We start from the raw sequence: 54,365 nt of genomic DNA, 5'->3' as shown, positions 1-54,365 counted from the left end.
TGAAATCACTTTTTCATTTTGCTCAAGTAGAAGTGCGCCATCTATACCAATGCCTTTTGCTACCCCATATATGGACTCTTTACCAGCCCCTGAAAGGCGGACACCTTGATTTGCATAGGCGTCCCATGTGCTCCATTCTTGTTGGTAAGGAGTAAATCCTCGGACATCAAAGTCTTGAAAGTGTTGCACTAAGGAGTCAAGCAAACTTAACCAAAGATACTCAGCGTCTGGTAGCGCTGAATTTTCTGGCAACAGATCCTCAATTGCGCTGACTTTTGCGCCGACCTCATGAATATTTTTTTCTATTGAACTTGCATTGCGTAAATTGAGGCCAATACCAACAATCATCCAACTAGGGTCGGTAGGTTTTGCTTGTCCACCCTCAATCAAAATTCCACCGAGTTTAGCGTTGTTGAGTAGTAGATCATTTGGCCACTTTAGGCGAAGGCCTGATTGCAGCAGTAGAGACTTTTCTAGACTGCAAGCTTTTGCGATGCCCTCAATTACTGCTAAGCCTACTAATAGACTTAGGCCTGCTAATTGGGCGGGGCTCCTTTTAAAAGGGTAGGCAATAGAAAAGCAGATGGAATCATCTGGGTTTGATAACCAGGTCCGCCCAGCCCTCCCTTTTCCGGCAGTCTGTCTATGGGCAATTCTGGCTACAGGGTCAATTAGCTGACCCGAGCGCCAACGCTCCAGAAGATCATCATTGGTGGACCTGGTCTCAGCAACGCGTTCGAGGATGCAATTAGCAGTCATTTCGCCATTGTAGAAAGGTCTGACCTAGAATTGTGGAATGCATTCAAAAGATCACCGCCCCCGCCAGTTGTTATGGCCATTGCAGGCCATGCCACTTGCGCGTGCAATGAGTCTTGTTTATGCCCTGTTGATTGTATATATGAGCTTAAACCCGTTTGATTTTAATTTTGACAATGGTATTAGCCCATATGCATGGATTGATGCCCCGTTACCGCGATTTATTACGCTTTTCGATGTTTCGGTAAATATCTTGGCTTACATCCCTTTTGGATTTTTATTGGTTTTCGCTGCATACCCACGTTGGCAAAATTTTGTTGCATTAGGTATAGCCATTAGCTTGAGCGCAGTGTTGGCACTGAGCGTGGAAACTTTGCAGTCATGGTTGCCAACGCGTATTCCTAGTCTGATGGATTGGTGGGCAAATGTATTTGGAGGTTTATTAGGAGCTTTGTTGGCTATTCCTTTAGGCCCCCAGTGGTTATCTGGGAGCGCATTGCGACGAAGATTTGACCAGTGGTTTGGTTTGAATTGGGCTGTATGCGCACTCTTTCTGCTTTTTCCTTGGTCACAAATTTATCCGCAAAGTTCATGGTTAGGAGTTGGCGTTTGGGGGCATGTCATATTTGGTTCAATTGATTGGGGAACTCTTGTGGTCAATCAAATTGCCCAAGAGATGTTCATTACGGGCTTTTGTTGGCTGGGGGCGGCCTTGCTTCTTTCTTTGGGGATGCGAGCTAAGGCGCCACAGTGGCAGATCTTAAATGGCTTGCTCTGCTTCACCGTTGTTCTAAAAACCTTATTCACGGCTCTGCAGTTTGGTGTTGAGTTCAGCTTTATTTGGCTTACTGCGGGTGCATTTTGGGGAATGTTTTTAGCAACCATTGCTTTACGCTGGGCTTTAGGCTTGCCTCAACGAACTAAATGGATTTTGGCAATCTGTTGTTTGATTGGCGTCACTGTCGTTATTAACATAATGCCCGATAATCCTTATTTCATTTTGACTTTAAGACATTGGAATCAAGGACGGCTATTGCACTTTAATGAGTTGATGCAGTGGGTATCAGTCATATGGCTACCCATGGCTTTTGTTTGGATGATTCGAAACGCATTTCGCCCTGAACCACATTCCCAGTACTGAACCTATTTACCTATGGCTTTTTCTCACCATCTATTCTTTTGTTTAAATCAGCGCAGCAACGGTGAAGATTGTTGCGATCGTCATAACGCATTTGCTCTATTTGAGTATGCGAAGAACAGAGTTAAAGAATTAGGTCTTGCGGGTCCTGGAAAAATTCGGGTCAATAAAGCAGGCTGCCTAGATCGTTGTGCTGATGGTCCGGTAATGGTTGTCTATCCAGAGGGTATTTGGTATACCTTGGTTGATCAAGAAGATGTGGAAGAAATTATTCAGTCCCACTTAATTAAAGGTGCCCCCGTAGCTCGCTTGCAGCTTGCGTAGACTGTTGTAATTGTTTTTATTGTTGAAAGTGTTTTGTATGAATAGCCGTACTAAATTAATACAGATTGATGGAATTGTTGGCCCAATCGAAATGTCGATCGATCTACCAGACGAACTGAAAAACGACCCTGACTTTGCGGTGCGAGGTCTAGCATTGGTGGCTCACCCTCATCCATTGATGGGTGGAACCATGGATAACAAAGTTGCGCAAACAATGGCTCGTTCATTTAATCAATTGGGTTATGTGAGTGTGCGTCCCAATTTTCGTGGCGTTGGTGGAACCGCCGGTGTGCATGATGATGGCGTTGGAGAATTAGAGGATTTATTGCACGTTACCGAGTGGATGCAAACCCCATCTAGTTGGTCCCAGTTTGAGGTAGCCGCCAGTCACCCTTGGGTGAATTCAGCGAATACTTTGCCGCTAGTCGTTTCTGGGTTTTCATTCGGCAGTTTTGTAGGTAGTCATCTGGTTCAGCGATTGGCGGAGCTGGGCAGACCGGCTGAGCGTCTTGTGATGGTGGGAAGTGCCGCAGGAAAGTGGACTTTGGCACAAGCGCCTTCAGACACGATTTTGATCCATGGTGAATTGGATGAAACTATTCCTTTGATTGATGTCCTTGATTGGGCGCGTCCACAAGAATTAACAGTCCAAGTAGTGCCTGGCGCTGATCATTTTTTCCATCGCAGATTACATTGCATCCGCAACATCATTACTGGCGCTTGGTTAGGTATGCCAGATCATCGCAAGCAATAAGAGAAGAGTATCAATATGTCCGAAGAAAAATCTTTAATCGAATATCCATCTTTATTTCCGATCAAGGTCATGGGAAAAAATATTCCTGAGTATTTGCCTGCAATTTTGCATATTGCAAAACAGTTCGACCCTACCTTTGATGAAAGCAAGGTAGAGCAGCGGCCTTCAAAGGATGGAAATTATTTAGGCATTACATTGCCCATTACAGCGACTAGTCGAGAGCAATTGGATGAGCTATATCGCACCCTGTCTACCCATCCACTAGTAAGCATTGTTCTCTAAGACTGCTTGATGAAGGTTTTAGTTAAACATCTTGGTGTAGCGGATTACGCTAAAACGTATGAAGCAATGCAGACGTTTACTAAAGAGCGTAATGCCAATACCCCAGATGAGATCTGGGTGTTAGAGCATCCTCCGGTATTTACTTTAGGTTTGGCCGGAGACGCTAGTAATTTGCATACCCCTAGCAATCAGATTCCGATGGTTCAGGTGGACCGGGGTGGTGAGATTACCTATCATGGCCCAGGTCAGCTTGTTGTTTATTTATTGCTTGATCTGAAGCGCTTAGGAATTTTTGTTAAAGAACTGGTGTTCCGTATTGAGCAAGCGGTAATAGACACTTTGTTAGATTTTGGTGTGCGAGCTGAGCGCAAGCAGGGCGCCCCAGGAATTTATGTGTCAGAGCAGGATGGAGCACCGGGTGAGTGGCTAGGGGCTAAGGTTGCTGCTTTGGGGCTCAAAGTCTCTAGAAGCTGCTCGTATCACGGTCTGGCGTTAAATGTAGCCACCGACTTAGAGGCATTTGGGCGTATCCACCCCTGTGGTTATGAGGGCTTAAAGACGGTTGATATGCAAACTCTCGGTATCAAGGACAATATAGACATTATTAGCCAAGTGCTTTTGAAGCATTTACAAAAGCAACTAAGCTTAAGTGAGTTAGATAACATCAGATGACAATAAATAAATCCGATACCAAGCAGGCGATTGAAGAACGTCAAGATCTTCAATACGATGCCACTCGCAAACAAAAATCGAGTGAAAAAACTGCTCGCATTCCGATCAAAATTGTTCCTCTTGAAGAGGTATTAAAAAAACCCGACTGGATTCGGGTTAAGGCCGCCTCCGGCAATTCTCGCTTTGCTGAAATCAAAAAGATTCTGCGTGAAAACGAATTGGTAACGGTTTGCGAAGAAGCGAGTTGCCCAAATATCGGCGAGTGTTTTGGCAAGGGCACTGCCACATTCATGATCATGGGCGACAAGTGCACAAGGCGCTGCCCATTTTGCGATGTAGGTCATGGTAGGCCTGATCCACTCGATCAAAAAGAGCCTGCTAATTTGGCGAGAACTATTGCAGCCTTGAAGTTGAATTATGTAGTTATTACCAGCGTGGATCGTGATGATTTAAGAGATGGCGGCGCCATGCATTATGTAGATTGCATTACACAGTCTCGCGCACTTTCCCCTGCTACTCGTATTGAAGTTTTAGTGCCGGATTTTCGTGGACGTTTAGATAAAGCATTAGATATATTCGCTGAGCATGCCCCCAATGGTTTGCCAGACGTCATGAATCACAATTTAGAAACGGTTCCACGTTTGTATAAGCAGGCTCGTCCAGGCGCAGATTATTTACATTCTTTAAAGTTGCTAAAAGACTTTAAAGAACGTTTCCCACATATACCAACAAAAAGTGGCTTAATGGTTGGGCTTGGAGAAACTGATGAAGAGATTCTGGAAGTGATGCATGATATGCGCGAGCACAACATTGATATGTTGACGATTGGTCAATATCTAGCCCCTTCAGGTCATCACTTACCAGTAACACGTTATGTGCACCCAGATGTATTCAAAATGTTCGAAGAAAAGGCATATGAAATGGGCTTTTCTCATGCTGCAGTAGGCGCAATGGTGCGCTCTAGTTATCATGCGGATCAACAGGCGCATGGAGCGGGTGTTGTTTAAAGGTTTTGCTCGGCTCTACCTGCTTGCAGTTATTTTTTTTCTAGTAGTTGCTTGCAGCCCAAGATTAAATTGGCGAACAGTTCAATCGCCTGAGCAAAGATATACCGCTTTATTCCCAGGTAAGCCAGACAAACTAGATCGCTTGATTCCATTTGGGGATCAAGAGTTTCGTCAGACTCTAGAAGCCGTCAAGGTGGATGATGATATTTACTCTATCAGCTCAATCGAGATTCCTGCCAAACAAGTTAATACCGATTTAGTAAAAAAAATCACCAAACAATTACAAGGTAATTTGTTGGATAGGGCGAACGCTTCTGGTGGATCTGTTATTGCTGAGTCAGCCTATTTTCAAAATAGTCAGCATCAGCGCTTTGCAACAACCGACTATTACATTGTGTTCAATGGGGCTGGTAAAGTCCAACAAGCCATGCGGGTTCGTTGGATAACCAGAGTAGGTGATAGTGGAAATGTCTGGGTCTATCAAGCTTCGGTATTGCACACAAATGCAGATGCTACTGATGCAAAGATGCTTTTATCTAAAGAAGAATACGCAAACTTTTTTAATGAGTTTTACCCAGAGTAAAGCTCTGGGTAATTAAATCAAACGAGCAATTATTTTGATTGCTCTAGAGCAGCAACCTTTGCTTCTAACGCCTCTAATTTTTCTCTGGTCTTCGCAAGAACCTTTATTTGCAATTCAAATTCTTCGCGAGTAACCAAATCCATTTTTTGGAAACCTTGGTTCATCATGGCCCGAACATTTTTTTCAATTTCTTGAGCAGGAGAATTGCGAATAGCTTCCCCAACTTTGTTTTGCATATCGTTAGCAATGCGCTGAATTTGCTCGAGGATTTCGCCGGGTTTTTGCATGATGGGCTCTTTAGTGAGATTAGTAGTTGCGTAAAAAACACACATTCATATTTTAATTTGAGGCACCAAAAATGGGGAAAATCGGTAAAAAAGGCTCAAAATCAAGGAAATTCACAAAGTCAGTGCAATAAAAAGCACCAAAAAGGTGCATTGGCATTAATTAGGGGAATAGCCTGGAATTCAAAAGTGGTCAGCCCGTCATGATCACTCCATGCAATAAGCATTAATCCCTTTTTTGATTACAAACAGTAAGGAGTAATACATGAAAACTTTACATAAGAGAGCAATTTCTGCAGTAGCAGTAGCTTTATTGGCAGGCGTTGCATCAACAGCAGTATTCGCTGAAGAGGCGGCCGCGCCAGAAGTTAGTCCGGTTTCCGCAAACGTTACCGTAGCAAGCAGCTATATCTATCGTGGTATCACGCAAACGAATAACAAGCCAGCAATCCAAGGCGGTTTTGATTATGCGCATGAGAGTGGCTTCTACATTGGCAACTGGAACTCAAGCATTAGCTGGATTAGTGATGCTTACAACAGCACTTCAAACACAAATGGACCAACAAAGTCTGCCCCTTCTACATCTGCTCCAGTTGAGATGGATTTTTATGCTGGTTACAAGAAAGAATTTATTGGCGAAGGTTTCGCTAGCGATTTCGGAGTGCTCCAATACTACTACCCAACTACTGGATTAGGCGGTGTTCAAACAAAAGCGTGGGTGACAGCTAACCCATCAATGCGTCAAACGTCTGGCGTAAACCCAAGCACAACAGAGCTGTATGCAGCACAAAACTTTACTTTTGGTCCTACAACTGGCTTCTTCAAGTTTTCATATGCAGTTAGCAACCTATTTGGAATTCAAAACTCTCAAGGTTCTTTTTACCCAGATTTGACTGCAAATTACGACACTGGAGCATATGGAATTACTCTGAATGCACACGTTGGATACCAGTATGTACCAAACAATGTTGTAACAACAACTGCTTTGGCTGGAGCTGGTAATGGCGGTACTTGGAATTTAAGTTATGCCGATTGGAAATTAGGTTTGACTAAAGACTTCGGTGGTGGCTTATCTGGTACTGCTTACTACACGGGCACAAGCGCGCAAAAAGTCGGCAGCACTTATGTTTATGCAACACCTAACGGTGGTAATGCTGGACGCGGTAACGCAGTTGTAGCTTTAACAAAGACTTTCTAATTTCCACAACGAACGGAGATATACATGAAATTAATTACCGCAATCATCAAGCCTTTCAAGCTTGACGAAGTGCGCGAAGCTCTCTCGGAAGTGGGAGTTTCGGGCATTACTGTCACTGAAGTGAAAGGTTTTGGGCGTCAAAAGGGCCACACCGAGTTGTATCGCGGTGCTGAATATGTTGTTGATTTTTTACCAAAAGTAAAAATTGAAGCTGCTGTTGAAGATGGCATCTTGGAGCGCGCAATTGAAGCAATTGAAAAATCTGCGCGTACTGGCAAGATTGGCGATGGCAAGATTTTTGTCTCTCCAGTTGAGCACGTCATTCGTATTCGTACCGGTGAAACCGGCGCGTCAGCACTTTAAAGAGAGGTTCAAAATGTTAACTTGGATGAAACGACTTGTTGCTGGCGGTGCGATGGCCTTGGCCATTGGCGCTACTGGCGTAATGGTAACTTCGCCAGCACACGCTGATGAAGCTAAAAAGCCAGCAGTAACTGCGCCTGCCGCAACACCAGCAGCTGCAGAACCTGCGCCTGTTCTTTGCTCTGAGAAGTGCAATAAAGCTGATACAGCATGGATGATGGTATCTACTGCATTAGTGTTGTTGATGACGCTCCCAGGCTTGGCTTTGTTCTACGGCGGCTTAACTCGTAGCAAAAATATCCTGTCGATCTGTATGCAATGTTTCATGGTCTTCTCCTTGATTACAGTGCTGTGGTCTATTTATGGCTATAGCTTTGCATTCACGGAAGGCGGAGCATTCCTTGGTGGACTTGATCGTCTGTTCTTGGGTGGTATGAATCCAGATTCTGTTGCGGCAACCTTTAGTAAAGGTGTTGTGATTCCTGAATATGTATTCATGGCTTTCCAAGCAGTATTTGCAACGATTACATGCTGCTTGATCATCGGTTCTTTTGCTGAGCGCGCCAAGTTCTCTGCGATCTTGGTGTTCATGATCATTTGGTTTACATTTAGCTACTTGCCTGTTGCGCACATGGTTTGGTTCTGGCCTGGTCCAGACGACATCAAAGATGCTGCTTCCCTCGAGGCTATTACAGCTCGTGCTGGTTGGTTGTGGCAAAAAGGTGTTCTCGACTTTGCTGGTGGTACTGTTGTTCACATCAATGCTGCGATCGCTGGTTTGGTTGGTTCATTTGTTATCGGCAAACGCGTTGGTTACGGCAAAGAAGCAATGAAGCCACATAACTTAGTTTATGTAATGACTGGTGCTGCACTCTTGTGGTTCGGTTGGTTCGGTTTCAATGCTGGTTCTGCACTCGAAGCAAACGGTAGTGCTGCATTGGCTTTCGTAAACACTTACTTGGCAACCGCTGCTGCTGTATTGGGTTGGTCTGTTGCTGAATGGGTTCTCAAAGGTAAGCCTTCCATGTTGGGCGCTGCATCTGGTTGCGTAGCAGGCTTGGTGGCGATTACTCCTGCCGCTGGTTTTGCCGGCCCAATGGGTTCAATCGTTATTGGCTTGATTGCAGGTGTAATTTGCTTATGGGGTGTTACAGGCCTCAAGAAAATCTTGGGCTCTGATGACAGCTTGGACGTATTTGGTGTTCACGGCGTAGGTGGTATTACTGGTGCGTTATTGACCGGCGTATTCGCTGATCCTGCATTGGGTGGTTCAGGTGTATGGGATTACGTAGCAAATGCTGTTGCTCCTGATTACTCAATTGCTAGCCAATTATGGATTCAGGCACAAGGCGTAATCACCACTGTAATTTGGTCTGGCGTTGTTTCTTACATCGCTTTCAAATTGATTGATATCGTGATCGGTTTGCGCGTGAAGGAAGAGGAAGAGCGCGAAGGTTTGGATATCACCTCTCATGGTGAGTCTGCCTACGAGTCTTAATCTGTTTTACCCCTCGCCGGACGGCTTTTAAGGGCTGTTCGGTACTTTAAGCGCGGGATCTTAGGATCCCGCGTCTTTCTTTTAAAAATCTTACAATGGTGGAATGGTTCCACATCTCATTACCGCCCTAAGTGGCCCTTTACTCGAACTTGAGTCAAAGGTGCTTGAAGCAACCCCTACTATTGAGCGCTGGTTTAGGCTTGAGTGGCAGGAGCACACGCCACCATTCTATTGCTCAGTTGATTTACGAAATTCGGGTTTCAAACTGGCCCCCGTTGATACCAATTTGTTTCCTGGTGGGTTTAACAATCTTTCTCCGCAAATGTTGCCTTTGGCAGTGCAGGCAGCAATGGCTGCGATTGAGAAGATTTGCCCAGAAGCAAAAAATTTATTGTTGATACCAGAGCGTCATACACGCAATACCTTTTACCTCCAAAATATCGCTCGTTTATCTTCGATCTTGCGACAAGCTGGACTCAATGTCCGCTTAGGAACTTTTTCTGAAGAAATTAAGAAGCCAACTTGGATTGAGTTACCAGATGGCAATCGACTTCTCATGGAGCCTCTATCGCGCCTAGGCCTGAAGAAGCAACGCTTAGGCCTAAAAGATTTTGATCCTTGTTCTATTTTGTTGAACAATGATTTGTCTGCTGGCATTCCTCCAATCTTGGAGAATATTTACGAACAGTATTTATTGCCAGGTTTGCATGCTGGTTGGCACGTGCGTCGTAAGTCCAATCACTTTGCTGCGTATGAAGAGGTGGCCAAGAAATTTGCCAAGGTCGTTGATATCGATCCATGGATGATTAATCCATACTTTACAAGTTGCTCGAATATTAATTTTCATGAACGCAAGGGCGAAGACGAACTTCAAGCCGCAGTAGAGCAAGTACTCAAAAAGACTGCAAAGAAATATCGTGAATACGGCATTAAAGATAAGCCTTATGTTGTAGTGAAAGCAGATGCTGGTACCTACGGAATGGGCGTTATGGTGGTGAATGACCCAGCCCAGTTAAAGGGCTTGAATCGCAAAGACCGCAACAAAATGAGTGTGGTTAAGGAAGGCCTTGAAGTTAGCGACGTATTGATTCAGGAAGGGGTTTACACCTTTGAGAAAGTCAATGAAGCTGTCGCTGAGCCAGTGGTTTATATGATTGATCGATACGTGATTGGTGGCTTCTATCGCGTTCACACTGATCGTGGTCCCGATGAAAATCTCAATGCGCCAGGCATGCATTTTGTTCCGCTTGCGTTTGAGCAAAACTCGATGCCTGACCTATCGGCCAAGCCAGGCAGCGCAGCGCCAAATCGATTCTATTTGTATGGCGTTGTTGCTCGCTTAGCTTTGCTTGCTGCCTCTCTTGAATTGGAGAGAACGGATCCTAATATGGAAGTGGCATAAGCATCAGCTTTTAGAGCTAAAAATATGGACCTTTTATTTATTGCTGACCCTCTAGAGTCTTTCAAGGTTAAGAAAGACTCCACTTTGGCAATGATGCGTGTTGCTCAAGAATCGGGGCATCGCCTTTGGTTTTGCCAAAGTCGCAATGTTTTATGGAAAGACAATTTAGTTATTGCTGATTGTCAGAGCTTGATTATTAAACCTGCTTCGACATCTTGGTATGAACTGGGCGAACTTGAATCTCGATCTCTAAATATATTCTCAGCTGTTTTGATGAGGACAGACCCTCCGTTTGATATTGAGTATCTCAATACAACTTGGTTACTCTCTGCGGCAGCAAGACAAGGTGCAAAAATATTTAATAACCCAAGTGCTGTTCGTGATCATTCTGAAAAACTTTCCATTACTGAGTTCCCTGGGTTGATTCCACCAACATTAGTCACTCGAGAGTTAAGCGCGGTTCAAGAGTTTCATCGTCAGCATCGTGATATCGTCATCAAGCCCCTTGATGGTATGGGCGGTATGGGTGTATTTAGAGTTGGCGCTGATGGCTTAAATCTGGCGAGCATTGTTGAAACGCTTGGCGAGAATGGCGCAAGAACATTGATGGTTCAACGCTTTCTGCCGGAGATTGCTCAGGGCGATAAGCGTGTATTGCTTATTGGTGGTGAGGTAGTGCCATTCGCTTTGGCTCGCATTCCACAGGGTGCCGAAATTCGGGGTAATTTAGCTGCTGGAGGCAAGGGTGTTGCAATGCCTTTAACGGATGCTGAAAAGCGGGTTGCGGAGAAGTTGGCCCCCATTCTGAATCAACGCGGTTTATTCTTAGTAGGATTGGATTTAATTGGCGGGTGTCTTACTGAAATTAATGTGACAAGCCCAACCTGTTTTGTTGAAATAACCGATCAAACCCAATTTGATGTACCCCAATTTTGGCTAAAGGCACTTGAAAGGGCAGTGTCATAAAATGGCAGGAATCGTAATCGTTGCACATACTCCTTTAGCCAGCGCAATGCTGGGCTTTGTAGAGCATACGTTTGGTGCTGTGCCTGAGCGTATTCGAGCTGTGGACATTCCACCTCATGAAGATATCAAAGCCAGTTTTGATCGAGTCTTAAAAGCCGCTTATGGAGTGAATTCGGGAAATGGTGTTTTGATCTTGACTGATGTCATGGGCGCGACACCCGCAAACGTAGCTTCCAAGCTAGAAGGTTTGGGGCCGCTATCAGGATTAAATACACCCGTAGTTGTTTTAGCCGGACTTAATCTTCCAATGCTAATGCGCTGCGTTTCGCATCGGACTGAAGATCTCGAAGAGTTAGCTAAGAAGGCTTTGGCTGGTGGCCAGAACGGTATTTTGCGCTTAGGTGCAAAAGTAAGCCAAGCGTAAATGGGAGGGGAGTAAAAAATGCCTGTTGCTGAAATTGAAATCATTAATAAATTGGGTTTGCATGCGAGAGCCTCTGCCAAGCTATCCCAGTTAGCGGCGCAATTTCCTTGTGAAATATTGCTGTCACGCAACGGTCGTCAAATTAATGCAAAGAGCATTATGGGGGTGATGATGTTGGCGGCTGGAATTGGCAGCACTGTTACGCTCGAGACAGTTGGCGAAAAGGCGGATGAAGCCATGGAAGCTCTCAAAGCATTAATTAATGATCGCTTTGGAGAAGGCGAATAGGCATGACATTTGCGCTGCACGGAATTCCAGTATCAAAGGGCATTGCCATTGGCAAGGCTGTACTGATTTCGCGCGCAGCATTAGAGGTTAGTCATTATTTAGTTGAGCCTGGCAAAGAAGAGGCTGAGGCCAAAAAATTATTGGATGCTTTTGATCAAGTGCGTTTAGAGCTTGATCAGTTGCGCCAAGGTTTGCCTAAAGACGCACCACAAGAGATGGCGGCGTTTTTAGATGTGCATGGCATGATCTTGGTAGACCCTGCTCTTGCAGAGAAGCCGCTTAAATTAATTCGTACTCAACGTCTCAATGCTGCTTGGGCATTGACAACAGAGCTCAACGACCTCCTAGAGCAGTTTGCCGAAATTGAAGACCCTTACTTAAAAGAGCGTGCAAATGATATTCGGCAAGTTGCCGAGCGAGTTATTAAGGCGATTAATTCACAAAAAGATACTCTAGAGACGGAATTCCTGCCATCGAGCGATGTAGGTGTCGAGTCAATTATTGTTGCTCATGATATTGCTCCGCATGACATGTTGCGCTTCAAAGATCATACATTTACTGGTTTCGTAACCGATCTTGGCGGCAAAACTTCTCACACTGCGATTGTTGCGCGAAGTATGGAGATACCAGCGGTGGTTGGTGTGCGACACGCTAGTGAAATGATCCGCCATGGCGACTGGCTCATTTTGGACGGCGAACAGGGTGTTATTGTTGTTGCCCCCGATGAGCAGTTATTAGCGGAGTATCGCAAGCTACAAAGTCAGGCCGCCAAAGATGCGCGAAAACTCCAGCAGTTAAAGCATGCCAAAACAGAAACTTTGGATCGTGTTGATATTGAACTCTTTGCCAATATTGAATTACCGGAAGACGCTGTGCAGGCCGTCAAGTTGGGTGCGGTGGGCGTCGGCCTGTTCCGTTCCGAATTTTTGTTTATGGATCGCAAGCAAGCTTTGCCGGATGAAGAGCAGCAGTATCAAGAATACCGTCGGGTTGTTGATCTCATGCATGGCTTACCAGTCAACATTCGAACGATTGACGTTGGCGCCGATAAGGCGCTCGGTATGGGTGGTGCTGATGTATCGCAGACTGGCACATCACCACTGGGTTTGCGGGCGATTCGTTGGTCTTTAACGGAACCAGAAATTTTTCTTACGCAGCTAAGGGCAATATTGCGTGCCTCTGCTCATGGTCAAGCGCGCATCATGATTCCAATGCTCGCTCATGCAAAAGAAATTGACGAAACTTTTCGTTTAATTGAAAAAGCGAAGCAGCAGTTACTGCAGCGCGGGCAATCATTTAATCCCAATATTCAAGTGGGCGCCATGATTGAGATTCCAGCGGCTGCATTGGTACTTCCTTTATTTATTGACCGATTTGATTTTTTATCCATCGGTACTAATGACTTAATTCAGTACACTTTAGCGATTGACCGTGCAGATCATGCAGTAGCGCATTTGTACGATCCATTGCATCCCGCGATTCTGAATTTAATTGCCAACATTATTGATCAAGCGAAGCGTGCCGGTGTGCCTGTAGCAGTTTGTGGCGAGATGGCCGGTGATCCCAGCTTGACGAAGTTATTGCTAGCGATGGGCTTGACTGATTTTTCTATGCACTTCAGCCAGCTTTTGTTGGTCAAACGTGAAATTCTGCAGGCTAATGCGGGCATCTTAAAAGCCCGCTTCCCACGGGTTCTGAAGGCCTATGAGCCTGAAGCCCAGGCAAAAGCCTTGGAGCGTTTGTTCTCTTAGCTAGAGTGTTTTTTGCCGCAAACTGGGCAGTCAGGGTTGCGGGAAATGCGAATTTGATCTACTTGCGTGGTGCGTGCATTCCAAAGCAGCATTCGCCCTACTAGTGACTCCCCAAATCCAATAATGACCTGAAGTGCTTGCGCAGCTTGAATGGTGCCGATAATGCCGACTAGTGGAGAGAAGATGCCCATGTTAGAGCAACTGACTTCTTCAAATTCTTCTGTTGGAGAGAAGATGCAGGCATAACAAGGGGAGGTTTCGGTTCGAGGATTAAAAACTGAAACCTGCCCATCAAAGCGCAATGCTGATCCGGAAACGAGCGGTGTTTGAAATTGAACGCAAGCAGTATTGATTAGCTGCCTAGTATTGAAATTGTCTGTGCAATCTAAAACAACATCAACTGTTGGTAATAGTTTGGCAAGTAGGTTAGTTGTAGCCTTCTCCTGAGCAATATCGACTTGAATGCTGGAGTTAAGCTGACCTAAGAATTGTTGGCCAGAGGCTACTTTGCTTTTGCCAATCATCTGCTCGGTATGCATGACCTGTCGTTGCAGGTTAGTAAGCTCCACAACATCATGATCAACCAGGGTCATTTTTCCTATACCCGCGGCAGCTAAATATGGAGCAGCTGCACTACCCAAGCCACCAGCACCAATGACTAGGGCATGAGCCTGCAGGAGTTTCTCTTGACCTTCAACATCGATATCCTCAAGCAGTAAATGCCTTGAATAGCGAAGTAACTGCTCGTCATTCATATTGCGTATTACTCAAGCTTGGATGATGAGCGTTTGACTGGCTGGCCATTAATGAATGCGACTGCTTGCGTTAGCATGAAATCATCAGCGCTGCCTAATTCGACAGGCTTCTTATTCTTATCCTTTTCTTTTTCTTCAGGAGTTTTCTTGGCATTCTTGTCTTCAATGCGTTGAAGCTCTTGGAGGCGACGCTCTTCGCGATCCTTAATTAATTTATCTTCGGCGGATTGCTTATTGCGTAAATGTTTTTCGCTATCAATCTCGCGCGTAATCAATACATCATCAGGATCGCCATCTTTATTTTGATCAACAGGAATATCTGGCTTGATGCCAAAGGCCTGAATAGATTTACCGCTTGGCGTGTAGTAGTAGGCAGTGGTAATTTTTAGAGCCGAATCATTTGTCAGTGGTCGAACGGTTTGTACAGAGCCCTTACCAAATGTCGTTTTGCCGATAATGGTTGCCCGCTTGTAATCTTGCAAAGCACCGGCAACAATTTCAGATGCTGAGGCTGAATAGGCGTTTACCAAAACGACCATTGGTAATTTTTTAAAGATGGGCGGGACGCCTGCCAATGGGTCGCCTGGTTCACTAAGGCGATACATGGCTGGAGTCGCATTAAAGACTTGCTTGGAATCTTGGGCCTGACCCTTAGTTGAAACAATTACAGCATCCGCTGGTAAGAATGCCGCGGCAACCCCAACGGCACCTTGTAATAGGCCACCACCGTTATTGCGAAGATCCAAAATCACACCTTTTAGCTTTGGATTCTGGTTAGCAAGGTCAGTGAGTTTTTTAGCAAGATCTGGAACGGTGCGCTCTTGGAAACTTGTAATGCGAACCCAGGCGATATCGTTATCAACAATTTTTGCTTTAACGGATTGCACTTTGATTTCGGCGCGCGTAATTGTTACTGGAAAGCTGCGCTCCTCACTTTTGCGATAAACCGTTAAGGTGATTTTGGTGCCAGGGGTACCACGCATAGTGCGCACTGCTTTATCAAGAGACATGCCGCGAACAGGTTTGTCATCTAAGCGAGTGATTAAATCCCCCGCTTGCAAACCAGCGCGTGCGGCTGGACTATCTTCAATTGGGTTAAGAACCTTTACTACGCCATCTTCAGAAGTAATTTCAATTCCGAGTCCTGCGAATTTCCCAGAGGTTTGCTCTTGCATCTCTGCGAAATCTTTTTTATCCAAGAATGTGGAGTGAGGATCAAGACTGCTGACCATGCCTTTGACGGCATCTGTTAAGAGCTGCTTATCTTCAATAGGCTCAACATATTCACGCTTGATTTGAGCAAACACATTTGAGAGTGTGCGTAGCTCGTCTAACGGAAGCTGTCCACCTTGTTGCGCGGTTGCTGAAAGCTGAATAGTGGCGGTTACACCAGCTATCAAGCCAATTGCGATCAGTGCAAAGTTCTTAAGAAATTGACGCATATTTTTCAGGGTTTAATCCAGGTAGAAATGTTGTATTGGCTTGAGGTTATCGTCTAATTCATAAACTAGAGGTACGCCATTCGGTACATTGATTTCCATGATGGCTTCATCGGACATTTGGTCAAGGTATTTAATTAAGGAGCGAATGCTGTTGCCGTGCGCAACAAGCAATACACGTTTGTTTGCTTTTAGTGCGGGAGCAATAGATTCATTCCAAAGTGGTAATACGCGCTCAACATTATCTTTCAGGCACTCACCAAGAGGAATATCAGAAGGATTGAGTTTGGAGTAGCGTGTATCATTTTTTGGATTGCGTTCATCATCCATTTCTAGAAGTGGTGGGCGCACATCGTATGAGCGTCGCCAAATGTGAACCTGTTCATCACCATACTTGGCAGCAGTCTCTGCTTTATTTAAGCCAGTGAGCGCACCGTAATGTCGCTCATTTAATCTCCAGCTATGCACCACCGGTATCCACATCAGGTCCATGGTGTCCTGTACATGCCAAAGGGTGCGAATGGCGCGTCTTAAAACGGAGGTGTAGGCAATATCGAATTCATAGCCTGCTTTTCGAAGATTTTCACCAGCCGCTAGTGCTTGTTCGGTGCCTTTTGGGGTTAAGTCAACATCCGCCCAGCCGGTGAAGCGGTTTTCAAGGTTCCAGGCGGATTCGCCATGACGAATAAGGACAAGTTGTTTCATAGAGCCATTCTATAATCTGATGATGAACTTTCTCACGCAAATTGACAATTTAGCGCTTATCGCCCTGTTACTAATATCGGGCGCCGCGCTTTTCCTGCCTACATTATCTACGCTTATTAGCGGCAAAGGCTTATCGCCGACAGAGGCCACTATTTGGATTAATCGTCGCAAGGCATATGTTCTGGATTTACGCTCTGAAGATGCCTATAAGGCGGGCCATTTGCCAGGTGCAAAATTAGCCAATGCTTCCGGCCTAACTGCCTCGATTGAGGGCATGAAGTTAGATCGTAAGCATCCAGTCGTTTTGGTATGCGATACCGGCTCTCATTCGCGTAAGGCTATTGCGCAAGTGAAAAGTCTTGGATTTTCTGAGGTGGGCATTTTGGAAGGTGGGGTACAGGCATGGAAGGTTGCTGCTCTTCCTTTGGTAAAGCAAGGTAAGTAATATGCCTCAAGTAACAATGTACAGCACACAAGTTTGCCCATATTGCGTGATGGCTGAGAAGCTATTGGTAAAGAAGGGTGTGACTAATTTAGAAAAGATTTTGATTGATCGTGATCCTGCTCAACGTGAAACGATGATGACGAGAACGGGTCGACGGACTGTTCCACAAATCTATATTGGCGACACTCATGTTGGCGGATATGATGATTTAGTAGCCTTGGATCGCGCTGGTAAGCTTGACCCATTATTGGTTTAATAGATAAACATTAAGAAAGTTTGTAATGACTGAACAATCTTCTGCGCCTAGTGCAGCAAATTCTGAATCAAAAGATCCATCATTTCGTATTCAGCGAATCTATTTGAAGGACCTGTCTCTTGAGCAACCAAATGCTCCTGAAATTTTCTTGGTAATAGCTGAGCCGCAAGTACAAATCGAAGTGGACATTGCTGTAAAGAGAATTAATGATGAGTTGTTTGAGGTGTCCTTGAGCTCTACCTTGACATCCCGAGTTGAGGGCAAGGTATTGTTCTTGGTTGAAGCCAACCAAGCCGGCATCTTTGAATTTAATAATATACCCGCTGAGCAAGTAGATCCAATGTTAGGCATTACTTGCCCAACCATTTTGTTCCCATATTTGCGTTCAAATATGGCTGATGTCATCAGCCGTGCTGGCTTTCAACCAATTCATCTGAACGAAATTAATTTCCATGGCATGTATGAGCACAGATTAATGCAGGCACAGCAGGCTGCAGCTAGCTCTGAAAATGATGGTGCTGATGAGAGCAAAATCATTCTCCCCAATTAAATTTCCCAGGTAAGTCACGAATCATGAAAGTGACACTGCTTGGCGCTGGCGCATGGGGGACCGCAATGGCCTCTCAAGCTGCCCGTCAGCTGCGTGAAGAAGATGTTTGCTTGTGGTCTCGAAGTGCGGATCAGTTAAAAGCAATTGCCCAGAGTGGCGAAAACCAAGCTTACCTACCTGGCATCTCCTTGCCAAAGCGTCTTCACCTTGAAAGTGATTTTGATGCGGCTGTAAAAAGACTTGGTGTTGATGATCTTTTGGTGGTTGCGACTCCCATGTCAGGTTTGTCAGAAACTATTGCACGGGTTCTTAAGATAGCCGACCATCCATTGAATATTGTTTGGCTCTGCAAAGGATTAGAACCCACAACAGCTTTATTGCCGCATCAAGTGGTTGAGCGTGAAGATCGACTTCATAGCCACGGTATCCAACATGCATATGGCGCATTATCAGGCCCAAGTTTTGCTCATGAGGTTGGCTCTGGAATGCCTTGTGCGTTAACAGTTGCTAGTTCATCTGAACGCCTTTGCAAAATTGTTCAAGCCGCTTTTCATCATGGCAATATGCGCGTTTATTCAAGCGACGATTTAATTGGTGTTGAGTTAGGTGGCGCGGTTAAGAACGTTTTAGCGATTGCCGCTGGTATTGGCGATGGCTTAGATCTCGGCTTAAATGCGCGCGCAGCCGTATTAACGCGTGGGTTGGCTGAAATGATGCGCTTAGTAAAAGCTGCGGGCGGTAAATCAGAGACCTGCATGGGGCTTACTGGCGTTGGAGATTTAATCTTGACCGCTACAGGGAATCTTTCTCGCAATCGACGAGTTGGCCTTGAGTTGGCATCAGGAAAGTCTCTTGATGAAATATTGGCAAATTTAGGGCATGTTGTAGAGGGTGTTTTATGTGCCGCTGCGGTAGGAGATCTTGCAAAGCGATTAAATGTTGAGATGCCTATCACTGCCATGATGGGTGATGTATTGGCAGGCAAGCTTCAGGCTGAAGATGCTGTTAAAAAATTGATGGGACGTGATCCTAAAATTGAATCGTAATTTCTCTTACTTGCCGCCTACAAATCCATTTTGGCGCCATGCTTCATAAACAACAATTGCTACAGTATTAGAAAGATTTAGGCTACGACTGTTGTCCTTCATTGCTAGGCGCAATTGATTTTGGGTGGGAATGGAAATCCGAACTTCATCGGTAATACCTTTTGTTTCAGAGCCAAAAATAAAATAATCATTCGCTTGAAATTTACCCTCATGAAACTTGCTGCTACCTTTGGTGGTTAAGGCAAATAGATGTTGTGGCTCAGGAGATTCATTCTTGAGGAATTCGGCCCAATTTCGGTGAACCGCAATGCTTGCAAATTCGTGATAATCCAATCCAGCGCGCCTTAACTTCGCATCTTCCATTGGAAAACCTAGGGGCTCTATGAGGTGAAGTTTTGCTCCCGTATTGGCGCACAAGCGAATGATGTTGCCTGTATTGGGTGGAATTTCTGGTTCAAATAAAACGATATTAAACATACGAATTCTTTACTTTATGTAGCTCATGGGTTCAGCTCATATGCCCAGTTTAGTGGTTCTTAATAGGACCCAATTACTTACCCGAGTAACGCCAATCATTTTGAGGGTGCGTGCAATCTCATTTAATGTTGCACCGCTTGTCATAACATCATCAAAAACAGCAACGGATTTACCTTTAAGGATTTCAACATCTTTAGTGTCAATATAAAACATCTGGCGTATGTCATGTTGCCGCGCAGAGTAATTTTTAGCTGCTTGATGCTCGACATCATGGAATCGTTTCAGTGCATAAGGTAATTTCTGTATGTGGCTACCGCACTGAATTCTTTTTGCAAGCTCCCAGCTTTGGTTGAAGCCGCGCGCAATTAGTTTTTTCTGACTCAATGGAACGGGGAGTAAATAATCAATTGATCGATCATCTATTTCATTTGCAATCAATGCATTCCAAGCGCTGATCAGTCCATGCGCAAAAGCAAGACGTTTTTGATACTTAAATTGATGAAGCGCTTCTTGAAGGAGGCCGTTATAACGATCAAGACAAATCGTTTGATCAAATGAGGGTGCTTGTGCAATGCAGACATTACATTGATGTTGGCTAACTTCTATGAATTGCAGTGGAATTCCACATTGATAGCAGCATTCATAATGTAAAAGACTATTGTGATAAATAGCTAGCAGGCATTGATTGCAAATACTTGCGGATTGAAATTGTTGGCAAACGATGCATGCGGTTGGCAGGACATGCTCGCTGATTGATTGAATAAGATTCTCTAGAAATCGCATGGGGCGCTGAGTATACTGATCCAATGACCCAATCCATCAGATGGTTACAAGATGAAATTGCAGATCGCATGCTGCAAAAACTCGACATCGTGAAGCTGGATGTTCGAGATATTTTGGTGATTCCAGACTATCCCGGAAATCACCATGCCGTGCTAGCAAAGCGTTTTCCACATGCGCGCATTCATAGTGTTATTGAAGATGAATCTTCAAGACTGCAATTGTGGATTGCAAAAGCCCGTGCAAATTGGCAATCAATATTTAGAGTCACAAAAACAAGTGCGCTTGCACATGTTCATGCTTCTAATAAATTCGATATTCCTAATAATTCTGTAGATTTGGTGTTTAGTAATTTATTGCTGCATGACCTAACTGATCCCAAGTTATTTTTGCGGGAGTGTTGGCGTGTTTTGCGTGAGGGCGGCCTTGTTGTATTTAGCTATCTGGGGCCTGATACCGGAAAAGAGTTGCGCGCAATACAGGGCAGTGCCTTGCAGCTCAAAAATTTAAGAAGTCCTTGGGATATGCATGATTTAGGCGATGCTTTGGTGGCGGAGCGATTTTCAGACCCTGTAATGGATATGGAGAATCTGACCCTGGATTACGAGCGGCCTCAGCTTTTATTGGGGGATGTGGAGGCCTTGAAATTGGCAAATGCAAACCCTCATTTAGAAGCTGAAATAAGCGATTTACCCGAAAAACTGACTCTAGAGATCGTTTATGGACATGCTTGGGCTCTTGGAAAACACCTCGCTAAATCACAAGATAGCGTCGCCTATATTGACGTAAATCAAATTGGACGCAAGACTAGGACAGATTCTCATTAAGTGTAAGTGCTTACTATCATTTTAAGCTACACCAAGATTGGGTGGAGGGGGGTTATCCCTGTTTGTTGTTGAGTCTAATTAACCCTATAATCACCGCTGGATGTATTGGCTTGAGACCGCATTTTGGGCATTTTGTGGCGTTTTTTGCTGCAGTGCTCGCGACAATAAACAGAGAATAAGATGAATTTATTTGGAAAAGTCACTAGGGCATCGCTCTATTTAGTAGCAGCCTTCGGCACTGCTTTTGCTTGCGCAACAGAAAACATGCCAGGGGGCCCAGCTGTAAACCAGCTGAATTTCGCTGCCCCAGCAACCAAAATCATGCAAGAAATCCACTGGTTACATTGGATGATGCTCGCAATTTGTGCGCTGATTTTCGTGGGTGTTTTTGGTGTGATGTTCTATTCGATTTTGAAGCATCGCAAATCGCTCGGACATAAATCAGCATCATTCCACGAGAGCACTTTGGTGGAAATCGTATGGACAGTCATTCCGTTATTAATTGTTATTGGTATGGCCTTGCCTGCTACCAAAACAGTTGTGGCGATGAAAGACACAACTAACTCCGATATCACTATTAAGACAACTGGTTATCAGTGGAAATGGGGTTACGACTACATTAAAGGTGAAGGCGAAGGCATTAGTTTCTTGTCCACTCTCACAACTTCACGCGAAGCAATTAACAATCTCGCTCCAAAATCAAATACTTATTTGATGGAAGTCGATAACGAAATGGTTGTGCCAGTTGGCAAGAAAATTCGTTTGATCACTACTGCAAATGACGTTATCCATGCATGGACTATTCCAGCGTTTGGCGTTAAGCAAGATGCGATCCCTGGATTTGTTCGCGATACATGGTTCAAAGCTGAAACTATCGGCACATTCCGCGGTCAGTGTTCTGAGTTGTGCGGCGCAGAGCATGCGTTTATGCCAATCGTTGTCAAAGTAGTTTCACAAGATGACTACACCGCTTGGGTTGCTCAGAAGAAAAAAGAAATGGGCGCTGCAGGTGATGATCCTTCTAAGGTTTACACATTGGAAGAGCAAAAAGAGCGTGGCGCGAAAGTGTACGCTGCTAACTGTGCCGCATGCCACCAGCCAAACGGAAAAGGTGCGGGCGCGTTCCCTGCCTTGGATGGCAGCAAAGTAGTGAATGGCCCTAAAGCCGGCCAATTCAATATTTTGTTAAATGGTAAAGGCGCGATGCCAAAGTGGGCAGGCGTAATTTCTGATGGCGATATCGCTGCAGTAATTACCTATACCCGTAACTCATGGGGTAATAAGACGGGTGAAGTGATTCAGACCCAAGAAATTATTACCGCACGTGGCGGCAACTAATTCAGATTAACTAATACAGATAAAACGAAACCGGAGTAATTAATGAGCACAGTCTCTACTACCCACGATCACGCACACGACCACGCGCATGATGATCACACGCCACATGGTTGGCGTCGTTGGTTGTTCGCAACCAACCACAAAGACATCGGTACGATGTATTTGATCTTCTCATTTGTCAGCTTATTGGCTGGTGGCGTAATGGCTTTGGGAATTCGCTTGGAATTGTTCCAGCCAGGTTTGCAATTCTTGCGCCCTGAGTTCTTTAACCAGCTCACCACTATGCACGGTCTCGTGATGGTGTTCGGTGCGATCATGCCAGCGTTCGTAGGTTTCGCGAACTGGATGGTGCCTTTGCAAATTGGCGCATCCGATATGGCTTTTGCTCGCATGAATAACTTCAGCTTCTGGATTCTTCCAGTTGCAGCGACTTTATTGTTGAGCTCATTCCTTGCTCCTGGTGGCGCACCTTCTGGTGGCTGGACAATTTATGCTCCTTTGACAGCACAGATGGGCCCAGGTTTGGATATGGGTATTTTTGCCCTTCACTTGTTGGGTGCTTCATCAATCATGGGTTCGATCAACATCATCGTAACCATTTTGAATATGCGCGCTCCTGGCATGACATTGATGAAGATGCCAATGTTCTGCTGGACTTGGTTGATTACTGCTTATTTGTTGATTGCTGTGATGCCTGTATTGGCTGGCGCAATTACCATGGTGTTGACTGACCGTCACTTCGGCACATCATTCTTCTCCGCTGTAGGCGGTGGCGACCCAATTATGTTCCAGCATATTTTCTGGTTCTTTGGTCACCCAGAGGTTTACATCATGATTCTGCCTGCGTTCGGCATCATCAGTGAAATCGTGCCTGCATTCTCCAGAAAGACATTGTTTGGTTACAGCTCCATGGTGTATGCAACTGCATCTATTGCGATCTTGTCATTCATCGTTTGGGCTCACCACATGTTTGCAACAGGTATGCCAGTAACTGGCCAACTGTTCTTTATGTACGCAACGATGTTGATTGCTGTTCCAACAGGCGTGAAGATTTTTAACTGGGTAGCAACAATGTGGAAAGGTTCGATGACCTTTGAAACGCCAATGTTGTGGTCCGTTGGTTTTATTTTCGTATTCACGATGGGTGGCTTCACTGGTTTGATGTGCGCTATGGCCCCAATCGATATTGGCATTCAAGATACTTATTATGTTGTTGCCCACTTCCACTATGTGTTGGTGGCTGGTTCATTGTTCGCGATGTTTGCTGGCTTCTACTACTGGTGTCCTAAGTGGACTGGCTATATGGCTAGCGAAACTCGTGGCAAGATCCATTTCTGGGCTTCCATGATTTTCTTTAACATCACTTTCTTCCCAATGCACTTCTTGGGCCTAGCAGGCATGCCACGTCGTTACGCAGACTATCCAACACAGTTTGCTGATTTCAATATGATTGCCTCTATTGGCGCATTAGGTTTTGGTTTGGCTCAGGTTTACTTCTTATTGTTTGTGGTGCTTCCAGCCTACCGTGGTCAAGGCGAGAAGGCCCCTGCTAAACCATGGGATGGTGCTAAGGGTCTTGAATGGACAGTTCCTTCACCAGCACCACACCATACCTTTGAAACTCCTCCAAGTGCGGAGCAGTTACGTGAAGCAGGAATTTAAATCGACTTCTAATCAAGCCCTAGCTGCGAATAATCGTCGCTTAGGGCTGATTCTTTTGAGCATTGCCGTAGTGTTTTTCATTGGCATTGTGATGAAGTGGAGCGTTTTAGGTTAAGTGCTTTTTATATGACAACTACTCAGTCTGCAAACCGTCAAATCTTACTGAAGCTATTGATTGCTTCAGTAATGATGTTTGGCTTTGGTTATGCGCTTGTGCCGATGTATCAAGCCTTATGTAAGGTAACTGGCATCAATGTGGTGACTAGCAAGAATGATTATGGGGTCAGGGCATTTAGTCCTAATAAGGTTGGCAATACTCAGGTTGATTATTCACGCAAGGTGACGATTGAGTTTGATTCAAACAGTCGCGGACCATTTACGTTTAAGCCTCTGAAAAACTTTTTAGAGGTTCACCCTGGTGAGATGACCGAGATTGTTTACGAAGTTACCAATAATTTAGGGCGAACAGTAGAGGCGCAGGCGATACCAAGTTATGCGCCTAAGAGTGCCACTGAGTTCTTTACTAAATTAGAGTGTTTTTGTTTTCAGCAGCAAACATTGGCTGCTCATGAAATGAAAAAGATGCCGGTTGTTTTTGTGATCGATGCAGGCTTGCCGCAAGATGTCAAAACAATCACTTTGTCATACACCTTCTTTGAATTGGGTGTTGGTGTGCCGCCTGCTGGCTCTACAACCCCAAAGACTAAGGGCGCATGATGGAGAAAAAGAAAAGTACTTTTATGCAGTCTATGAAAGCCGTAATGTGGGGCTTCTTGGGTGTGCGTAAGAAATCTGGTTTGCAGGAAGATGTAGCTACATTAAGTTTTGTGCACATTATCATTGCGGGTGTTGTTGGAGCCTTGATTTTTATGGCTATCCTGCTCTTGATAGTGAAAGCAGTTGTATCCCATTGATTATTTTTTGATTGAATAGAGAGAATACGATGTCATCCAATTCAACCCCTTACTATTTCGTCCCAGGATTGTCTCGCCATCCTGCTATGGCGGCAGCTGGCTTAATCGCCTTCGGCTATGGCATGACTGGTTGGGTTAACCATACCTCTTGGGGTGGCGCTCTAACGCTCGCTGGCGTAGCTTGGGTTTTATTTGTTCTATACAACTGGTTTGGTGACACCATTGCGGAATCCAACGCTGGTAAGAACGGTGTGAACGTAGATATTTCCTATCGCTGGTCTATGGCATGGTTCATCTTTTCTGAGATCATGTTCTTTGGCGCATTCTTCGCAGCCCTTTTCTATGCCCGCAACATTGCCATGCCTTGGATGGGTGATGTTGAGAGTAAATTGCTATGGCCTGATTTCCAAGCTGTTTGGCCTAATGATGGTCCTGCTGGTTTGGTAGAGAAATTCACCACTATGGGTCCATGGCCAATCCCAACAGTAAACACTCTCCTATTGTTGAGCTCTGGTGTCACGATTACTATTGCCCACCACGCTTTAGTAGAAAACCATATGAAGAAGGCTGTTAACTTCTTGGCGGCTACTGTTGCTTTGGGCGCTATCTTCTTGGGCTTCCAGGCTTATGAGTACTACCATGCATACCATGCCCTGAATTTGAAATTGACTTCAGGTGTTTATGGCTCAACCTTCTTTATGTTGACTGGCTTCCATGGCTTCCACGTTTTCCTTGGCGGCACAATGCTGGCAATAGTCTTGCGTCGTATGATTCGTGGCGACTTTACAGCTAAGCACCATTTTGCGTTTGAAGGCGCAGCTTGGTACTGGCACTTCGTTGACGTCGTTTGGCTTGGTTTGTACATCGCTGTTTACTGGATGTAAGAGAAATAAAAATCGGGGCTCTTAAGCCCCGATTTAGTTTTTAGCACCCTTGTTTGTTAGCGGCTTAGTTAGTCCCTACTTTGATGCCGGTTGCTTCGATTAGTCCAAAGTAATGCGCCAACAAAATTCCTAGGAATAGGGCAATTGATAAGCCAATACGAAGCATCAGTGAGTGAACCATTCGAGAGCTATTGCCACGATCTTTCATCATGAAATACAAGGCTGAGCCTAAACTAATCACAATCATGAGTAGTGCAACAGGAATAATCCACTTCATTTCAAATCCTTATCTTGAATCGTAAAAATAGCCTCTTCGATGCCTTGGTAGCAAAGCGCGCAGTTGCTACTGTATCAGCCTTATTAGTGATCGCTATTGGTTGTGGGGCTGGGATTTGGCAACTTAGCAGGGCTCAAGGCAAGATTGCTTTGGCTGCCAATTTGTTGGCGCGTCAACAAATGCCAATATTGAATGCGAATACTCATTCATGGACTTTAGAAGAGGCTAGTGAGCGACGCATGATTGCTCGCGGTCAATATCTTCCTGAGGCTGCCATTTGGCTAGACAATCGTCCGCAACCTCTTCCTGTGGGTGGTGCTGGAGCAGCTGCACAAGCAGGCTTCTATGTGATGATGCCTTTTCGTCTAGAGGGTCGTGATGAGGTGCTTTGGGTAAATCGGGGTTGGGCTCCACGCAATCGTGAGAATCGAGAGGTATTGCCAAGCATTGAGACTCCTGTTGGGACGCTCAATATTGAAGGCATCGTTTTTACTCACCCGGGAAAGGTTTACGCATTAGGTTCTGAAGATCCCAATGTGGATGTGAATAAACCGCGTATTGCGCAAAATTTTAATTTAGAGCGAGAGGGGCAGCTTCATCATTGGTCACAGGCTCCCTTTATTTTGCGTCTAGAAGAGACTGGGGTTGCTGATGGCCTAGTCCGAGAGTGGGCTCCCCTGACAACTGGGGTGGATCGCCATTATGCTTATGCCTTCCAGTGGTTTGCTTTGGCATTTGCGGGTTTTGTATTTTGGTTGGCTGGCGGTTTGCGTCAATATTGGCGACAAAGTGCTGCACATGGGGATTGAGAGTGAGCGATAAAGATTTATTGATACCAGCATCACAGACGGATTCTTCCGCAATTAATGCGCAGACACGTCGAGGCCGCATGCAAATGCTGTTTTTATTGCTTGCGTGTGCAGCGCCGGTAATTGCCTCCTATTTTGCATACTATGTAATCAAGCCAGAGGGTGGAAAAACCAACTTTGGCACTTTGGTCTATCCCACTCAGGCAGCTAATTCATCATGGTTTGATGTGCCCCTGCAAGGTAAATGGACATTGTTGATTGCTCGCCCCGCGGGCGAGTGCCATGTTGAAGATAAAAAATGTATTGAAGCGCTTTTTTTGATGCGGCAAGCGAAAGTCGCAGTTGGTAGGGAGGGCAGTCGCGTTCAGCTTTTATGGGTCAATACAGACGGTAAGCCAGTAGACCCCGCGGTGGCTCAAGCTTACGATGAAAAAGTCGCTGGCTTCAAGGTGGTTGACTTGCCAGCCGACCCCAAGGCGCGTGCTGAATTTATGAGCTGGCTTAACAAAGAGGGTGCGGGCGATCAAATTCAATTGATTGACCCAAGTCCAGACAAGATGATGTTGATCCCGGTTACTAATTCTCCAAAAGAATTTACAGCAATTAAAAAAGACTTGGAGAAACTATTACGCTTAAATCACAAGGGCGAGAACTTGTAATGCCCAGTTTTGTCTTGCTTTTGGAGTTAGCTTTGATTGCAGTTGTATTTGCAGGCTTGCCGCTCGCCTATCTTTGGACAAGGCCTAGTTATAGCCTTTTTCAGCGACTCAATTGGGTCTTGGTATTTATGACTTTCGACTTGATTGTGTTTGGTGCATTTACGCGTTTGACCGATTCTGGGTTGGGCTGCCCTGACTGGCCTGGTTGTTATGGCAACTCTAATCCTTTGCATGCTCTGGGAGACATTAAACAGGCTGAACATCTTTTGCCGGATGGCCCTGTTACGGTGATGAAGGCATGGATTGAAATGATTCACCGTTATTTAGCGATGACTGTTGGCGCTCTTATTTTGGTGCAGGTGGGGGTGGCATTTACTAAGTTGAAGTCTTTGGGTAAAGGCCCGCTGTTAGGTAGTTTGGGTTTGTTGTTGCTGGTTTGTATACAGGGCGCCTTTGGTGCTTGGACTGTAACCCTGAAATTACAACCCATCATTGTTAGTCTTCATTTAATCTTGGCCTTGTTTTTGTTAGCCGCTTTAACTGCTTATGCTCAACAAGTTTGGGTCGAAAAAAATTCATCAGTACGAGTGCTGCGGGTAAGATCTGTTTCTGGCTTGATGTGGCTATCTGCTTTTGCGATTCTTTTTTGCCAAATATTTTTAGGTGCTTGGGTGAGCACAAATTACGCGGTGTTGGCTTGCCCCGATTTTCCAACTTGCCTAGGTTCGGTTTGGCCTGAAACTAATTGGCAAGAAGGCTTTACGCTATGGCGTCAGCTTGGTTTAAACACACAGGGCGAGTTTATTTCCCCGGTAGCCTTGCAAACCATTCATTGGGCACATCGCCTCTTTGCAAGCTTGGTTTTGATAGTGCTTTCGGTTTTGGCTTGGAGAATATTACGGCAATCAAACCCAGCAACAGAAGGTCTGAATCGTTTCGCTAAGCTTTTACTTAGCTTACTTAGCTTACAGATTATTACCGGGATTTCAAATGTGATCTTCCAGTGGCCCTTAGTGGCGGCCTTATTGCATACAGCAGGGTCTGCGGCTTTGGTATTCTGCATGGTCAGAATTGGTTATTGGACTTCTTGGAAGCGCCTATGAGCACAACAAATATAAGCGAGCAACAGGCCATGCCGCGTTGGCGTCAGTACTGGGTTTTAACTAAACCTAGAGTGACTCAGCTCGCCGTTTTTTGTGCCGTGATTGGAATGTTCTTGGCCACACCAGGAATGGTGCCTTATCCCGTTCTCTTTGGTGGAATTGTTGGCATTTGGTTGTTAGCGGGCGCAGCCTTTGCCATGAATTGCTTAATAGAGCAGGCTGTTGACGCGAAGATGAAACGCACTTCATGGCGCCCTTCGGCTACTGGCGAAGTAACCCCATTTCATATTGTTCTTTTTTCGATCATTCTTGGTTCGCTTGGAATGATTATTTTGTGGAACTTCTGTAATCCACTGACGATGTGGCTGACATTGGCTACCTTTGTTGGTTATGCAGTGATTTATACCTGGCTACTAAAGCCTGCAACGCCGCAGAACATTGTGATTGGCGGGCTATCAGGTGCCATGCCACCTGCATTGGGTTGGGCGGCAGTGACTAACAGCCTCTCTGCTGAAGCATGGCTTCTAGTGTTGATTATTTTTGTTTGGACGCCGCCGCATTTTTGGGCGCTTGCTCTATATCGTCGCGATGATTATGTGCAGTCTGGCTTGCCAATGCTGCCTGTAACGCATGGTGAACGCTTTACTTTGTTAAATATTTTGCTCTACACCTTGATTCTGATTGCGGCGACCTTGTTGCCTTATATCTATGGGATGAGCGGCATGGTGTATTTGGTCTCAGCCGTTATATTGGGATTGATATTTTTGGCTTATGTGATTGCTCTATTTATTTCATACAGCGATGCATTGGCTAAAAAGACATTTCGTTTTTCTATCACTTACTTATCGCTGCTCTTTGCGGCGCTTTTAATGGACCACTATTTCCTTTGAGATGATTTGGAATGAATATGTTTGCCTTGCGTAGTTTTATGATTGCCGCTATGGCAATAATTTTGGTCGCGTGTAGCCCAAAGCCAGAGTTTAAAAATATCGATATCACTGGCAGCACTGCATTTGGAAAAGATTTCAGCTTGCTGGATCCTGATGGAAATGTCAGAACTTTGGCTGATTTCAAAGGCAAGGTTGTTGTTATGTTCTTTGGCTATACCCAGTGTCCCGATATCTGTCCAACAACCCTAACTGAGATGCAGCAAGTGATGACTTTGTTGGGTCCGCAGTCTGATAAGGTACAGATCTTGTTTGTTACCGTTGATCCTGAGCGCGATACCGCGGCGATTTTGAAGCAGTATGTTCCTTCTTTTGATCCTCGCTTTTTGGGGTTGCGCCCAGCAGATGAGGCCGCCTTAGAAAAGGTGTCGAAAGACTTCAAAATCTATTACAAGAAGGTGCCTGGAAAAAGTCCTGGCTCTTACACAATGGATCACATGGCAGGTAGTTATGCCTTTGATCCACAGGGACGCTTACGTCTCTATATCAAACATGCGCAAGGACCGGAGACTTTGGCACATGATTTAAAAGAATTAATGAAGTAATAAAAAAGGTCCTGAAAAGAACCTTTTTTATTAGGCCGCTTGAAGCAGGCCGCGCATTTTTTTGAGTGCTGCCGTTTCAATTTGGCGAACGCGTTCAGCTGAAATACCATATTCCTCGGCAAGATCATGCAAGGTCTTAGTGCCGTTACCATCCGCATCCATTGCTAGCCAGCGAGATTGAACGATATTGCGACTGCGTTCATCAAGAGCCATTAGGGCTTGATCAAGCTTAGGACCTTGTAATGCCTCGGCTTGAGCGTTAGCAATGCGCTCAGTCGGCTCTTGGCTATTATCGGCCAGCCATTGGATTGGGGCATAAGCCACCTCATCATCGCTGTCATCGCCTTCAAGTGCAACATCGCCGCCAGCAAGACGCATTTCCATTTCTCTAACGTCGGAGCCTTTGACATCCAAGGCTTTTGCAAGCGCATCCACTTCGGCTGTTGTCAGCGCATTCAATGTGGGCTTATTGCTACGTAAGTTAAAAAACAACTTACGCTGTGCTTTGGTTGTTGCTGTTTTTACCAGGCGCCAATTTTTGAGAATGTACTCATGAATCTCCGCTTTGATCCAGTGAATTGCATAAGATACTAAGCGAGCGCCATTGCTTGGATCGTAACGCTTCACCGCCTTCATGAGGCCAACATTGCCCTCTTGAATAAGATCGGCGTGCGGAATGCCGTAGCCGAGATATTGGCGAGCAACAGAAACTACCAGACGTAAATGTGAAAGCACCAAAGTTTTTGCAGCGTCTACATTTTCAGTGCGACGAAACTCCTGCGCAAGATGTAACTCTTCCGCAGCACTGAGCATCGGTACGCGATTTACGTACGCAATGTAAGAATCGAGTGTGCCAACCCCAAGGGATGGCAGCATTGGAAATGCGGACGCCGCTGCAGCCTGCGCTACAGGCAGCCTTTGCAAATTCGGTTTGTCAGATTTCTTTTGAACCATTTTCTTTTTGTAAATATGAGGTGTTAATAGGGTTTCATTTTAGCACTCTTGTCAAGAGAGTGCTAATGGTTTCTATCGACCGTAAGTTATTGAATTAATTAAATAATTCAGAGGAATATTGCCCTGCTGTGAATGGGGCTAAATCATCAATTCCCTCGCCCTTACCAAGGGCCAAAATTGCCGGTTTGGGGCCCTCTTTGAGGGTTTGGGCAAGGGCGCAAATAACGCCCCCTTTTGCAGTTCCATCGAGCTTGGTAACGATGATTGAAGTAAGACCCAAGGCGGCATGAAATGCCTTTACTTGGCTCAAACCATTTTGTCCTGTGTTGCCATCTAAAACTAATAGCGTGTGGTGTGGTGCCCCCGGAAGGGCTTTACCAATAACCCTTTTAACCTTCTTGAGTTCTTCCATGAGGTGATCTTGAGTGGCAAGGCGACCTGCGGTATCGATAATCAGGATGTCATTTTTACGAGAGATTGCTGAGTGGATTGCATCGTGTGCAACAGCCGCCGCATCCCCACCCTCTTGAGTAATAACATCAACTTGGTTGCGCCCACCCCATTCTTGCAATTGATTTCGTGCAGCAGCCCTAAAAGTATCACCAGCTGCTAGCAGAACAGATTTGTCTTGAGATTGAAAGAGCTTGCAGAGCTTTCCGATAGTAGTAGTTTTGCCTGCGCCATTGACACCAACCACTAACCACACTTCAGGGATATGGCTTGAGGCGCTTGTAAATAAGGGGTTTGGATTGGTTTCCAAGCTTTGCAACAAGCTTGCAACTTCTTGAATCAGCAAGGATTGCAACTCTTCAGCGCTAGATGCTTTTTCCGATTTAGCGGCTTTACGTAACTTAGCCATCAATTGTTCAGTCGTGGGCAAGCCCACATCACTCTGAATAAGTGATTCTTCTAAATGATCAAACCAAGCATCATCTAATTGGTTTGATTTAAATAGAGATCCTAGGGTTTTACGTAATCCAAACATAATCGATACAATTTAATTCTTGCATCTTATCAATTTAATTCTTGGGATATGGTGATTTAGCAGATGCGTTCCAATTTACTCCGAATTTCTCTCCTATTTTTACTATTTGTTCAACTTTCTTGGGCGGCAGATAAAAATCTATCGGATACCCATGAATTTCTATTAAAGAACGGCCTCAAGTTGATTGTGCGCGAAGATCATCGGGCGCCAACCGTAGCGCATATGGTTTGGTATCGCGCGGGCTCTATGGATGAGACTAATGGCAGAACGGGCGTCGCCCATGTTCTTGAGCACATGATGTTCAAAGGAACTGATAAGGTAAAAGCAGGGGAGTTCTCGCGTTTAGTTGCCGCAGTCGGTGGGAGAGAGAACGCCTTTACATCGCGTGACTACACAGCCTATTTTCAACAAGTAGAGAAATCAAAATTAGAAGAAGTAATTAAGTTAGAGGCTGATCGTATGTCTAACTTGAATTTCGATGATGCTGAATTTTTAAAAGAAATCCAAGTAGTGATGGAGGAGCGACGCTTAAGAACAGAGGACAACCCGAGTAGTTTGCTAAACGAATCCTTAATGGCGACTGCGTTTATGAGTTCACCTTATCGTCATCCAGTTGTTGGTTGGATGAATGATTTGCAAAATATGTCTGCATCGGATGCGCGCGATTGGTACCGTAGTTGGTACAAACCAAATAATGCGACTGTAGTGATTGCTGGTGATGTAAATGCTCAGCAAGTTTTAGCAAGCGTAGAAAAATATTACGGTGCCGTGGCTACAAAGGACCTCCCTGTTCGTAAGCCTCAAATTGAGCCGCCTCAGAGAGGGGCGAAGCAAGTCCAAGTAAAGGCTCCAGCTGATAGCGCCCAATTGACTATGGCGTGGAAAGCCCCCCGCCTTGAGCCTGGCAAACTGGATGAGCCAGATCCATATGCGCTCGAGTTATTAACAGCAGTCTTAGATGGCTATGACAATGCAAGGCTTAATCGCAGTTTAGTGAAGCAAGAAAAAGTGGTGAACGATGTAGGTGTTGGGTATGACATGATTTCTCGAGGCCCTGCGCTATTTGTTATTAGCACCACTCTTGCTAAAGGAAAGACGGTTGATCAAGTGCAAGCAAGCATCCGCAAAGCTATAGATGAGATTAAGCAAAAAGGTATTTTGGAATCTGAGCTCAAGCGAATTAAGGTGCGCATTCTTTCTGAACAAATTTATAAACGCGATTCTATTTTTGGTCAGGCAATGGAGATTGGTGGAACAGAGATGGCTGGATTTTCTTGGAGAGATATCGACTACATACTCGAAAGAATGCAATCGATTACCCCTGAACAAGTGCAAGCCGTTGCTAAAAAATATCTAGTGGATGATCATTTGACGATAGCTGTATTAGATCCGCAGGCTCGTAAGTCAGGCGCGGAGGGTGGCAAGCCATGAAACTTCTTCGACACAGAATAGTTTTCCTATTGTGCTTATTTGGCCTTCTTACCAGCGCTCAAGCGACCTTGCCTATCGAGCAATTGGAATCTTTTAAAGGTGCAAAAGCGTATCTTGTGCAAACTAAGTCTTTACCAATGGTGGATATTGAGATCAGCATCGATGCAGGAGATCGCTACGATCCCGCTGGTAAGAGTGGCTTGGCGGATTTAACTGCTGACTTAATGACTTATGGCGTTCGTGGTGAAAAGGGTTTCTTAAGTGAAGCGCAAATTGCTGATGAAATTGCTGACCTTGGCGCGAATATTGGATTATCCGTAAGTGGTGAGCGTGCCACTTTGCGAATTCGTAGTTTGAGCAGAAAAGATTTGCGTGATCGAGCGGTCCAACTTGCTGCTGCTATGTTGAGCGCACCAACTTACGATGCGAATATCGTCGCTCGTGAAAAACAGCGAACCATCACAAGTTTGCTTGAGGCAGATACAAAGCCAGAGTATGTTCTGGAGCGGCGCTTTAAGTCGATGGTTTACGGTAAGTATCCTTTGGCAGAAAGCCCATCTGTTAAATCAGTCTCCGCTATTACTCCAGCTGATTTAGCGCAATTTCATAAGCGCTTTTATCGAGGCGATCGAATGATCGTGAGCATTGTTGGGGATGTCGATCAGGCTCAAGCAAAAGAGATTGTGCAAGGCTTGTTAAAGAGGGTTCCTCAATCTGGCCCAGCCATTCCTGTGCTCCCAAAATTGCAGCGCTCTCCTGTAGAGCCATTGGCCGAGCGTCAGGTAACCATTCCATTTGATTCTCAACAGGCGCACATCGCCATGGGAATGACTGCTGTTACACGTAACAACCCAGATTACTTCCCCCTCTTAGTAGGTAATTACATTTTGGGAGGCGGAGGTTTTGTATCGCGATTAATGGCAGAGGTGCGTGAGAAGCGTGGTTTAGCCTATAGTGTCTTTAGTTATTTTTCTCCCGGAAAGGATGTTGGTATTTTCCAGGCGGGCTTGCAGACCAAGAGCGATCAGGGATCTATGGCTCTTGAGGTCATGAGCGAGACGATTGCCAATTTCATCGCTAAGGGTCCGACTGACCCAGAGCTCACCGCTGCTAAGGCAAATTTAGTCAATGGCTATCCATTGCGAATAGACAACAACCGAAAATTATTGGATAACGTTTCTTCAATTGTTTGGAATGATCTTCCTTTGGATACGATGGAAGTCTGGACTAAGCAGGTAGAGGCAGTTACCTTAGATCAGGTGACTGCAGCCTTTCAAAAATATCTCGCAATGGATCGCATGAAGATTGTTTTGCTGGGAGCTCAAAATAAATAAGCCTAAATCTTTGAAGAGCGAACCACCAAAAAAGATCCGTATTATTGGCGGCAACTGGAGAAGTCGTTTGCTCTCGGTAATGGACTTACCTGGCTTACGCCCTACAACTGATCGCATTCGTGAAACTTTGTTTAATTGGTTGGGTCAAGATTTAACAGGCTTGAGATGCTTGGATTTATTTGCGGGTACAGGCGCCCTTGGATTTGAGGCCGCATCGCGTGGTGCGAGTGCGGTTACTCTTTTAGAGAAAGATAAAAAGGCACATGCAAATTTATTGAAAAATTTTGACTTGCTGAAATCATCTCCGGCAACTGGCTCAGTAGAAATCTTGCAAGGCGATAGCCTTGAGTTTCTAAGGAAGCGGCCCGATAAATCTGCCAACTTGATTTTTATTGACCCCCCGTTTCAGGATTCGGACTTATTGAATCGCACGGTATTAGAGGCTGGTAGGATATGCGATGACAGTATGGGGGGTGGAATTTATGTGGAATTTCCTGCAAATCGCTCCCGTGAAGAGGTTGAGTCCCTATTGCCTTCATGGCATTGTGGAAAGTACTTAGAGGCTGGGCAGGTAAAAGCCTGCCTATTTCGGAGTGGAAGGGGCTAAACTCTTGCGTGTAGCCGATAAAGCCTTAGGAGATTTATGACTGTAGCTGTATATCCAGGAACGTTTGACCCCTTAACTCGTGGTCACGAGGATTTGGTGCGTCGCGCATCCAGCATTTTTGATCAGCTTATCGTTGGTGTTGCCTCAAGTCGTAGCAAGCACCCATTCTTTACTCTCGAAGAGCGTATCGATATCGCTAAAGAAGTTCTTGGGCACTATCCAAATGTGAAGGTCGTAGGCTTTGATGGCTTATTAAAAGATTTCGCGCGCGAACATAATGCACGAGTGATTGTGCGTGGCTTACGCGCAGTGTCAGATTTTGAATATGAGTTTCAAATGGCAGGCATGAACCGATACTTGCTACCAGATGTGGAGACATTATTCTTGACCCCATCCGACCAGTATCAATTTATCTCGGGAACCTTTGTTCGCGAGATTGCTTCGATGGGTGGCGATGTTAGTAAATTTGTTTTCCCTTCCGTGGAGAAGTGGTTAGTGAAGAAGATTGAGTCTTCACAGCAAAAAACAAAATAAGTCAGATTGGTATAAGTAAGTATGGCTTTAATGATCACTGACGAATGCATCAACTGCGATGTGTGCGAGCCAGAATGCCCTAATGATGCAATTTATATGGGGCTAGAGATCTACGAGATTGATCCCAATAAGTGCACTGAGTGCGTGGGTCATTACGATGCGCCCCAATGCCGTCAAGTCTGCCCAGTGGACTGCATTCCATTTAATCCAGAGCACAAAGAAACCCAAGAGCAGTTAATGATGAAATTCAAGCTATTAACAGCTAATAAAAAAGCGAGTCAGAGCTAGTAACTACGCTTTAGAGTGAAGCTCCATCATAGCGGTCTGGGGATCGCCTTTCAAAAATAGCGACAATATTTGCAGACCATTTTCAATGCTCGCTTCAATGAGTTTTTGTTCGACTAATTGAGGTCTGCGCAAAACATAGTCAGCTACATCCATTGGGCGGCCATCGCCAGCCAAATCTCGTGGATGACCTATACCAAGGCGCAATCGCCAATATTGAGGGGTTCCAAGGTGCGCCTGAATGTCTTTGAGGCCATTGTGGCCCCCAGTGCCCCCGCCTAGTTTCAGTCGAGCAGTTCCGGGCTTTAAATCAAGCTCGTCTTGAACAACCAAAATATCTTCGGCGCTGATCTTATGAAAACGACAAAGGGCGCCAACCGCTTGCCCACTCAAATTCATATACGTGGTCGGCTTTAGAAGATAAAGATCTTCTCCTTCCCACTTTGCTTTAGCCACTTTTCCATGAAAGCGTTTTTCAGCTTCAAAGCGGACATTTAAGTGTTTAGCTAGGGCGTCGACAAACCAGAAGCCGGCGTTATGCCGATCTTCTTTATGTTCATCGCCAGGATTGCCAAGGCCAACAATTAATTTGCTCATGGTGGGAGTTTAAAGATATAAAACAGTTTCTACAAAAAAACCAAGAAAAGAATGCTGGAAAAAATAAAGCCCGCTTGCGCGGGCTTTAGATACATAGGTAAAGCTTAATTTATTAAGCTTTGTCCTTAGCATCGGCAGCAGGCGCGGCTGCTGGAGCTGCGGCGGCTGCTGGAGCAGCTTCTTCAGTCTCAGCGGCCTTAACAGCTGGAATACGTGCGTTTGCGATCACTGGGTTTTCTTGCTCAACGTGCAATACCAATGAAACACCTTTTGGCAAAGTAACGTCTTTCGCATGAATTGAGTGACCTACTTCAATTTTGCTTAAGTCCACTTCAATGAATTCTGGCAAGTCTGCTGGCAAGCAAGAAACTTCGATGTCATTGAGGATGTGGCTTACAACAGCGCCTTGCAATTTCACGGCTGCTGAAGTTTCAGCGTTGGTGAAGTGCAATGGAACGCGCATGTGAACTTTCTCAGTCGCAGATACGCGTTGGAAGTCAATGTGCAAAACCAATGGCTTAAATGGATGCATTTGGTAATCACGCAACAACACTTTTTGTGTTTTGCCAGAAATTTCCAAATCCAAAATGGATGAGTGAAATGCTTCTTTGCGGAGAGCATGGAATAAAGCGTTGTGATCTAACTCGATAACCAAGGCTGGTTCTTTGCTTCCGTAAACGATTCCTGGAGTTTTTCCAGAATTGCGCAGACGGCGGCTCGCACCCGTTCCCTGTACGCTTCTTTCAAAGGCGACAACTTTCATATTAAATTCCCTTTTAAGGTTAATTTCCGTTCGCGACCAAACAGAAAAGCCTTCGATTATATCGTGGGAACGGCGTTTTTCACCTATAAATGACAAAAAACACCCAGAAACAGCCTAAAAATGGGTAAAACAGCGTTTTTAGCTTATTCAGCGAACATAGACATGACTGAGTCGCCTTTGCTGATACGAGACAGGGTCTCAGCGAGCAATGGGGCTACAGACAATTGGCGAATTTTGCTGACTTTTGAGGCTTCCGCTGTCAGGGGGATAGTGTCAGTTACAACGAGCTCATCCAACTCAGAGGCGGCGATACGAGCTACCGCGCCACCTGATAAAACTGCGTGAGTACAGTAAGCAGTAACACCCTTAGCACCGCGCTCTTTGAGAGCTTCCGCTGCTTTACAAAGTGTGCCGCCTGTATCGATGATGTCATCCATGATCACGCAGTGACGACCTTCTACTTCACCGATTAAATGCATGACTTCAGAAACGTTTGCTTTAGGGCGGCGCTTATCAATAATTGCCAAATCAGTACCCAGTTGTTTTGCCATTGCGCGGGCGCGAACAACGCCGCCGATATCTGGCGAAACAACAATCAAATCTTTGTGTGTTTTTTGCGCTTGCAAGTCTGCCAACAAAACGGGGGAGGCGTAAATATTGTCCACAGGAATATCGAAGAAGCCCTGAATTTGGTCAGCGTGTAAGTCCATAGTTAGCACGCGCTCAATGCCTGCAACAGACTGAAGCATATTCGCCACGATACGAGCTGAGATTGCCACGCGCGCCGAACGAGGACGGCGGTCTTGGCGGGCATATCCAAAATAGGGAATCACTGCGGTAATGCGACTTGCTGATGCGCGCTTGAGTGCATCAATCATGATCATGAGCTCCATCAAACTGTCGTTTGTTGGGGCACAGGTTGATTGAATCACCACAACATTTTTACCACGTACGTTTTCTTGGATCTCAACCTGAATTTCGCCGTCAGAAAAACGGCCAACAAAAGCTTTGCCCAGTGGTAACTTTAGTTCTTTGGCTACAGCCTGCGCCAAAATCGGATTTGCGTTGCCTGTAAATAAAGTCAATAAATCTGAGCTGGTGGAGGACATAGTTTTAGAGATTTTGTAGGGTCAAAAGGTTGTCTTTGTCATTTCTACAGTATTTGGCAGGGGAAGAAGGATTCGAACCTTCGCATGCTGGAATCAAAATCCAGTGCCTTAACCAGCTTGGCGATTCCCCTACAGCTCAATCTGAAGAAATCAAATTGTAAGCGGGATTTTTGTTTATCCCCCGAACAACCCGACCTTTCCACCCTTTAGGAAGATTTTGAAGAAGATTTTCCAGTTTTTCGCGCTCGATCTTAGGGTCTAAGATGGCAAAAACGCTACTTCCGGAGCCTGACATACGGGGTTCGGACCCCGGTATTGCCTGACTTATCCAATCCAAAGCTTGCTTCACTTCAGGACATATCCGCATCGCTACAGCCTGGCAATCATTCGAAAGGCTGGACCATGGCGATGCAAGAAAGCCCTCCATTGTAATCTGACCGTGATCTCTGGTCAATTGAGGGTCTTGGAAGATGCGAAGGGTCGGGATGCCTTGATTGGGGAAGATCACCAAAAAATCACGCTGTTCTAGGCTGATTTCTTGCATTTGCTCCCCGATGCCTTCAACAAAAGCATTTTTACCAAAAATGAAGAAAGGAATGTCAGCGCCAAGTTGAAGGCCTAATTTGCAAAGCGTATTTGTATCGAGGCCGAGGCCCCAGAGTTTGTTTAAGCCAATTAAAGTAGTGGCCGCATCGGATGATCCTCCGCCTAAACCAGCACCCATTGGAATTTCTTTTTTGAGGTGAATTTCTACTCCAGCCTTGATCTGACAAAAGTCTTTTAAGAGTGTTGCGGCGCGCACTACAAGATCATGCTCCGGTAGAACGCCTGGGATTGGATTTGCATGACGAATTTCATTTTCAGAAATTCGCTTTAGAATAATTGTGTCGCACCAGTCGATTAGTTGAAAGGCTGATTGCAGCAGGTGATATCCATCAGATCTGCGGCCCACGATATGTAAAAACAAATTGAGCTTGGCAGGGGATTGCAGTATTAGTTTGTCGTGAACGGCTTTACTCATTTGCTTGATCAAAAACAAGACGAATATCAATCGATCCGATGTTTGAGCTTCTAGTCATCATTAGCTTATCGAGTCGGTTCTGATCGCTCCAGCTGTAACGTAAATTCCATCCATCTTGACGAATTTCGCTTACTTGTCCCTTGTTGTTTCTTTCTACACTTGCTTCGCTGCCTGGACGAGTTTCCCCTCTTAGCCAATTCGATAAACCTCTTGCTGGCAATGGAAGTCCTAATGTGTTTTGCACCAGAGTATCTGCGTCAATCGCACTAGTGATTTGACCATCACGCTCTAGGGTTGCCTCTCCAGGAGTAATCGTAATTTTTGCAATTGCACCACCGATGGGGTTGCGAATCTCAAGAGTATCTTTGAGGTTGTCTTGAACTAATGTAAAGCCACCAGAACCCCCTTGATTTTGGGCATCAGTGAGACCGGTAACCTTAACCGCAAAACGCCCATCCCATGACCCCTTGAGGGCTTGAGTTGGGCTTAACCAGTTAGGCTTTAAGCGCTTTAAAGTTTCTTGAAGGGTGGCGTTATTAGCATCTAATTTTTGGCCCTCTTGCCACATCGCTTCTGCTTCAGCTTTTCGCCCCATGGACCATAAAACTTCACCAGTATGTGCGGCAATATCCGCTTCGGGTTTCATCCGAAATGCTTGTTGCAACTGTTCCAATGCAAGCTCATTTTTACCAAGACGGAAATTTACCCAGCCTAGGCTATCCAAGATGAAAGCGTCTTGTGGTGAGAGTTGATGTGCTTTGCTAATGAGTATGAGCGCTTCCGGTAATTTGGTGTTGCGATCGGCAAGAGAATAGCCAAGCGCATTGAGCGCATTTACATCATTGGGGTTTTTGCGCAAAATCTCTCGCAAATTTTTTTCCATAACATCAACCCGACCAACCTTCTCGGCTGACATGGCATAGGTATAAAGCAAGCCTAAATTCTTAGGGTTTAGCTTTGCATTCGATGCAATCTCATAAAAAGCGCGTAAAGCTTCAGGCTCATCTTTGGCTTTACTTAACAACGCTTGTAGTTGCAGAAGTGTGTTTTCTTGCTGAGCGGGCGTTTGTTGGCGCAGTAAGGAAACTGCTGGTTTTACTGCATCTGACCAGTGATTATTTAGAATCAGAAGAGTGATAAACACTTCCTTGGGTTTTGTGTCGGAAGCGGGCGCGAGACTGTCCCAAACTTGAGCAGCCTGCAAGGCAAGCTCAGGTGAACCACCTGCAATTCCAATTTCCATTGCCCGCTGAGCAAGGCGTGGATCTTTGTATTGCCGAGCCATCTCCATATAGGTGTTATAGGCTAGGCCAGCCTCACCCCGTTGCAAGGCAATTTCAGAGGCTAAAACTTCAAAAACAGCCTTGCCGGCTGATGTTTCATCCGTTTGAGCTCGAGCTGAGCCCATTAGCAAAGTTCCGCCAGTCAGGATCGCTAGGGAGAAAAGTGACAATTTGCTCATAAGCACATTCTAATCTGCGAATCTACAATTCATTTATGCCAGAACTTCCAGAAGTAGAAGTCACCAGATTGGGAATTGCCCCTCACCTTCAGGGGCAAGCTGTTACAGCCGTCCAGATATTGGATGGGCGTTTACGCTGGCCAGTCCCTAAAAATCTCTCCAAGTTATTGCTTGGGCAAAAGGTGAAGGATATTCGGCGTAGAGGAAAGTATCTATTAATTGAATTTGCTACCGGTCACCTATTGATTCATTTGGGGATGACTGGAACTTTAAGAGTGCTTTCGCTTAAAGAGCCTTTGAAATTGCATGATCGTGTGATTTTGGAATTTGGGAGCCTGAGCTTACGTCTGCATGACCCAAGAAAATTTGGGGCAGTTTTATGGCATCCCGTATCAAAAGGGCCTGTAGAGAAAAATCTGTTGTTACAGAAATTAGGAGTTGAACCTTTTTCTCAGGAGTTTGATGGTGAGATTGGCGCGGAGTTGCTGTACCAAACTTCTCGAAATCGTAGTGTCGCAGTAAAGCAATTTTTGTTGGCGGGCCAAGCAGTTGTTGGGGTCGGCAATATTTACTGCTCCGAAAGTTTATTCAAAGCAGGAATTCATCCAGCAAAGCCGGCAGGTAAATTGACGCGCCCTCAATGCTCGCGTTTAGCCGAGGCAGTACGATTCATTTTGAAAAGAGCAATTGCTGCAGGTGGTAGTAGCCTGAAAGATTTTGTGAACAGTGATGGTGATCCTGGTCATTTCATGGTGCAAACCAAAGTGTACGATCGCAAAGATCAGCCATGCAAAGTGTGCAAAACACCGATTAAACAAATCGTGCAAGGGCAACGATCCACCTATTTCTGTCCTACATGTCAAAAACGCTAATTGATCTGTTTTCACAGAAGTTAATAACTTGGCATTCTCGTCACGGTCGGTCTGGCTTGCCTTGGCAGGGCAAGCGAGATCCCTACGCCGTCTGGGTATCAGAAATTATGCTGCAGCAAACTCAAGTTGCTACGGTCTTAGAGCGTTACCCCCGTTTTATGAAACGTTTTCCAACAGTGAAGAAATTGGCTGCTGCGCATATTGATGAAGTTTTGGCGGAGTGGGCTGGATTAGGCTATTACTCTCGTGCTCGAAATTTACATAACTGTGCACAGCAAGTTGTGAGTGAATTTGGTGGGCGCTTTCCGAGCGATCCTGACTCGCTTGAAAAATTAAAAGGAATAGGTCGATCAACGGCTGGAGCTATTGCGGCATTTGCATTTCATGCAAGAGCCCCGATTTTGGATGCCAACGTTAAACGAATATTGGCCCGTTTATTTGCGATAGAAGGCGCATTACAAAACAAACTTGTTAATGACGGCTTGTGGAGTTTGGCAGATAAGTTATTGCCAAAGAAGCCTTCAGATATGCCGGTGTATACACAGGCTTTAATGGACTTTGGTGCTACTTGGTGTACTTCTCGCAAGCCAGCGTGTCTTAGTAATGAGAAAAAATGTCCTTTTGAAAAAGATTGCCAAGCCAACCTCATTAATCAAGCGCTTTCATTTCCACAAAAAATTATGAAAGCAAAGTCACCCGAGTTTGATTGCAATATGCTGCTTATTCGGTCTGGCAATTCCATCCTCTTACAAAAGCGTCCGAGCAGAGCCATTTGGGGCGGCTTATGGTCCTTGCCAGAATCAAATTGGGTCGCAAAGTCTGATAAAAAAAGAAAGCTGCCAACGTTCAAAAATATATTTGAAGAGTCTTTGCCAAATGAGAATGTAGGCCCATGGCTGAAGGCTTGTAAGGATGTGACTCTAGGCTCTCGGATTAAGCATGTTTTTACCCATCGACGATTGTGGATGCAGATTTGGGAAGTTACTGCTTCTCGAAACTTGGAGTTAAAAAGCGAAGATTTACGATGGATACCCATCAGGCAGTTGGGCCGCTATGGTTTGCCGCAGCCTATTAAGATTTTGCTGCAGGGATTGAATCTAGTTCGCGATGGCGATCTAAAAAATTAAGCTGTAAATCGATCAGATCTTTTTTGGCTCGGAAATGTTCACTTATACGGTTAACTAAATATACCGAGCGGTGTTGCCCGCCAGTGCAGCCTATAGCCACCGTTAAGTAGCTACGCCCATCCGCAATGTAATGGGGCAACCATTTCTCAATAAATTGAGTAATGTCACTTTCCATGCTCGCAACCTCGGGAATTTTTTCTAGAAATTCCTTAACAGGTTTGTCGTTGCCTGTAAGTGGTCTGAGCACTTTGTCATAGTGGGGGTTTGGAAGGCAGCGCACATCAAAAACGAGGTCTGCCTCACTCGGTATTCCCTTTTTAAAACCAAAGGATTCAAAAATGACGGTGAGCCCGACAGGCTTGTCTTTTAGAAGATCTTGAATCCAAGAGCGCAAAGCGTGAGCAGGAAGATTGCTGGTGTCGATGCTATGAGCTTGCGCTCGTAAAGGCTCAAGTAGATTCCGCTCTTTATCAATTGCCTCAATTAAGGTGGCTGATTGGGATTGTTTAGCATCGCTTGATAAAGGATGACGACGTCGTGTTTCCGAGAATCGTTGCACCAAGGTGTTGGTATCGGCATTTAAAAATACAACCCTGACTTGATGCTTACACCTCAGTGTTTCAAGAATCGAGGGAAGCTCGGCAATAGATTGGCCGCGACGCGCATCAATCGCTACAGCTACTCGTTCGCTGTTTTCTCGCACCAGAGTGTCGATGAGATTTTCTAATAGAGAAACAGGGAGGTTATCGACGCAATCATATCCAGCGTCCTCGAATGCCCTCAGGGCCACTGATTTACCTGAGCCTGAGATTCCGGTAATCAGATTGATTTGCATGACCTACAGCAGACGTCCCTGGGACTTTGTTGAGTCTGTCTCGACATTCATTTGAATACGCTGACGTTCAATGAACTCTTTAAGAGTATCAATACCGCGCAATTGCAAAATAGTATTGCGTACTGCTGCTTCAACAAGAACGGCCAAGTTTCGACCGGCAGCCACCTGAATTTTTACAGTACGAATCGGCACGCCTAAAACGTCAACGTGTTGGGCTTCTAATGGAAGTCGCTCAAATTCGCCATCGGTTCTGCGGACGAGTTGAACGATGAGTCGCAGCTTTAATTTACGGCGCACAGCTGTTTCACCAAAGATGGTGCGAATATCGAGCAAGCCGAGACCGCGCACTTCAAGTAGATTTCTAAGGATGACTGGGCATCGGCCCTCAATGTAATCTGGGCCAAGTCGCGCAAAATCAACCGCGTCATCAGCAACTAGACCATGGCCACGCGAAATGAGTTCAAGACCTAATTCACTTTTACCTAAGCCGGATTCACCAGTAAGTAAGACGCCCAATCCAAGGATGTCCATGAAGACCCCATGCATCGTAATTTGTGGGGCGCCAATTTTGGTGAGGTAGGTTCGCAAATGGTCAATGACTTCTGCGGCGGAAATTTGTGTTGTAAATAATGGTGTTGAGGATCGCTGGCAGAACAGTTGCAAGTCTGGATCAGCAGTCTTGCCGTCGGCCACAATCACGCAAGGCGGCGTCTTTGAAATCAGGCTCGCAATTTGTTCTTGTTTTTGTTTGGGCTCTAAGGCTGCGTGGTAATCAACTTCTTGTTCGCCAAAAATTTGAATACGGCTTGGGTGAATGAGGTTTAAGTGACCCACAAGGTCAGAGCTAGCAGCTGCAGCCTTGACCGCTTCGGGTGGAAAGGTGCGGTCAGCACCCTCTAGGCCGCCGATCCAAGAAAGTTTGAGATCGGAGACATTGTCATCAAAAATTTGCTGAGCAGTTACTCCATCTAAGAGTAATGGCTGCGTCATTTTGTATTACCCCAATGCTGCAATAGCTCACAAACTTTTGTTGTATCGGTAGAGGTGCTCAATGTTTCGCGAACATCCGTATCTGATAATAGTTGCGCAATCGAGGACAGAATTTCTAGGTGTTGCTGTGTTGCCTTCTCTGGCACCAATAAGAAAATGAGGGTCTTAACGGGTTCGCCATCGGGTGCGGCGAATTCAATTGGGTCTTTGAGGCGAATTAACGCGGCTGCTGGCTGCTTTAATCCCTTTACTCGACCGTGAGGTATGGCAACTCCTGCACCGAGGGCGGTTGAGCCCAATTCTTCACGAGCGTTTAAAAACTCGATGACTGAGCTTGCGTCGATACCAACTTGCTTCGCAAATAGTTCTCCGGCGGCTGCAAACGCATCAGCTCTGTTTTTGGCAGGATTGTCTAATACGATGCAGTCGGGGGTGAAAAGATTAGTCAGGGCATTCATTAGAAATGATTATAGGTGTCCTGACGTCGGAGATCACTCAAAACGCTTTTCGTGATGATGATCCTGGATCTTTTCCTTGTGTTTGACAACTTGGCGCTCCAGTTTGTCAACGACGGCGTCCATGGCGTGGTAAAGATCGGCGTTATGGGCCTCAGCAAATAATTCTTTGCCCTTGAGGTGAATGGTGATCTCAGCGCTTTGACGCAGATCTTTTTCTTTGGCGTTATCGACTACTAAAAATGCCGATGCATCAATAACGTGGTCGAAGTGCTTTCGAATTTTCGCTAAGCCGGCCTCCAAGTGCGTACGCATTGCGGGGGTAACTTCAACATGACGGCTATTAATTTTTAAATTCATTAGCAACTCCTTATATCAAAGCCTGCGCATAGCTATAGCTGGGGTGCGCAGCATGCCCCTGTGGAATTTGAGCTGTTTTTTTTGAGAAGTAATGCATGAACCTCCAGCGTATCAGCGAATTTGCCGAAATCCAAGAGGGGAAATGAATTTTTTATTACTTATGCGGACAGAAGCCCTGCGCTTTGCACAAGTATGGGGATTACATCCGGAAGTTCTCACCCAAATAGACTCGACGAACCGCGTCATTTTGAATGATTTGATCTGGTTGGCCTTCTGCCAAAACGCTGCCTTCGCTGATGATGTAGGCATGATCACAAATACCGAGGGTTTCTCGAACATTGTGGTCTGTTATCAGGACGCCAATCTGTCGGTCTCTTAAGAAACGAACGATTCGCTGAATTTCCCCAACAGCAATGGGGTCAACACCAGCGAAAGGCTCATCTAGCAAAATAAATTTAGGCTGTGAAGCTAAAGCTCGAGCGATTTCAACGCGTCTCCGTTCTCCGCCTGAAAGGGACAGCGCTGGATTATTGCGTAGGTGACCAATTTGAAGTTCGCCCAAAAGCTCATCCAATCGATTGGCAATCTCAGCCTTGCTTAATGGCTTGCCACCTTGTACTTGGAGTTCTAGAACTGCTTGAATGTTTTCAGCCACATTGAGTTTTCTGAAAACGGATGCCTCTTGAGGTAGATAGGAGAGGCCCATGCGAGCACGCTCGTGAATGGGTAAATGCGTGATGTCTTTGCCATCAAGCACTATTTGGCCGCCATCTGCTGGCACTAGGCCGACAATCATGTAAAAAGAGGTAGTCTTGCCTGCGCCGTTTGGCCCCAGAAGACCTACGACTTCACCACATTTCACTTCTACGGAAACATCGCGCACTACTGTTCTTGAGCCATAACGTTTTTGCAATTTATGGGCGCTGAGCGTTGCAGTTGAGTTGTCTTGAGCTTGATCCGTTGTCATTTTTCTAATGTGGCTTTTCTTCTTGGTGAAAGGATTGCTCTTGCCAAGGGAAGGTCCTCTGGTTTTGCGCTGGAAGGCGGCGTTACACGATAGCGTTCAGTAATGTCATCGTACTCAATTTTCCAGCCTTGTAGTTGATCGAGCATCTGCATATTTAGCAAACGCTTTAATTTGGCGTCGCCAGTAATGGTCAGTAATTCTGTTTTTGCATTGTAGGAAACTTGTGTGCCATGGCCTTGCATAAATTCATCAGCCAGTCCTTCTCTTCTTTGTCTAAAGCTGGCAGCAGTATCGGTAGTTCCTTTGACATCAACAAACTCATAGCCCTCAGGATCAACTTGGATATGGCCATCATCTCCCGTAACAACCATGCTGCCCTTAATTAGCAGAATCTGGCCTTTGAGATCGTAAATCTGCTGCACATCATTTACCGAAACGCTCTCAGCCTCAAGAATGATTGGTTTGTCTTGATCAGCCTTTTCTGCGTGAGCAATATTCGCGCAGAGAAGGAGACAAAACACAGTCCAGATGGTTGAAAGTCGAATCATGCAGATATTTTATTGACCATTGCGCGGGGCGCGTTCAATTCGACCTTTAACTTGCCCAGATAGGGTCATGCTTTGCTGAATATTGTCAAAGATTCCACCATCGGTAGAGTGCATCACTGACATGCCTTGTTCAAGCGTAATGGGTTTATCGGTTTTAACGATGTCATCGTTAATTAAGACTTTGAAATAGCTAGACGAGGCTAACATTCTTAAGGTCGCTGGCTCAGTGGCTGTGGCTGCCTGAGGCGGTCTGAAGATCGATGCGTTATCAAATAGCTCCAAAATCGTTAGGTCGCCATCTAGATGTCCGGTATTTGATTTAACGGTAACAGGCGCTTTATCTGGCTGAAAAAGGCGCATGCGAGGCAAATCAATATCGATTGAAGCATCGTCATCGTAGTGGGTGACCTTGTTGCCCAAAATGCGGTACTTAGTGTTCCCCTGCTCGTTTAATGCAGAGAGAGTGCCGTTTTGAATGATGTAATCGGGCTCATGAAGGCGCACGCGCTCCAGTATAGAGTGCTCGGGCGGAGTATTTTTTCGGACCAACCAAAACGTCACTAAAGTTAGCAAGCCCATCAATATCAATGGCATTAGACGCAACAAGGTGCGACCAATACTAAATTTGATTTGTTGAGAATTGAATTGCATTGCCAGCCTGAATATTCTTAGTTGCGAGCTTTGTTGAGTAACTCTTCATAGCGATTCTGGGATTTCAGAATCAGGTCGCATGCTTCTCTTACTGCGCTATTGCCGCCAGCACGTGAGGTGACTAAATGCGCAAACTCTTTAACAGCTTCATGCGCTTGGGCTGGGGCGATGCGAAGACCTGCATATTTCATCATGGCTAGGTCCGGCCAATCATCACCCATGACTGCGCAATCGCTCGCCTTGAGTCCAAGTGACTTGAGTACTTCTTCTAAGGCAAGTGCTTTATTCTCAACGCCCATATGCACATGCTTAATACCAAGTTCGTCACAGCGAGCCAGCACCATTTTGGAATTTCTGCCGGTAATAATCGCAGTAGCAATACCACATTGCTCTAGTAATTTGATGCCCAGACCATCTTGAATATCGAATGCTTTTAAGGATTCTTTTCCTTCGGCACCAATCCAAACCTGTCCATTTGTTAATACCCCGTCTACGTCTAAAACCAATAACTTAATTTTGCTGGCGCGTTCCCAGGCTTGCGGGTAACTCGATAGAGGATTTGTATTGTGAGTGTTAAAAGCGCTCGGCATGGAATTGAATGGGTAACTCGTTAAATAACTTTAGCTGCAAAAAGATCGTGTAAGTTCAGTGCGCCAAGTAAAACCCCGGCTTTATCTGTAACCACTAAATGATTAATGCGATGCTTTTCCATCATCTCTATTGCTTCTTCTGCTAGCAGCTCAGGCGGGATAGTTCTTGGGCTGGAAGTCGTGGCGCTTTTAAGTGTGATGTTGCTGAGGTTGGTATTTTTCTCGAGTAAACGGCGCAAATCTCCGTCGGTCAAAATACCAAACACTTTATTGTTTTCATCAAGTATGACGACCATGCCCATTCGTTTCGCAGTCATCTCTAGTAAAGCATCTTGTAGCGAGGCTTGAATCGAAATTTTTGGCGTGTCATCAAAACTTCTCATTACTTCACTGACATGCATCAATTGTTTTCGACCTAAGCGACCGCCAGGATGCGAGCGCTGAAAGTCTTCTGCTTGAAAGCCGCGAGCGTCTAGTAGGGCGACTGCAAGCGCATCACCCATAGCAAGTGCTGCGGTAGTGCTAGTGGTTGGCGCGAGATTGAGCGGACATGCTTCTTTTTCTACGCTGGTATCTAAATGCGCATCCGCTAATTTTGCGAGAGATGAATTCGGTGCACCAGTGAGTGCGATCAGTTTGGCGCCAGTACGCTTGACGATCGGAACGATTGTTAGCAACTCATCTGTCTCACCAGAATTGGATAGAGCTACAAAAACATCTTCACGAGTAACCATGCCCAAATCACCATGGCTAGCTTCAGCGGGGTGTACAAAAAAAGCAGGAGATCCTGTTGAGGCAAATGTGGCTGCAATTTTGCGGGCAATATGTCCCGATTTGCCAATGCCAGACACTACGATTCTGCCTTTGCATCCATGTAGTAATTCCACGGCATGAATCAGGGCATCTGCGTTTTGGCCTTCAAGGCGATCACGCATTGTTTGCAGTGCAGCAGCCTCAATAGTGAGGGTATCGCGGGCAAGCTTTAGGGTACGTTCACGAGTCTTAGCTATCATCGAGTAAGTATATGCCGTCAGTCCTTGAATTAACTCTTATTCTCTTAGCCTCTGGTGTGGCTGGAGTGGTTATTTTCCGCTATTTTGGCTTACCCCCTATTTTGGGCTATTTGGCCATCGGTGTGCTGATTGGGCCTAATGCCTTGGGCTTGGCAAGCGATTCCGCTACGGTGAAGTACTTGGCGGAGTTTGGGGTTGTTTTCTTGATGTTCTCAATTGGCCTGGAATTTAACCTGCATAAGCTCAGGTCAATGCGCAATATCGTATTTGGCTTGGGTGGCAGCCAAGTTATTTTGACAATGGTTTTGGCGGTACCTGCTAGCTTATTAATGAATTGGATTTATCCGATCTCATGGCAGGCTGCAATTGCTTTGGGTGGGGCGCTAGCCATGTCATCCACCGCCATTGTTACCAAACTGATTTCTGATCGTGCTGAGTTGGAGACAGAGCACGGTCGAAATGTCGTTGGCATTTTGCTTTTTCAAGATTTGGCTGTGGTCTTCTTGCTGATCTTGTTGCCATCTTTAGGAAAAAATCCGAAAGATCTTTTTGTCGCGCTGACGGCTGCGTCCATCAAAATCACAGTTGCTCTGACGCTGATTTTCTTTATTGGCCAATCTTTAATGAGCCGTTGGTTTAGATTGGTTGCGAAGTTACGCTCGCAAGAATTATTCATGCTCAATCTGTTGCTGATTGTGCTTGGAATGGCAGGCTTGACTGAGCATTTCGGTTTGTCGCTAGCTCTCGGAGCATTCTTGGCGGGTATGTTGATTTCTGAAACGCCTTATCGCCATCAGGTTGAGGAAGATGTCAAACCTTTCCGCGATGTTTTGCTAGGCCTCTTCTTTATTACGATCGGCATGTTGCTCGACTTCAGTGTCATTAGAGAGCAATGGATGTTGGTAGTGGCTTTATTAATTGGTCCATTGATATTTAAGTTTGGTCTCATTGCTTTGCTTTCGAAGGCCTTTGGCTCCAGCACTGGCATCTCAATACGGACTGGACTTTGTCTGGCTCAAGCAGGTGAGTTTGGTTTTGTGCTTCTTACGCAGATTGATGGCTTAGACCTGATTGATCCCACTTTGAGTCAAGCTGTTCTGGCTGCCATGTTGCTTTCGATGTTTTGCGCGCCATTCTTGGTTGAATACAGCGACCGTATCGCAATGCGCTTCTCAAGCAATGAATGGCTATTGCAATCACTTGCACTAACTCGGGTTGCTGCTAAAAGTGTTCGTAATGAAAATCACGTGATCATTTGTGGTTTTGGTCGTTCTGGGCAAAGTTTGGCTCGCATGCTTGATCAGGAAAAAATTCCATACATTGCTTTGGATCTAGATCCTGATCGAGTGAAAGAAGCCGCTGCTGCTGGCGATAACGTTGTGTATGGCGATGCTAGCCGTGAAAATTATTTGGTAGCCGCCGGTCTTTCAAGGGCGAAAACTGTCGTTATCACATACGCAGATACTGCTGCCAGCTTAAGAGTGTTGCGTCAGGTTGAGCATTTGCGCCCCGGCATGACCGTGCTAGTGCGCACTAAAGATGATGCTGATATTGCTAAGCTACAAGCAGCAGGTGCAACTGAAGTAGTGCCCGAATTAATTGAGGGTAGCTTGATGATTGCATCGCACGTCTTGCTGATTATGGGCGTGCCCATGCGCAAGGTGGTAAGACGCATTACGACTGCGCGTGAAGAGCGTTATAGCTTATTAAGGGGCTACTTCCGGGGTGCGAGTGATGATGATTTCGGTTCGAATGAGTCTTGGCGCTTGCACTCCATCACCTTGCTACCAAATTCTCAGGCTGTGGGTAAAACGCTATCTGATCTTCATCTTGAAAACGAAGGCGTTAGCGTCCAAGCGGTTCGTCGCAAGGGCCGCAATGCTGACTACAGTAAGTTGGCACTTGCTCCAGACTTACTACTTCAGGCAAACGATATTCTGGTGATCTCTGGCAACCCAGAGGCAATAGATTTGGCTGAGGCTAAGTTACTGTAAGTACTAATCTTTAGTAGATAGCGAAATTCGCTATCTACTTTTTCTTTTTGGCTGCGCCTGCACTCGTACTCATTTTGCGAGTTAAGAGGGGGGCCAGATAATGACCGGTAAAACTCACATCATTCTTGGCAACTTCTTCGGGCGTTCCAGTCGCAATGATTTGTCCACCACCAGCACCACCTTTAGGGCCTAAATCAATAATCCAATCGGCAGTCTTAATTACATCGAGATTGTGTTCGATGATGACGATCGTATTGCCTTGTTTCTTCAGCGTTTGAATGACGGTTAATAGCAGTTGAATATCGTGGAAATGCAAGCCCGTAGTGGGCTCATCCAAGATATAGAGCGTTCTTCCGGTATCGCGTTTGGAAAGCTCTAGCGAAAGCTTTACGCGTTGCGCTTCACCGCCTGACAGAGTCGTTGCGCTTTGGCCTAGCTGTACGTAACCTAAACCAACGTCCAAAAGTGTTTTGAGTTTGCGTTTAACCACAGGAACTGCTTCAAAGAATTCATGAGCTTGTTCGATCGTCATTGAAAGCACTTCGTGAATATTTTTCCCTTTGTAACGGATGTCTAATGTTTCGCGGTTATAGCGCTTGCCATGACAAACATCACAAGGCACATAAACATCTGGCAAGAAATGCATTTCGACTTTGAGAACGCCATCACCTTCACAGGCATCACAACGACCGCCTTTGACGTTAAAGGAGAAGCGGCCAGCTTCGTAACCACGTTCACGCGCAGCGGGAACTCCTGCAAATAGCTCACGAATGGGTGTGAAAAGACCGGTATAGGTAGCAGGGTTGGATCGTGGTGTACGACCAATCGGTGACTGATCCACGCTAATGACTTTGTCGAAGTGCTCTAGGCCCTTGATGGCATCGTGCGCAGCTGGCTCAGCACTTGAACCATACAAATGTTGAGCGACTGCATGATGAAGGGTGTCATTGATTAGGGTTGATTTACCTGAACCTGAGACACCAGTCACGCAAGTTAGTAGTCCTACGGGAATCTTGGCATGTACGGATTGCAAGTTGTTTCCGCGTGCACCGATAATTTCTAAGAAGCGATCATTTACAGGAATGCGCTTTTCTGGAACTTCAATTGATTCACGTCCAGCAAGGTAAGCGCCAGTGAGAGATTTAATATCGGCCTCAACTTCCGCAGGTGTACCTTGCGCAACAATTTCGCCGCCATGAACGCCGGCACCAGGCCCGATATCGATTACCCAATCTGATGCACGGATCATGTCTTCATCATGCTCTACAACTAAAACACTATTGCCCAAGTCACGTAAATGCTTGAGCGTGCCAATCAGTCGATCGTTATCGCGTTGATGCAGTCCAATTGATGGCTCGTCTAATACATACATCACACCTGTTAATCCAGAACCAATCTGGCTTGCAAGGCGAATACGTTGTGCCTCGCCACCTGAGAGCGTGTCTGCGCTGCGTTCAAGTGAGAGATAGTCAAGGCCAACATCGTTTAAGAAGCGTAGACGAGCACTGATTTCTTTAACAATCTTGTCGGCAATTTCTTTTTTAGCACCCTTAAGCTCAAGAGTCTCGAAATATTCTTTCGCATCCTTTAGTGGGAGTGCGCTGATTTCATAAATAGCGCGCGATTGTTTTTTCTCGCCCACCCGAACAAAGCGTGCTTCTTTACGCAGGCGACTGCCGCTACATTCAGGACAGGTTTGAATGTTCTGATAACGAGCAAGCTCTTCGCGCACAGTGACAGAATCTGTTTCGCGATAGCGACGTTCAAAGTTAGCAACAATGCCTTCAAATGCGTGCTCACGAATAGTATTTTTTCCGCGCTCATTGATGTACTCAAACGGTATGGTGACATCGCCAGAGCCCAATAAGATCAGATCTTGCTGTTTCTTGGAAAGAGATTCAAAAGGCTTTTCAACGTCGAAGCCACCATGCTTGGCGAGCGTTTGTAGTAGCTTGAAATAAAACTGATTGCGTCGATCCCAGCCTTTAATAGCGCCAGAAGCTAGTGATAAATCAGGGTGCGCAACGATACGTTTTGGATCAAAGAAAGATTGATGTCCAAGTCCGTCGCATGAGGGGCAGGCGCCCATCGGATTGTTGAAAGAAAAAAGACGTGGCTCTAGCTCTTGCAAAGAATATGAGCAAACTGGACAGGCAAATTTGCTCGAGAAAATCATCTCTTTGCCGGTATCCATATCAACAATCATTGCTTTGCCATCAGCTAAGCGCAGGGCAGTCTCAAACGATTCAGCAAGGCGTTGTTGAATGTCAGGTCGAACTTTAATTCGATCTACTACAACTTCAATAGAGTGTTTGTCGTTTTTCTTTAGTGCTGGTAATTGATCTACTTCAAAGATTTCTGCTTTAGCGGCATTGGCGGTGCCTCCACCAGAGCGCACACGAAAGCGCACAAAGCCTTGCGCTTGGAGATCTTGGAAAAAATCAACAAACTCACCTTTACGCTCGCTGACCACGGGAGCAAGAATCATGAGCTTGGTATCTTCTGGCATTGCTAATACCGTATCTACCATTTGAGAAACGCTTTGCGCTTCCAGCGGAAGATCGTGTTCTGGGCAATGTGGTGTTCCTGCGCGAGCAAATAAGAGACGCAGGTAATCATGAATTTCTGTTACGGTGCCAACGGTAGAGCGCGGATTGTGGCTGGTCGCCTTTTGCTCGATTGAGATTGCTGGAGATAAACCCTCGATCGTATCTACGTCGGGTTTTTCCATTAACTGCAAAAATTGACGGGCATAGGCGGATAATGACTCTAC

General features: G+C 45.6%; 64 protein-coding genes and 1 tRNA gene (2 of these 65 only partly in view). 39 read left to right on the top strand and 26 right to left on the bottom strand.

Annotated elements, in window-relative coordinates; translation table 11 throughout:
* Positions 1-759 carry the 5' portion of a biotin--[acetyl-CoA-carboxylase] ligase gene (locus DCO17_RS09845; RefSeq protein WP_173956539.1) on the bottom strand. 39 nt of this gene lie to the left of the window's left edge, so 759 of the gene's 798 nt are visible here — the first part of the coding sequence; the start codon lies at positions 757-759; its stop codon lies beyond the left edge, outside the window.
* A 37-nt stretch (positions 760-796) separates the two neighbouring features.
* On the opposite strand from DCO17_RS09845, the gene DCO17_RS09840 reads away from it, so the two are divergent.
* From DCO17_RS09840 to DCO17_RS09810, 7 genes are read left to right on the top strand one after another with little or no spacing between them, the layout of a single operon-like run.
* Positions 797-1,897: a VanZ family protein gene (locus DCO17_RS09840; protein WP_173956538.1), complete on the top strand. Its 1,101-nt coding sequence runs from the start codon at positions 797-799 to the stop codon at positions 1,895-1,897.
* Positions 1,898-1,909: 12 nt separating this feature from the next.
* Complete coding sequence (locus DCO17_RS09835) at positions 1,910-2,218, top strand: (2Fe-2S) ferredoxin domain-containing protein (RefSeq protein ID WP_173956537.1); 309 nt, start codon at positions 1,910-1,912, stop codon at positions 2,216-2,218.
* Between the two features lie 37 nt (positions 2,219-2,255).
* Complete coding sequence (locus tag DCO17_RS09830; RefSeq protein ID WP_173956536.1) at positions 2,256-2,972, top strand: alpha/beta hydrolase; 717 nt, start codon at positions 2,256-2,258, stop codon at positions 2,970-2,972.
* A gap of 15 nt (positions 2,973-2,987) precedes the next feature.
* On the top strand, positions 2,988-3,254 hold the full coding sequence (locus DCO17_RS09825; RefSeq protein ID WP_173956535.1) for a YbeD family protein: 267 nt from the start codon (positions 2,988-2,990) through the stop codon (positions 3,252-3,254).
* Between the two features lie 6 nt (positions 3,255-3,260).
* A complete protein-coding gene (lipB, locus tag DCO17_RS09820; protein WP_437342805.1) occupies positions 3,261-3,926 on the top strand; it encodes a lipoyl(octanoyl) transferase LipB in 666 nt (221 codons plus the stop codon).
* A complete protein-coding gene (lipA, locus tag DCO17_RS09815) occupies positions 3,923-4,933 on the top strand; it encodes a lipoyl synthase (protein WP_173956533.1) in 1,011 nt (336 codons plus the stop codon). Before lipB ends, lipA begins: the two co-directional genes overlap by 4 nt.
* On the top strand, positions 4,896-5,516 hold the full coding sequence (locus DCO17_RS09810; RefSeq protein WP_254598765.1) for a hypothetical protein: 621 nt from the start codon (positions 4,896-4,898) through the stop codon (positions 5,514-5,516). The genes lipA and DCO17_RS09810 overlap by 38 nt, the downstream gene beginning before the upstream one ends.
* Positions 5,517-5,545: 29 nt before the next feature.
* Here DCO17_RS09810 and DCO17_RS09805 read toward each other — a convergent pair whose 3' ends face one another.
* Positions 5,546-5,803, bottom strand: a complete 258-nt coding sequence (locus DCO17_RS09805; protein ID WP_173956532.1) for an accessory factor UbiK family protein — start codon at positions 5,801-5,803, stop codon at positions 5,546-5,548.
* A gap of 262 nt (positions 5,804-6,065) precedes the next feature.
* On the opposite strand from DCO17_RS09805, the gene DCO17_RS09800 reads away from it, so the two are divergent.
* The 8 genes from DCO17_RS09800 to ptsP all read left to right on the top strand — a co-directional run bounded on the left by DCO17_RS09800 (position 6,066) and on the right by ptsP (position 13,690).
* Complete coding sequence (locus DCO17_RS09800; RefSeq protein WP_173956531.1) at positions 6,066-6,998, top strand: TorF family putative porin; 933 nt, start codon at positions 6,066-6,068, stop codon at positions 6,996-6,998.
* A 24-nt stretch (positions 6,999-7,022) separates the two neighbouring features.
* A complete protein-coding gene (locus tag DCO17_RS09795; RefSeq protein ID WP_011903792.1) occupies positions 7,023-7,361 on the top strand; it encodes a P-II family nitrogen regulator in 339 nt (112 codons plus the stop codon).
* Between the two features lie 13 nt (positions 7,362-7,374).
* Positions 7,375-8,859, top strand: a complete 1,485-nt coding sequence (locus tag DCO17_RS09790) for an ammonium transporter (RefSeq protein WP_173956530.1) — start codon at positions 7,375-7,377, stop codon at positions 8,857-8,859.
* A 103-nt stretch (positions 8,860-8,962) separates the two neighbouring features.
* Positions 8,963-10,261, top strand: coding sequence for a glutamate--cysteine ligase (gshA, locus tag DCO17_RS09785; RefSeq protein ID WP_173956529.1), 1,299 nt, complete (start codon positions 8,963-8,965; stop codon positions 10,259-10,261).
* A gap of 24 nt (positions 10,262-10,285) precedes the next feature.
* Positions 10,286-11,227 (top strand): glutathione synthase, encoded by a 942-nt coding sequence (gshB, locus tag DCO17_RS09780; protein WP_173956528.1) that lies wholly within the window; start codon positions 10,286-10,288, stop codon positions 11,225-11,227.
* Between the two features lies 1 nt (position 11,228).
* Positions 11,229-11,651 carry a PTS sugar transporter subunit IIA gene (locus DCO17_RS09775; protein WP_173956527.1) on the top strand — a complete coding sequence of 141 codons (423 nt, stop codon included), beginning with the start codon at positions 11,229-11,231 and terminating at the stop codon, positions 11,649-11,651.
* Between the two features lie 18 nt (positions 11,652-11,669).
* The gene (locus DCO17_RS09770; RefSeq protein WP_173956526.1) at positions 11,670-11,939 is read left to right on the top strand and encodes an HPr family phosphocarrier protein; all 270 of its coding nucleotides are present in this window, start codon (positions 11,670-11,672) and stop codon (positions 11,937-11,939) included.
* A 2-nt stretch (positions 11,940-11,941) separates the two neighbouring features.
* Positions 11,942-13,690, top strand: a complete 1,749-nt coding sequence (gene ptsP, locus DCO17_RS09765; protein WP_173956525.1) for a phosphoenolpyruvate--protein phosphotransferase — start codon at positions 11,942-11,944, stop codon at positions 13,688-13,690.
* On the opposite strand, the gene DCO17_RS09760 is transcribed toward ptsP, so the two are convergent.
* From DCO17_RS09760 to gpmA, 3 genes are read right to left on the bottom strand one after another with little or no spacing between them, the layout of a single operon-like run.
* On the bottom strand, positions 13,687-14,445 hold the full coding sequence (locus DCO17_RS09760; protein ID WP_173956524.1) for a HesA/MoeB/ThiF family protein: 759 nt from the start codon (positions 14,443-14,445) through the stop codon (positions 13,687-13,689). The genes ptsP and DCO17_RS09760 overlap by 4 nt on opposite strands.
* Positions 14,446-14,453: 8 nt before the next feature.
* Positions 14,454-15,887, bottom strand: coding sequence for a S41 family peptidase (locus DCO17_RS09755; protein WP_173956523.1), 1,434 nt, complete (start codon positions 15,885-15,887; stop codon positions 14,454-14,456).
* 12 nt (positions 15,888-15,899) lie between these two features.
* Positions 15,900-16,589: a 2,3-diphosphoglycerate-dependent phosphoglycerate mutase gene (gene gpmA / locus DCO17_RS09750; protein WP_173956522.1), complete on the bottom strand. Its 690-nt coding sequence runs from the start codon at positions 16,587-16,589 to the stop codon at positions 15,900-15,902.
* A gap of 19 nt (positions 16,590-16,608) precedes the next feature.
* Between gpmA and DCO17_RS09745 the strand changes: the two genes are divergently transcribed.
* The 4 genes from DCO17_RS09745 to DCO17_RS09730 are packed head-to-tail and all read left to right on the top strand — an operon-like array spanning position 16,609 to position 18,886.
* Positions 16,609-17,034 carry a rhodanese-like domain-containing protein gene (locus DCO17_RS09745; RefSeq protein ID WP_254598764.1) on the top strand — a complete coding sequence of 142 codons (426 nt, stop codon included), beginning with the start codon at positions 16,609-16,611 and terminating at the stop codon, positions 17,032-17,034.
* A gap of 1 nt (position 17,035) precedes the next feature.
* Entirely contained in the window at positions 17,036-17,290 is a 255-nt protein-coding gene (gene grxC / locus DCO17_RS09740; protein WP_173956521.1) for a glutaredoxin 3, read from the top strand.
* A 25-nt stretch (positions 17,291-17,315) separates the two neighbouring features.
* Positions 17,316-17,840, top strand: coding sequence for a protein-export chaperone SecB (gene secB, locus DCO17_RS09735; RefSeq protein ID WP_173956520.1), 525 nt, complete (start codon positions 17,316-17,318; stop codon positions 17,838-17,840).
* Positions 17,841-17,863: 23 nt separating this feature from the next.
* Positions 17,864-18,886 (top strand): NAD(P)H-dependent glycerol-3-phosphate dehydrogenase, encoded by a 1,023-nt coding sequence (locus tag DCO17_RS09730; RefSeq protein WP_173956519.1) that lies wholly within the window; start codon positions 17,864-17,866, stop codon positions 18,884-18,886.
* Positions 18,887-18,892: 6 nt separating this feature from the next.
* On the opposite strand, the gene trmL is transcribed toward DCO17_RS09730, so the two are convergent.
* Positions 18,893-19,363 carry a tRNA (uridine(34)/cytosine(34)/5-carboxymethylaminomethyluridine(34)-2'-O)-methyltransferase TrmL gene (gene trmL, locus DCO17_RS09725; protein WP_173956518.1) on the bottom strand — a complete coding sequence of 157 codons (471 nt, stop codon included), beginning with the start codon at positions 19,361-19,363 and terminating at the stop codon, positions 18,893-18,895.
* A 36-nt stretch (positions 19,364-19,399) separates the two neighbouring features.
* A complete protein-coding gene (locus DCO17_RS09720) occupies positions 19,400-20,146 on the bottom strand; it encodes a ComF family protein (protein WP_173956786.1) in 747 nt (248 codons plus the stop codon).
* A gap of 23 nt (positions 20,147-20,169) precedes the next feature.
* Between DCO17_RS09720 and DCO17_RS09715 the strand changes: the two genes are divergently transcribed.
* The 7 genes from DCO17_RS09715 (at position 20,170) to DCO17_RS09690 (ending at position 25,768) form a co-directional block, all read left to right on the top strand.
* Positions 20,170-20,970: a class I SAM-dependent methyltransferase gene (locus tag DCO17_RS09715; protein WP_254598763.1), complete on the top strand. Its 801-nt coding sequence runs from the start codon at positions 20,170-20,172 to the stop codon at positions 20,968-20,970.
* Positions 20,971-21,150: 180 nt separating this feature from the next.
* Positions 21,151-22,308 (top strand): cytochrome c oxidase subunit II, encoded by a 1,158-nt coding sequence (gene coxB, locus DCO17_RS09710; RefSeq protein ID WP_173956517.1) that lies wholly within the window; start codon positions 21,151-21,153, stop codon positions 22,306-22,308.
* A 42-nt stretch (positions 22,309-22,350) separates the two neighbouring features.
* Positions 22,351-23,970, top strand: coding sequence for a cytochrome c oxidase subunit I (gene ctaD, locus DCO17_RS09705; protein ID WP_173956516.1), 1,620 nt, complete (start codon positions 22,351-22,353; stop codon positions 23,968-23,970).
* The gene (locus DCO17_RS10520) at positions 23,954-24,085 is read left to right on the top strand and encodes a cytochrome oxidase small assembly protein (protein WP_254598762.1); all 132 of its coding nucleotides are present in this window, start codon (positions 23,954-23,956) and stop codon (positions 24,083-24,085) included. Before ctaD ends, DCO17_RS10520 begins: the two co-directional genes overlap by 17 nt.
* A gap of 11 nt (positions 24,086-24,096) precedes the next feature.
* Positions 24,097-24,687 (top strand): cytochrome c oxidase assembly protein, encoded by a 591-nt coding sequence (locus DCO17_RS09700; RefSeq protein ID WP_173956515.1) that lies wholly within the window; start codon positions 24,097-24,099, stop codon positions 24,685-24,687.
* Positions 24,687-24,884, top strand: coding sequence for a DUF2970 domain-containing protein (locus tag DCO17_RS09695; protein WP_173956514.1), 198 nt, complete (start codon positions 24,687-24,689; stop codon positions 24,882-24,884). The genes DCO17_RS09700 and DCO17_RS09695 overlap by 1 nt, the downstream gene beginning before the upstream one ends.
* 29 nt (positions 24,885-24,913) lie before the next feature.
* On the top strand, positions 24,914-25,768 hold the full coding sequence (locus DCO17_RS09690; RefSeq protein ID WP_173956513.1) for a cytochrome c oxidase subunit 3: 855 nt from the start codon (positions 24,914-24,916) through the stop codon (positions 25,766-25,768).
* Positions 25,769-25,832: 64 nt separating this feature from the next.
* Here the strand turns inward: DCO17_RS09690 and DCO17_RS09685 are convergent, their stop codons facing one another.
* On the bottom strand, positions 25,833-26,045 hold the full coding sequence (locus tag DCO17_RS09685) for a twin transmembrane helix small protein (protein ID WP_173956512.1): 213 nt from the start codon (positions 26,043-26,045) through the stop codon (positions 25,833-25,835).
* 14 nt (positions 26,046-26,059) lie between these two features.
* On the opposite strand from DCO17_RS09685, the gene DCO17_RS09680 reads away from it, so the two are divergent.
* Genes DCO17_RS09680 through DCO17_RS09660 form a run of 5 tightly spaced genes read left to right on the top strand, consistent with a single transcriptional unit; the run spans position 26,060 to position 30,108 of the window.
* Positions 26,060-26,854, top strand: a complete 795-nt coding sequence (locus DCO17_RS09680; protein ID WP_254598761.1) for an SURF1 family protein — start codon at positions 26,060-26,062, stop codon at positions 26,852-26,854.
* Between the two features lie 2 nt (positions 26,855-26,856).
* Positions 26,857-27,513 carry a redox-active disulfide-containing membrane protein gene (locus DCO17_RS09675; RefSeq protein WP_173956511.1) on the top strand — a complete coding sequence of 219 codons (657 nt, stop codon included), beginning with the start codon at positions 26,857-26,859 and terminating at the stop codon, positions 27,511-27,513.
* A complete protein-coding gene (locus DCO17_RS09670) occupies positions 27,513-28,616 on the top strand; it encodes a COX15/CtaA family protein (RefSeq protein ID WP_173956510.1) in 1,104 nt (367 codons plus the stop codon). The genes DCO17_RS09675 and DCO17_RS09670 overlap by 1 nt, the downstream gene beginning before the upstream one ends.
* Positions 28,613-29,506 (top strand): heme o synthase, encoded by an 894-nt coding sequence (cyoE, locus tag DCO17_RS09665; RefSeq protein ID WP_173956509.1) that lies wholly within the window; start codon positions 28,613-28,615, stop codon positions 29,504-29,506. The genes DCO17_RS09670 and cyoE overlap by 4 nt, the downstream gene beginning before the upstream one ends.
* An 11-nt stretch (positions 29,507-29,517) precedes the next feature.
* Complete coding sequence (locus tag DCO17_RS09660; protein ID WP_173956508.1) at positions 29,518-30,108, top strand: SCO family protein; 591 nt, start codon at positions 29,518-29,520, stop codon at positions 30,106-30,108.
* Between the two features lie 30 nt (positions 30,109-30,138).
* On the opposite strand, the gene rpoH is transcribed toward DCO17_RS09660, so the two are convergent.
* Together rpoH and ftsY are read right to left on the bottom strand one after the other, a co-directional pair.
* Complete coding sequence (rpoH, locus tag DCO17_RS09655; protein WP_173956507.1) at positions 30,139-31,062, bottom strand: RNA polymerase sigma factor RpoH; 924 nt, start codon at positions 31,060-31,062, stop codon at positions 30,139-30,141.
* 94 nt (positions 31,063-31,156) lie between these two features.
* A complete protein-coding gene (gene ftsY / locus DCO17_RS09650) occupies positions 31,157-32,047 on the bottom strand; it encodes a signal recognition particle-docking protein FtsY (RefSeq protein ID WP_173956506.1) in 891 nt (296 codons plus the stop codon).
* Between the two features lie 63 nt (positions 32,048-32,110).
* Here ftsY and DCO17_RS09645 point away from each other — a divergent pair, with 63 nt between their 5' ends.
* From DCO17_RS09645 to DCO17_RS09625, 5 genes are read left to right on the top strand one after another with little or no spacing between them, the layout of a single operon-like run.
* Positions 32,111-33,478: a M16 family metallopeptidase gene (locus tag DCO17_RS09645; protein WP_173956505.1), complete on the top strand. Its 1,368-nt coding sequence runs from the start codon at positions 32,111-32,113 to the stop codon at positions 33,476-33,478.
* Positions 33,475-34,812 carry a M16 family metallopeptidase gene (locus DCO17_RS09640; RefSeq protein ID WP_173956504.1) on the top strand — a complete coding sequence of 446 codons (1,338 nt, stop codon included), beginning with the start codon at positions 33,475-33,477 and terminating at the stop codon, positions 34,810-34,812. The genes DCO17_RS09645 and DCO17_RS09640 overlap by 4 nt, the downstream gene beginning before the upstream one ends.
* Before the next feature lie 10 nt (positions 34,813-34,822).
* A complete protein-coding gene (gene rsmD, locus DCO17_RS09635; RefSeq protein ID WP_173956503.1) occupies positions 34,823-35,419 on the top strand; it encodes a 16S rRNA (guanine(966)-N(2))-methyltransferase RsmD in 597 nt (198 codons plus the stop codon).
* Between the two features lie 36 nt (positions 35,420-35,455).
* Positions 35,456-35,953 carry a pantetheine-phosphate adenylyltransferase gene (coaD, locus tag DCO17_RS09630; RefSeq protein WP_173956502.1) on the top strand — a complete coding sequence of 166 codons (498 nt, stop codon included), beginning with the start codon at positions 35,456-35,458 and terminating at the stop codon, positions 35,951-35,953.
* A 21-nt stretch (positions 35,954-35,974) separates the two neighbouring features.
* A complete protein-coding gene (locus DCO17_RS09625; protein WP_173956501.1) occupies positions 35,975-36,241 on the top strand; it encodes a YfhL family 4Fe-4S dicluster ferredoxin in 267 nt (88 codons plus the stop codon).
* A gap of 3 nt (positions 36,242-36,244) precedes the next feature.
* Here DCO17_RS09625 and pth read toward each other — a convergent pair whose 3' ends face one another.
* The 6 genes from pth to DCO17_RS09595 form a co-directional block, all read right to left on the bottom strand.
* Positions 36,245-36,835, bottom strand: a complete 591-nt coding sequence (pth, locus tag DCO17_RS09620; protein WP_173956500.1) for an aminoacyl-tRNA hydrolase — start codon at positions 36,833-36,835, stop codon at positions 36,245-36,247.
* A gap of 112 nt (positions 36,836-36,947) precedes the next feature.
* The gene (locus tag DCO17_RS09615; protein WP_173956499.1) at positions 36,948-37,598 is read right to left on the bottom strand and encodes a 50S ribosomal protein L25/general stress protein Ctc; all 651 of its coding nucleotides are present in this window, start codon (positions 37,596-37,598) and stop codon (positions 36,948-36,950) included.
* Between the two features lie 143 nt (positions 37,599-37,741).
* Positions 37,742-38,707: a ribose-phosphate pyrophosphokinase gene (locus DCO17_RS09610; RefSeq protein ID WP_173956498.1), complete on the bottom strand. Its 966-nt coding sequence runs from the start codon at positions 38,705-38,707 to the stop codon at positions 37,742-37,744.
* A 54-nt stretch (positions 38,708-38,761) separates the two neighbouring features.
* Positions 38,762-38,838 (bottom strand) — tRNA-Gln (locus DCO17_RS09605).
* A gap of 5 nt (positions 38,839-38,843) precedes the next feature.
* On the bottom strand, positions 38,844-39,728 hold the full coding sequence (ispE, locus tag DCO17_RS09600; protein WP_173956497.1) for a 4-(cytidine 5'-diphospho)-2-C-methyl-D-erythritol kinase: 885 nt from the start codon (positions 39,726-39,728) through the stop codon (positions 38,844-38,846).
* Positions 39,721-41,190, bottom strand: a complete 1,470-nt coding sequence (locus tag DCO17_RS09595) for an outer membrane lipoprotein LolB (protein WP_173956496.1) — start codon at positions 41,188-41,190, stop codon at positions 39,721-39,723. The genes ispE and DCO17_RS09595 overlap by 8 nt, the downstream gene beginning before the upstream one ends.
* Positions 41,191-41,225: 35 nt before the next feature.
* Here DCO17_RS09595 and mutM point away from each other — a divergent pair, with 35 nt between their 5' ends.
* Positions 41,226-42,062: a bifunctional DNA-formamidopyrimidine glycosylase/DNA-(apurinic or apyrimidinic site) lyase gene (gene mutM / locus DCO17_RS09590; RefSeq protein ID WP_173956495.1), complete on the top strand. Its 837-nt coding sequence runs from the start codon at positions 41,226-41,228 to the stop codon at positions 42,060-42,062.
* On the top strand, positions 42,047-43,189 hold the full coding sequence (gene mutY, locus DCO17_RS09585) for an A/G-specific adenine glycosylase (RefSeq protein ID WP_173956494.1): 1,143 nt from the start codon (positions 42,047-42,049) through the stop codon (positions 43,187-43,189). The genes mutM and mutY overlap by 16 nt, the downstream gene beginning before the upstream one ends.
* Here mutY and rapZ read toward each other — a convergent pair.
* The 9 genes from rapZ to DCO17_RS09540 form a co-directional block, all read right to left on the bottom strand.
* Positions 43,134-44,024: an RNase adapter RapZ gene (gene rapZ, locus DCO17_RS09580; RefSeq protein WP_173956493.1), complete on the bottom strand. Its 891-nt coding sequence runs from the start codon at positions 44,022-44,024 to the stop codon at positions 43,134-43,136. The two genes, mutY and rapZ, sit on opposite strands and share 56 nt — an antisense overlap.
* Positions 44,025-44,027: 3 nt before the next feature.
* Positions 44,028-45,014, bottom strand: coding sequence for an HPr(Ser) kinase/phosphatase (gene hprK / locus DCO17_RS09575; RefSeq protein WP_173956492.1), 987 nt, complete (start codon positions 45,012-45,014; stop codon positions 44,028-44,030).
* On the bottom strand, positions 45,011-45,472 hold the full coding sequence (locus tag DCO17_RS09570) for a PTS sugar transporter subunit IIA (protein ID WP_173956491.1): 462 nt from the start codon (positions 45,470-45,472) through the stop codon (positions 45,011-45,013). The genes hprK and DCO17_RS09570 overlap by 4 nt, the downstream gene beginning before the upstream one ends.
* Before the next feature lie 33 nt (positions 45,473-45,505).
* A complete protein-coding gene (gene hpf / locus DCO17_RS09565) occupies positions 45,506-45,829 on the bottom strand; it encodes a ribosome hibernation-promoting factor, HPF/YfiA family (protein ID WP_173956490.1) in 324 nt (107 codons plus the stop codon).
* 199 nt (positions 45,830-46,028) lie between these two features.
* On the bottom strand, positions 46,029-46,796 hold the full coding sequence (lptB, locus tag DCO17_RS09560; RefSeq protein WP_173956489.1) for an LPS export ABC transporter ATP-binding protein: 768 nt from the start codon (positions 46,794-46,796) through the stop codon (positions 46,029-46,031).
* The gene (locus DCO17_RS09555) at positions 46,793-47,344 is read right to left on the bottom strand and encodes an LptA/OstA family protein (protein ID WP_173956488.1); all 552 of its coding nucleotides are present in this window, start codon (positions 47,342-47,344) and stop codon (positions 46,793-46,795) included. Before DCO17_RS09555 ends, lptB begins: the two co-directional genes overlap by 4 nt.
* 9 nt (positions 47,345-47,353) lie before the next feature.
* Positions 47,354-47,995, bottom strand: a complete 642-nt coding sequence (gene lptC / locus DCO17_RS09550; RefSeq protein WP_173956487.1) for an LPS export ABC transporter periplasmic protein LptC — start codon at positions 47,993-47,995, stop codon at positions 47,354-47,356.
* 17 nt (positions 47,996-48,012) lie between these two features.
* Positions 48,013-48,585, bottom strand: a complete 573-nt coding sequence (locus DCO17_RS09545; protein WP_173956486.1) for a KdsC family phosphatase — start codon at positions 48,583-48,585, stop codon at positions 48,013-48,015.
* Between the two features lie 20 nt (positions 48,586-48,605).
* Entirely contained in the window at positions 48,606-49,598 is a 993-nt protein-coding gene (locus DCO17_RS09540) for a KpsF/GutQ family sugar-phosphate isomerase (RefSeq protein WP_173956485.1), read from the bottom strand.
* A gap of 11 nt (positions 49,599-49,609) precedes the next feature.
* Between DCO17_RS09540 and DCO17_RS09535 the strand changes: the two genes are divergently transcribed.
* On the top strand, positions 49,610-51,592 hold the full coding sequence (locus DCO17_RS09535; RefSeq protein WP_173956484.1) for a monovalent cation:proton antiporter family protein: 1,983 nt from the start codon (positions 49,610-49,612) through the stop codon (positions 51,590-51,592).
* Between the two features lie 34 nt (positions 51,593-51,626).
* Here DCO17_RS09535 and uvrA read toward each other — a convergent pair whose 3' ends face one another.
* Positions 51,627-54,365, bottom strand: partial view of an excinuclease ABC subunit UvrA gene (gene uvrA, locus DCO17_RS09530; RefSeq protein ID WP_173956483.1) — the 3' portion only. Its footprint extends 162 nt past the window's final position; the window shows 2,739 of its 2,901 coding nt (coding positions 163-2,901); its start codon lies beyond the right edge, outside the window; it ends in the stop codon at positions 51,627-51,629.

It is taken from the genome of Polynucleobacter tropicus (assembly GCF_013307225.1).
GTDB lineage: Bacteria > Pseudomonadota > Gammaproteobacteria > Burkholderiales > Burkholderiaceae > Polynucleobacter > Polynucleobacter tropicus.
The sequence above is the reverse complement of the archived record's forward strand: the minus strand, read 5'-3'. Positions and strand labels throughout refer to the sequence as shown.

Bases quoted from the DNA above. Each gene is read 5' to 3' on its own strand.
- gshB (WP_173956528.1), top strand. From the start codon at position 10,286: ATGGACCTTTTATTTATTGCTGACCCTCTAGAGTCTTTCAAGGTTAAG.
- hpf (WP_173956490.1), bottom strand. From the start codon at position 45,829: ATGAATTTAAAAATTAATAGCCGTCATGTTGAAGTTACCCCCGCAATG.
- DCO17_RS09640 (WP_173956504.1), top strand. From the start codon at position 33,475: ATGAAACTTCTTCGACACAGAATAGTTTTCCTATTGTGCTTATTTGGC.
- DCO17_RS09545 (WP_173956486.1), bottom strand. From the start codon at position 48,585: ATGCCGAGCGCTTTTAACACTCACAATACAAATCCTCTATCGAGTTAC.
- ctaD (WP_173956516.1), top strand. From the start codon at position 22,351: ATGAGCACAGTCTCTACTACCCACGATCACGCACACGACCACGCGCAT.
- pth (WP_173956500.1), bottom strand. From the start codon at position 36,835: ATGAGCAAATTAATTGTTGGCCTTGGCAATCCTGGCGATGAACATAAA.
- DCO17_RS09610 (WP_173956498.1), bottom strand. From the start codon at position 38,707: ATGTCCTCCACCAGCTCAGATTTATTGACTTTATTTACAGGCAACGCA.
- DCO17_RS09625 (WP_173956501.1), top strand. From the start codon at position 35,975: ATGGCTTTAATGATCACTGACGAATGCATCAACTGCGATGTGTGCGAG.
- DCO17_RS09805 (WP_173956532.1), bottom strand. From the start codon at position 5,803: ATGCAAAAACCCGGCGAAATCCTCGAGCAAATTCAGCGCATTGCTAAC.
- cyoE (WP_173956509.1), top strand. From the start codon at position 28,613: ATGAGCACAACAAATATAAGCGAGCAACAGGCCATGCCGCGTTGGCGT.
- rapZ (WP_173956493.1), bottom strand. From the start codon at position 44,024: ATGCAAATCAATCTGATTACCGGAATCTCAGGCTCAGGTAAATCAGTG.
- DCO17_RS09690 (WP_173956513.1), top strand. From the start codon at position 24,914: ATGTCATCCAATTCAACCCCTTACTATTTCGTCCCAGGATTGTCTCGC.
- DCO17_RS09745 (WP_254598764.1), top strand. From the start codon at position 16,609: ATGATGAACTTTCTCACGCAAATTGACAATTTAGCGCTTATCGCCCTG.
- DCO17_RS09835 (WP_173956537.1), top strand. From the start codon at position 1,910: ATGGCTTTTTCTCACCATCTATTCTTTTGTTTAAATCAGCGCAGCAAC.
- DCO17_RS09645 (WP_173956505.1), top strand. From the start codon at position 32,111: ATGCGTTCCAATTTACTCCGAATTTCTCTCCTATTTTTACTATTTGTT.
- mutM (WP_173956495.1), top strand. From the start codon at position 41,226: ATGCCAGAACTTCCAGAAGTAGAAGTCACCAGATTGGGAATTGCCCCT.
- coaD (WP_173956502.1), top strand. From the start codon at position 35,456: ATGACTGTAGCTGTATATCCAGGAACGTTTGACCCCTTAACTCGTGGT.
- DCO17_RS09570 (WP_173956491.1), bottom strand. From the start codon at position 45,472: ATGAATGCCCTGACTAATCTTTTCACCCCCGACTGCATCGTATTAGAC.
- DCO17_RS09770 (WP_173956526.1), top strand. From the start codon at position 11,670: ATGCCTGTTGCTGAAATTGAAATCATTAATAAATTGGGTTTGCATGCG.
- trmL (WP_173956518.1), bottom strand. From the start codon at position 19,363: ATGTTTAATATCGTTTTATTTGAACCAGAAATTCCACCCAATACAGGC.
- mutY (WP_173956494.1), top strand. From the start codon at position 42,047: ATGTCAAAAACGCTAATTGATCTGTTTTCACAGAAGTTAATAACTTGG.
- DCO17_RS09720 (WP_173956786.1), bottom strand. From the start codon at position 20,146: ATGCGATTTCTAGAGAATCTTATTCAATCAATCAGCGAGCATGTCCTG.
- DCO17_RS09555 (WP_173956488.1), bottom strand. From the start codon at position 47,344: ATGATTCGACTTTCAACCATCTGGACTGTGTTTTGTCTCCTTCTCTGC.
- DCO17_RS09795 (WP_011903792.1), top strand. From the start codon at position 7,023: ATGAAATTAATTACCGCAATCATCAAGCCTTTCAAGCTTGACGAAGTG.
- DCO17_RS09730 (WP_173956519.1), top strand. From the start codon at position 17,864: ATGAAAGTGACACTGCTTGGCGCTGGCGCATGGGGGACCGCAATGGCC.
- DCO17_RS09830 (WP_173956536.1), top strand. From the start codon at position 2,256: ATGAATAGCCGTACTAAATTAATACAGATTGATGGAATTGTTGGCCCA.
- DCO17_RS09840 (WP_173956538.1), top strand. From the start codon at position 797: ATGCATTCAAAAGATCACCGCCCCCGCCAGTTGTTATGGCCATTGCAG.
- lipA (WP_173956533.1), top strand. From the start codon at position 3,923: ATGACAATAAATAAATCCGATACCAAGCAGGCGATTGAAGAACGTCAA.
- DCO17_RS09670 (WP_173956510.1), top strand. From the start codon at position 27,513: ATGCCCAGTTTTGTCTTGCTTTTGGAGTTAGCTTTGATTGCAGTTGTA.
- DCO17_RS09685 (WP_173956512.1), bottom strand. From the start codon at position 26,045: ATGAAGTGGATTATTCCTGTTGCACTACTCATGATTGTGATTAGTTTA.
- DCO17_RS09595 (WP_173956496.1), bottom strand. From the start codon at position 41,190: ATGAGCAAATTGTCACTTTTCTCCCTAGCGATCCTGACTGGCGGAACT.
- ispE (WP_173956497.1), bottom strand. From the start codon at position 39,728: ATGAGTAAAGCCGTTCACGACAAACTAATACTGCAATCCCCTGCCAAG.
- DCO17_RS09825 (WP_173956535.1), top strand. From the start codon at position 2,988: ATGTCCGAAGAAAAATCTTTAATCGAATATCCATCTTTATTTCCGATC.
- gpmA (WP_173956522.1), bottom strand. From the start codon at position 16,589: ATGAAACAACTTGTCCTTATTCGTCATGGCGAATCCGCCTGGAACCTT.
- DCO17_RS09660 (WP_173956508.1), top strand. From the start codon at position 29,518: ATGAATATGTTTGCCTTGCGTAGTTTTATGATTGCCGCTATGGCAATA.
- DCO17_RS09755 (WP_173956523.1), bottom strand. From the start codon at position 15,887: ATGCGTCAATTTCTTAAGAACTTTGCACTGATCGCAATTGGCTTGATA.
- DCO17_RS09540 (WP_173956485.1), bottom strand. From the start codon at position 49,598: ATGATAGCTAAGACTCGTGAACGTACCCTAAAGCTTGCCCGCGATACC.
- secB (WP_173956520.1), top strand. From the start codon at position 17,316: ATGACTGAACAATCTTCTGCGCCTAGTGCAGCAAATTCTGAATCAAAA.
- grxC (WP_173956521.1), top strand. From the start codon at position 17,036: ATGCCTCAAGTAACAATGTACAGCACACAAGTTTGCCCATATTGCGTG.
- DCO17_RS09800 (WP_173956531.1), top strand. From the start codon at position 6,066: ATGAAAACTTTACATAAGAGAGCAATTTCTGCAGTAGCAGTAGCTTTA.
- lptB (WP_173956489.1), bottom strand. From the start codon at position 46,796: ATGACAACGGATCAAGCTCAAGACAACTCAACTGCAACGCTCAGCGCC.
- DCO17_RS09535 (WP_173956484.1), top strand. From the start codon at position 49,610: ATGCCGTCAGTCCTTGAATTAACTCTTATTCTCTTAGCCTCTGGTGTG.
- rpoH (WP_173956507.1), bottom strand. From the start codon at position 31,062: ATGGTTCAAAAGAAATCTGACAAACCGAATTTGCAAAGGCTGCCTGTA.
- ftsY (WP_173956506.1), bottom strand. From the start codon at position 32,047: ATGTTTGGATTACGTAAAACCCTAGGATCTCTATTTAAATCAAACCAA.
- hprK (WP_173956492.1), bottom strand. From the start codon at position 45,014: ATGACGCAGCCATTACTCTTAGATGGAGTAACTGCTCAGCAAATTTTT.
- DCO17_RS09790 (WP_173956530.1), top strand. From the start codon at position 7,375: ATGTTAACTTGGATGAAACGACTTGTTGCTGGCGGTGCGATGGCCTTG.
- ptsP (WP_173956525.1), top strand. From the start codon at position 11,942: ATGACATTTGCGCTGCACGGAATTCCAGTATCAAAGGGCATTGCCATT.
- DCO17_RS09700 (WP_173956515.1), top strand. From the start codon at position 24,097: ATGACAACTACTCAGTCTGCAAACCGTCAAATCTTACTGAAGCTATTG.
- DCO17_RS09775 (WP_173956527.1), top strand. From the start codon at position 11,229: ATGGCAGGAATCGTAATCGTTGCACATACTCCTTTAGCCAGCGCAATG.
- DCO17_RS09715 (WP_254598763.1), top strand. From the start codon at position 20,170: ATGACCCAATCCATCAGATGGTTACAAGATGAAATTGCAGATCGCATG.
- coxB (WP_173956517.1), top strand. From the start codon at position 21,151: ATGAATTTATTTGGAAAAGTCACTAGGGCATCGCTCTATTTAGTAGCA.
- gshA (WP_173956529.1), top strand. From the start codon at position 8,963: ATGGTTCCACATCTCATTACCGCCCTAAGTGGCCCTTTACTCGAACTT.
- DCO17_RS09810 (WP_254598765.1), top strand. From the start codon at position 4,896: ATGCGGATCAACAGGCGCATGGAGCGGGTGTTGTTTAAAGGTTTTGCT.
- DCO17_RS09760 (WP_173956524.1), bottom strand. From the start codon at position 14,445: ATGAATGACGAGCAGTTACTTCGCTATTCAAGGCATTTACTGCTTGAG.
- DCO17_RS09695 (WP_173956514.1), top strand. From the start codon at position 24,687: ATGGAGAAAAAGAAAAGTACTTTTATGCAGTCTATGAAAGCCGTAATG.
- DCO17_RS09615 (WP_173956499.1), bottom strand. From the start codon at position 37,598: ATGAAAGTTGTCGCCTTTGAAAGAAGCGTACAGGGAACGGGTGCGAGC.
- lptC (WP_173956487.1), bottom strand. From the start codon at position 47,995: ATGCAATTCAATTCTCAACAAATCAAATTTAGTATTGGTCGCACCTTG.